The organism is Rhodococcus yananensis, assembly GCF_020515525.1.
In the GTDB taxonomy this organism is placed as follows: domain Bacteria; phylum Actinomycetota; class Actinomycetes; order Mycobacteriales; family Mycobacteriaceae; genus Rhodococcus; species Rhodococcus yananensis.
Genome location: NZ_JAIYEP010000034.1, coordinates 1 through 44,266 on the forward strand (window position 1 = coordinate 1; position 44,266 = coordinate 44,266).

The 44,266-nt window shown below is 69.1% G+C and carries 35 protein-coding genes, 1 tRNA gene and 2 rRNA genes; 15 read left to right on the forward strand and 23 right to left on the reverse strand.

Going from position 1 to position 44,266, the window contains the following annotated elements; all coding sequences use genetic code 11:
• Window positions 1-70: 70 nt before the first annotated feature.
• Entirely contained in the window at window positions 71-478 is a 408-nt protein-coding gene (acpS, locus tag LDQ05_RS10345) for a holo-ACP synthase AcpS (protein WP_226436876.1), read from the reverse strand.
• A 35-nt stretch (window positions 479-513) separates the two neighbouring features.
• Window positions 514-9,783 carry a type I polyketide synthase gene (locus tag LDQ05_RS10350; RefSeq protein ID WP_226436877.1) on the reverse strand — a complete coding sequence of 3,090 codons (9,270 nt, stop codon included), beginning with the start codon at window positions 9,781-9,783 and terminating at the stop codon, window positions 514-516.
• Between the two features lie 435 nt (window positions 9,784-10,218).
• On the opposite strand from LDQ05_RS10350, the gene LDQ05_RS10355 reads away from it, so the two are divergent.
• From LDQ05_RS10355 to LDQ05_RS10370, 4 genes are all read left to right on the forward strand, one after another.
• Complete coding sequence (locus LDQ05_RS10355; protein ID WP_226436906.1) at window positions 10,219-10,707, forward strand: HNH endonuclease signature motif containing protein; 489 nt, start codon at window positions 10,219-10,221, stop codon at window positions 10,705-10,707.
• A 17-nt stretch (window positions 10,708-10,724) separates the two neighbouring features.
• Window positions 10,725-10,809, forward strand: a tRNA-Leu gene (locus tag LDQ05_RS10360).
• A 68-nt stretch (window positions 10,810-10,877) separates the two neighbouring features.
• Window positions 10,878-11,288, forward strand: a complete 411-nt coding sequence (locus LDQ05_RS10365; protein WP_226436878.1) for a transcriptional regulator — start codon at window positions 10,878-10,880, stop codon at window positions 11,286-11,288.
• Window positions 11,285-11,662 (forward strand): DUF3817 domain-containing protein, encoded by a 378-nt coding sequence (locus LDQ05_RS10370; RefSeq protein ID WP_226436879.1) that lies wholly within the window; start codon window positions 11,285-11,287, stop codon window positions 11,660-11,662. The genes LDQ05_RS10365 and LDQ05_RS10370 overlap by 4 nt, the downstream gene beginning before the upstream one ends.
• A 54-nt stretch (window positions 11,663-11,716) precedes the next feature.
• Here LDQ05_RS10370 and LDQ05_RS10375 read toward each other — a convergent pair whose 3' ends face one another.
• Together LDQ05_RS10375 and LDQ05_RS10380 are read right to left on the reverse strand one after the other, a co-directional pair.
• Complete coding sequence (locus tag LDQ05_RS10375) at window positions 11,717-13,342, reverse strand: sensor histidine kinase (protein WP_226436880.1); 1,626 nt, start codon at window positions 13,340-13,342, stop codon at window positions 11,717-11,719.
• Complete coding sequence (locus LDQ05_RS10380; RefSeq protein WP_226436881.1) at window positions 13,339-14,553, reverse strand: PP2C family protein-serine/threonine phosphatase; 1,215 nt, start codon at window positions 14,551-14,553, stop codon at window positions 13,339-13,341. Before LDQ05_RS10380 ends, LDQ05_RS10375 begins: the two co-directional genes overlap by 4 nt.
• Window positions 14,554-14,716: 163 nt before the next feature.
• Here LDQ05_RS10380 and LDQ05_RS10385 point away from each other — a divergent pair, with 163 nt between their 5' ends.
• Both LDQ05_RS10385 and LDQ05_RS10390 read left to right on the forward strand, forming a co-directional pair.
• Complete coding sequence (locus tag LDQ05_RS10385; RefSeq protein ID WP_226436882.1) at window positions 14,717-15,088, forward strand: STAS domain-containing protein; 372 nt, start codon at window positions 14,717-14,719, stop codon at window positions 15,086-15,088.
• Window positions 15,085-15,549, forward strand: coding sequence for an ATP-binding protein (locus LDQ05_RS10390; RefSeq protein ID WP_226436883.1), 465 nt, complete (start codon window positions 15,085-15,087; stop codon window positions 15,547-15,549). Before LDQ05_RS10385 ends, LDQ05_RS10390 begins: the two co-directional genes overlap by 4 nt.
• Before the next feature lie 102 nt (window positions 15,550-15,651).
• On the opposite strand, the gene rdgB is transcribed toward LDQ05_RS10390, so the two are convergent.
• The 7 genes from rdgB to clpS form a co-directional block, all read right to left on the reverse strand.
• Window positions 15,652-16,272: an RdgB/HAM1 family non-canonical purine NTP pyrophosphatase gene (gene rdgB, locus LDQ05_RS10395; RefSeq protein ID WP_226436884.1), complete on the reverse strand. Its 621-nt coding sequence runs from the start codon at window positions 16,270-16,272 to the stop codon at window positions 15,652-15,654.
• 1 nt (window position 16,273) lies between these two features.
• Window positions 16,274-17,056, reverse strand: coding sequence for a ribonuclease PH (gene rph / locus LDQ05_RS10400; RefSeq protein ID WP_226436885.1), 783 nt, complete (start codon window positions 17,054-17,056; stop codon window positions 16,274-16,276).
• 32 nt (window positions 17,057-17,088) lie between these two features.
• Window positions 17,089-17,850: a cyclic nucleotide-degrading phosphodiesterase gene (locus LDQ05_RS10405; protein WP_226436907.1), complete on the reverse strand. Its 762-nt coding sequence runs from the start codon at window positions 17,848-17,850 to the stop codon at window positions 17,089-17,091.
• Window positions 17,851-18,000: 150 nt separating this feature from the next.
• Window positions 18,001-18,621 carry a rhomboid family intramembrane serine protease gene (locus LDQ05_RS10410; protein ID WP_226436886.1) on the reverse strand — a complete coding sequence of 207 codons (621 nt, stop codon included), beginning with the start codon at window positions 18,619-18,621 and terminating at the stop codon, window positions 18,001-18,003.
• Window positions 18,622-18,669: 48 nt separating this feature from the next.
• On the reverse strand, window positions 18,670-19,761 hold the full coding sequence (locus LDQ05_RS10415; RefSeq protein ID WP_226436887.1) for a P1 family peptidase: 1,092 nt from the start codon (window positions 19,759-19,761) through the stop codon (window positions 18,670-18,672).
• On the reverse strand, window positions 19,758-20,336 hold the full coding sequence (aosR, locus tag LDQ05_RS10420) for an oxidative stress transcriptional regulator AosR (RefSeq protein ID WP_226436888.1): 579 nt from the start codon (window positions 20,334-20,336) through the stop codon (window positions 19,758-19,760). Before aosR ends, LDQ05_RS10415 begins: the two co-directional genes overlap by 4 nt.
• Window positions 20,337-20,361: 25 nt before the next feature.
• Window positions 20,362-20,697: an ATP-dependent Clp protease adapter ClpS gene (gene clpS, locus LDQ05_RS10425; RefSeq protein WP_226436889.1), complete on the reverse strand. Its 336-nt coding sequence runs from the start codon at window positions 20,695-20,697 to the stop codon at window positions 20,362-20,364.
• A 68-nt stretch (window positions 20,698-20,765) separates the two neighbouring features.
• Here clpS and LDQ05_RS10430 point away from each other — a divergent pair, with 68 nt between their 5' ends.
• Genes LDQ05_RS10430 through LDQ05_RS10440 form a run of 3 tightly spaced genes read left to right on the forward strand, consistent with a single transcriptional unit; the run spans window position 20,766 to window position 24,741 of the window.
• Complete coding sequence (locus LDQ05_RS10430) at window positions 20,766-22,097, forward strand: nicotinate phosphoribosyltransferase (RefSeq protein ID WP_226436890.1); 1,332 nt, start codon at window positions 20,766-20,768, stop codon at window positions 22,095-22,097.
• 12 nt (window positions 22,098-22,109) lie between these two features.
• Window positions 22,110-22,685 carry an isochorismatase family protein gene (locus LDQ05_RS10435; RefSeq protein WP_226436891.1) on the forward strand — a complete coding sequence of 192 codons (576 nt, stop codon included), beginning with the start codon at window positions 22,110-22,112 and terminating at the stop codon, window positions 22,683-22,685.
• Between the two features lie 25 nt (window positions 22,686-22,710).
• Window positions 22,711-24,741 (forward strand): ATP-dependent DNA helicase, encoded by a 2,031-nt coding sequence (locus LDQ05_RS10440; protein ID WP_226436892.1) that lies wholly within the window; start codon window positions 22,711-22,713, stop codon window positions 24,739-24,741.
• Between the two features lie 13 nt (window positions 24,742-24,754).
• Here the strand turns inward: LDQ05_RS10440 and glgP are convergent, their stop codons facing one another.
• Complete coding sequence (gene glgP, locus LDQ05_RS10445; protein WP_226436893.1) at window positions 24,755-27,331, reverse strand: alpha-glucan family phosphorylase; 2,577 nt, start codon at window positions 27,329-27,331, stop codon at window positions 24,755-24,757.
• Window positions 27,332-27,500: 169 nt separating this feature from the next.
• Between glgP and LDQ05_RS10450 the strand changes: the two genes are divergently transcribed.
• The 3 genes from LDQ05_RS10450 to LDQ05_RS10460 are packed head-to-tail and all read left to right on the forward strand — an operon-like array spanning window position 27,501 to window position 33,215.
• Window positions 27,501-29,519 carry an alpha-1,4-glucan--maltose-1-phosphate maltosyltransferase gene (locus LDQ05_RS10450; RefSeq protein ID WP_226436894.1) on the forward strand — a complete coding sequence of 673 codons (2,019 nt, stop codon included), beginning with the start codon at window positions 27,501-27,503 and terminating at the stop codon, window positions 29,517-29,519.
• Window positions 29,516-31,729: a 1,4-alpha-glucan branching protein GlgB gene (gene glgB / locus LDQ05_RS10455; RefSeq protein WP_372461075.1), complete on the forward strand. Its 2,214-nt coding sequence runs from the start codon at window positions 29,516-29,518 to the stop codon at window positions 31,727-31,729. Before LDQ05_RS10450 ends, glgB begins: the two co-directional genes overlap by 4 nt.
• Before the next feature lie 37 nt (window positions 31,730-31,766).
• Entirely contained in the window at window positions 31,767-33,215 is a 1,449-nt protein-coding gene (locus tag LDQ05_RS10460) for a neutral zinc metallopeptidase (protein ID WP_226436895.1), read from the forward strand.
• Between the two features lie 41 nt (window positions 33,216-33,256).
• Here the strand turns inward: LDQ05_RS10460 and LDQ05_RS10465 are convergent, their stop codons facing one another.
• The 3 genes from LDQ05_RS10465 to LDQ05_RS10475 all read right to left on the reverse strand — a co-directional run bounded on the left by LDQ05_RS10465 (window position 33,257) and on the right by LDQ05_RS10475 (window position 35,931).
• A complete protein-coding gene (locus tag LDQ05_RS10465; protein WP_226436909.1) occupies window positions 33,257-34,144 on the reverse strand; it encodes a tetratricopeptide repeat protein in 888 nt (295 codons plus the stop codon).
• A 116-nt stretch (window positions 34,145-34,260) separates the two neighbouring features.
• The gene (locus LDQ05_RS10470) at window positions 34,261-34,620 is read right to left on the reverse strand and encodes a DUF3817 domain-containing protein (RefSeq protein WP_226436896.1); all 360 of its coding nucleotides are present in this window, start codon (window positions 34,618-34,620) and stop codon (window positions 34,261-34,263) included.
• Between the two features lie 120 nt (window positions 34,621-34,740).
• Window positions 34,741-35,931 carry an acetyl-CoA C-acetyltransferase gene (locus LDQ05_RS10475; RefSeq protein ID WP_226436897.1) on the reverse strand — a complete coding sequence of 397 codons (1,191 nt, stop codon included), beginning with the start codon at window positions 35,929-35,931 and terminating at the stop codon, window positions 34,741-34,743.
• Window positions 35,932-36,025: 94 nt separating this feature from the next.
• Here LDQ05_RS10475 and mce point away from each other — a divergent pair, with 94 nt between their 5' ends.
• Together mce and LDQ05_RS10485 are read left to right on the forward strand one after the other, a co-directional pair.
• Window positions 36,026-36,511 (forward strand): methylmalonyl-CoA epimerase, encoded by a 486-nt coding sequence (mce, locus tag LDQ05_RS10480; RefSeq protein ID WP_226436898.1) that lies wholly within the window; start codon window positions 36,026-36,028, stop codon window positions 36,509-36,511.
• Between the two features lie 122 nt (window positions 36,512-36,633).
• Entirely contained in the window at window positions 36,634-37,824 is a 1,191-nt protein-coding gene (locus LDQ05_RS10485; protein WP_226436899.1) for a coiled-coil domain-containing protein, read from the forward strand.
• A gap of 97 nt (window positions 37,825-37,921) precedes the next feature.
• Here the strand turns inward: LDQ05_RS10485 and LDQ05_RS10490 are convergent, their stop codons facing one another.
• Together LDQ05_RS10490 and nucS are read right to left on the reverse strand one after the other, a co-directional pair.
• Window positions 37,922-38,245 (reverse strand): Rv1322 family protein, encoded by a 324-nt coding sequence (locus LDQ05_RS10490; protein ID WP_226436900.1) that lies wholly within the window; start codon window positions 38,243-38,245, stop codon window positions 37,922-37,924.
• A gap of 2 nt (window positions 38,246-38,247) precedes the next feature.
• Window positions 38,248-38,922, reverse strand: coding sequence for an endonuclease NucS (gene nucS / locus LDQ05_RS10495; protein ID WP_226436901.1), 675 nt, complete (start codon window positions 38,920-38,922; stop codon window positions 38,248-38,250).
• Between the two features lie 42 nt (window positions 38,923-38,964).
• Between nucS and LDQ05_RS10500 the strand changes: the two genes are divergently transcribed.
• Window positions 38,965-40,599 carry an adenylate/guanylate cyclase domain-containing protein gene (locus tag LDQ05_RS10500; RefSeq protein ID WP_226436902.1) on the forward strand — a complete coding sequence of 545 codons (1,635 nt, stop codon included), beginning with the start codon at window positions 38,965-38,967 and terminating at the stop codon, window positions 40,597-40,599.
• On the opposite strand, the gene ehuA is transcribed toward LDQ05_RS10500, so the two are convergent.
• From ehuA to LDQ05_RS10530, 6 genes are all read right to left on the reverse strand, one after another.
• Window positions 40,522-41,286, reverse strand: coding sequence for an ectoine/hydroxyectoine ABC transporter ATP-binding protein EhuA (ehuA, locus tag LDQ05_RS10505; RefSeq protein ID WP_226436910.1), 765 nt, complete (start codon window positions 41,284-41,286; stop codon window positions 40,522-40,524). The genes LDQ05_RS10500 and ehuA overlap by 78 nt on opposite strands.
• A 64-nt stretch (window positions 41,287-41,350) precedes the next feature.
• On the reverse strand, window positions 41,351-41,995 hold the full coding sequence (gene ehuD, locus LDQ05_RS10510; protein WP_226436903.1) for an ectoine/hydroxyectoine ABC transporter permease subunit EhuD: 645 nt from the start codon (window positions 41,993-41,995) through the stop codon (window positions 41,351-41,353).
• Window positions 41,992-42,726, reverse strand: a complete 735-nt coding sequence (gene ehuC, locus LDQ05_RS10515) for an ectoine/hydroxyectoine ABC transporter permease subunit EhuC (RefSeq protein ID WP_226436904.1) — start codon at window positions 42,724-42,726, stop codon at window positions 41,992-41,994. The genes ehuD and ehuC overlap by 4 nt, the downstream gene beginning before the upstream one ends.
• Before the next feature lie 16 nt (window positions 42,727-42,742).
• The gene (gene ehuB / locus LDQ05_RS10520) at window positions 42,743-43,603 is read right to left on the reverse strand and encodes an ectoine/hydroxyectoine ABC transporter substrate-binding protein EhuB (RefSeq protein ID WP_226436905.1); all 861 of its coding nucleotides are present in this window, start codon (window positions 43,601-43,603) and stop codon (window positions 42,743-42,745) included.
• Window positions 43,604-43,967: 364 nt separating this feature from the next.
• Window positions 43,968-44,084, reverse strand: a 5S ribosomal RNA gene (gene rrf / locus LDQ05_RS10525).
• Between the two features lie 99 nt (window positions 44,085-44,183).
• A 23S ribosomal RNA gene (locus LDQ05_RS10530) occupies window positions 44,184-44,266 on the reverse strand; the annotation flags it as partial.

The window sequence follows — 44,266 nt, forward strand, 5'->3', positions numbered from 1 at the left end:
CTCGCGCGCCCTCGGCCTGACCCGCCGAACCCTGACCCGGGCAACCGACCCGGGCAACCCCGCGTATACGTCAACCGTCCATGTCGGCGAGATCCTCGAGCACCACGAAGGCCCCGGCCATGTCGCCGTCGTGCGTGAGCGACACATGGATCCGCATCCCCCGCAGCTGCTCGGCGACGTCCCGGTGCAGCCGCACAGTCGGCCGACCCCACGCATCCGAGACCACCTCGATCTGCGGGTGGATCGTCTCCGGTAGCACCGGCGGATGCCCGAACAGCGACGCCGACCACGCCTTGATCACCGCCTCCTTCGCCGCCCACCGGGCGGCGAAGTGGCGGGCGGGATCGGAGCTGCGGGTGTTCGCGTCACGACGCTCCCCCGGTGTGAAGTTCGCGAGCATCGTCGTCCCGGGACGACTCAGCTGTTCCGCGAACTCCGGCACCGACACGAGATCGAACCCGACACCCGCAACTCCCACAGCGCTCCCTACCCCGTCGCTTCGCGCACGCCCGGCTACCGGCAGCCCGGCAGACCCGACCGGTACAACTCGTCGTCGCCGAGGCGCGCCTCGGGGCTGAGCAGCACGTCGGCCTCGAGCTGACGCGACGCCGCCGCAGGCACCTCATCGCCGCCGAGACGACGATCCGCCGGCCGCCGGTAGAGGGCGTCCCCACCGGTCATCGCGGACGCCAGGCGCCGCTGACCGGTCACGGTGCGCTCCGCAGCCTGCGTCAGATACGCCGCGCGTCGCTCCGCGGGGAGCGACTCGACGAACGCCTGCGGGTGCACCACCGCGATCAGCCCGGACACGTGCCCGAACCCGAGGCTCGTGAGCAGCCCCGCCTTGAGGGCGTACTGCTCACCGAACCGGATCGGGGTGCGCGCCCACACGAGGTGCTCGTACTCGGCCATCTTCTCGTCGACGCAGTCGAGGCTGCGGTTCGGGGGGATGACGCCGCGGCTGAGCACCTGGCACAGGCCGATGAGCTGGAACGCGGCCGCACCACCCTTGGCGTGCCCGGTCAGCGACTTCTGCGACACCACGAACAGCGGGTTTCCGTCGCTGCGACCGAGCGATCCGGCGAGACGCTCGTGCAGCTCCGACTCGTTCGGGTCGTTCGCCGCGGTCGACGTGTCGTGCTTGGACACCACGGCGATGTCGTCGGCGGTCACCCCGAGCTTGCGCAGTTCCCGCGCCAGACCCGACTCGCGACCACCGCGCCCGGCGCCGAGCGCACCGATACCGGGCGCCGGGATGGAGGTGTGGACACCGTCCGCGAAGGAACTCGCGTACGCCACGACACCGAGCACCGGCAGCCCCATCTCCAACGCGAGGTCACCGCGCGCCAGCAGGATCGTGCCGCCACCGGCCGACTCCACGAACCCACCGCGACGACGGTCGTTGGCCCGGGAGAACCGACGGTCGTCGATGCCCTTCGCGGTCATCTCGTCGGACTTCGCGGTCGCCGACATGTCGCCGAACCCGACGATGCCCTCGATACCGAGATCGTCGAAGCCACCGGCGACGACCAGATCGGCCTTGCCGAGCTTGATCTTGTCGACGCCCTCCTCGACGGACACCGCGGCGGTGGCGCACGCCGCCACCGGGTGCACCATCGCGCCGTAGCCGCCGACGTACGACTGGACGACGTGCGCGGCGATGACGTTCGGCAGGGCCTCCTGCAGGATGTCGTTCGCGCGGTTCTCGCCGAGCAACGTGTCGATGTACAGCGACCTCATCGAGCTCATACCGCCCATGCCGGTGCCCTGCGTGTTCGCCACCATCGACGGGTGCACCCAGCGCAGCAGCTCCGACGGGGTGAAACCACCGGTGAGGAAGGCATCGACCGTGGAGACGATGTTCCACAGTCCCACCCGGTCCACGGCGTCGGCCATGTCCGCCGGGATACCCCACCTGGTGACGTCGAACCCCGTGGGGATCTGCCCACCGACGGTGCGGGTCAGCTTCGCCTTCCGCGGCACCCGGATCTCGGTGCCCGCCTTGCGGGTGACCGTCCAGTCACCACTGTCCGCGTCGACAGCGGCGACGGTGTTCTCCGGGTCGGAATCGACGAACGCGCGTGCCTCGGCCTCCGAACCGACCACGAAGGACAGGTCCTTGTCGAGGAACACCGAGGTGAGCAGCGGCGCCGTGTTGTCGACCATCGCACCGTCGTCGACGTAGCGGCGGATACCGCACCGGTCGACGACCGCATCGTGGTAGCGGTCGGCGATCTCCGATTCCGGAACCAGCTCACCGGTCTCGGCATCGTAGAAACCGGGCTTCGGGTCGTTCTCCCAGCCGATCAGTCCGGTCGCCCACGCCAGTTCGAGCACGCCGGCCGCCGAGAGTTCCTCCTCGACCTCCATCTCGAAGCGGGTACGCGCCGAACCGTAGGGGCCGAGTTCGCCGGCACCGACGATGACCACCAGGTCCTCGGATGCCGCCGTCACACCGCTCCACTCCGGGACCGGCAGTGCCTCGGGACGAGGCGCGGACGGCAGCGCCGGGATGGTCGCCGTGTCGTCGTCGGCGGCGGCGTCGGCGGCGGTGGCCTCCTGCGCCTGCTTCGCGAGCGCCGGAAGATCCACGTCCACCTCGGACAGCCCACCGGTCAGATCCGCGACCAGCGGCGCATCCGCTGCGAGGCGCTTCGCCTCGGGACCGACCAGCTTCAGCAGTTCCGTCGCCATCTCCTGCGTCGACCAGGTGCGCACACCGGCAGCCTCGACGGCCTCGACCAGCGGGTCGTTGCCACCCATGAGTCCGGTGCCGCGCACCCACCCGATCAGGGCGTGCGCGAGGGTGACGCGCTCGGCCCACGTGCGCTCGGCGCTCCACCGGTTGATGATCGCATCGAGCGCGGCCTTCGCCTCACCGTATGCACCGTCACCACCGAACTTGCCGCGGTTCGGGGAACCGGGCAGCACCACGTGCAGGTGCGTGTCCACATCGCTGTCGGCTCCGATACCGGACAGACCGGCGATCAGCCGCTCCACCGACCACAGCAGGACCCGCATCTCCATCTCGGCGCGCGCACCGGCATCCGCGAGGGAACCGGCGACCCGCGGCGCCGCGAACGGGAACAGCAACGTCGGGGTCAACGCGTCCTTGATGAGCTTCTTCGCGCCACCGGCGTTCTCCACGGTCTCGGTGCCGAGCCACTCGACGAGCGCATCGACATCGGTGTAGGACGCCATGTTCGCGGGCACCACCCACAGGGCAGCACCGGTGCGGGCACTGCGGGCGTACAACTCCTTGTAGAACCCGAGGCGACCGGAATCCAGCCGCGACGTGGTGACGACGACGGTCGCGCCACCGGCGAGCAGCTTCGCTGCCACGGCCGCGCCGATCCCGCCCTTGCTGGCGCCGGTGACGACGGCGACCTCACCGGCGTACTCGGCGTCCCCCGCGTCCGCGGCGGTCACCGCGACACGACGGTACGTGTCGGCGAGCACCGTGCGACCGGCGTCGGTGGCCTTACCGGCCCAGAACTCGGCGTGCGCGGCGACCGTGCGGCCGGCACCGGTGAACCGCTCCACCTCGATCGGCTCACCCAGCCAGAGACGAGCCAGATCCTCACGGACAGTGGCCCACCGATCGTCGATCAACACGGCCCGACGCGCGTCGAACGCCGGCGCGACCAGACGCGGCCAGTCGGAACCGAGTTCCGCGGAGACCAGATCGACGAGGGCGTCGTCGGTCTCGTCCGCCAGAGCCGACACCTGCTCGACGAGGCCGAGTTGCTCGAGCACCACACGTGCCGCGTTGGCGAGGACACCGTCACGACCGGTGATCTGCTCGGCGAACTCACCCAGCGCGGCGGCGTCCACGGTCGCTCCTCCGCCACCCCCGGCGGACGGCATCGACACCGGGATGCCGCGACGCGACCCGACCGACTGCACTGCCGCGTCGATGAGCGCGTCCACGGCAGCGGTGTCGGCGAGCGCCCCCTGCGCCAGACCACCGAGGTCACCGCCCCGGATGGACGTGCCCTCACGGCTACCCAACGCAACCTCCGCGGTCACGTGATGGGTCCAGCCCTCACCGAGACCCCACACCTTCGTGACCCGGTCGGCGATGTACGCGGGACGCTTACCGGACGGCCCGAACACCTTGCGCAGATGATCGTTGATCGAATCGGTCAGCACCGGACCGAACGGCCGGTACGTGCGGGCCAGCCGGTCCACGGTGCCGGCGAGGGCCCCCATGTCGGCGTCCGCGGCACCGTCGATCGCGCCGAGCGACAACTCCGAACCGAGGTCGACGAGCAGCTGATTGCGACGCGACGACACCCCGTCGCACAGCGCCTCGATGGTGTCGACCGGACCGATCTGATCCGGGCGCAGCTTCGTCCACAGCGCGATGAGCACCGTCGTGGCGTCCGCGGCCTTGAACGCGATGTCGTCCGGGGTAGGCCCACCGGTCGGGGCGGCAGGCGCAGCCGGCGCGGCAGCGGGCGCGGCAACGGGAGCCGTCTCGGCTGCGGGAGCGGCGGGCTCGTCGTCCTCCACCGGCGCCGGATCCACATCCGTCGAGTACACGACCGACGCCTCGCGCTCGATGTTGAGCACCTCGACGGGCTGACCGAACCGGCCCGGCAACTTCAAGGTCTGCGACGCCAGATTCGCGACCGTCGGGGCGGCACCCAGACCCACCTCGACGAACCGCTCCACACCCAGACCGCCGTCGGCCTCGTCCGCGAACAACAGATCCTGCGTCTCGATCCACCGCACCGGCGACGCGAACTGCCACGCCAACAACTCCGCGAGCACCACACGGGTCAACGCCACCGGCTTCGCCGACCACGTGTCGAAATCGGCGAGGACATCCGCGAGCGGCTGCGACGGCACCAGATCGGCGATCTCCTGGATGAAGTCACGGCCCAGGTCGAACGGCTTCGGCACCAGGTTCGGGATGTACCGGCCGATGAGGATCTCCGGATCGATCTCCTCGGGCAACAGATGCAGCAGACGCTCACGGAAGTCGTCGACGCCACCGCGCAGCACCGTCGAGTGGAACGGCACGTCGATACCCGGCACCAGAATGAACGCGCGCTTACCACCGAACTCGGCGACCCTGCGCTCGATCACCGACTCGAGAGCCTCGAGTCCCGCCACGGTACCGGCGATCGCGTACTGCGAACCCCGCAGGTTCAGGTTGACGATCTCCAGGAACTCCCCGGCCTCGTCGGCCACACCCGCCACGAACTCCTGCAGATCCTCGTCCGCCACACCGAACTGCGACGGCCGGATCGCGGCCATCCGGTAGTTCGAACGCCCCTGCTCGTCACGCGCCACCAGCGCGTGCATCGCCGACCCACGCTGGAAGACCACCTCGAGCACCGCCTCGAGCGGAAGAACACCGGCCACCGCGGCAAGCGCGTTGTACTCACCGACCGAATGCCCCGCCAGGAACGCGCCCTCGACGAACGCACCGGCCTCACGGAGTTCCGCGATCTGCGCGACACCCAACGTCGCCATCGCGACCTGAGTGAACTGCGTCAGATGCAGAACACCATCCGGATGCTTGTGGGTGACACCGCGGGCCCTGAGCACCGTCGGGTTGTCGCGCACCACCGCGAGGATCGAGAAACCCAACGCCTCCCGGGTGTGCTTGTCCGCACGCTCCCAGATCTCACGGGCCGCCTTGCTGCGCGCCCGCGCATCCAGACCCATACCCGGACGCTGGATTCCCTGACCGGGGAACGCGTACACGGTGCGCGGAACCTCGAAGCGGCCGCTCGCGACCATCACCAGGTCACCGTCGACACGACAACCCACCTCGACGACCTCGGCACCCCGGTCCGTCGCGACCCGATCGACACGCACATCGATCTGCGCACCCGGACGCACCATGCCCAGGAACCGCGTGGTCCACGCCGTCAGACGACGCGCCGGAACCTTCGCCTCGACCTCGACAGCCGTCGCCACCTGCTGCGCGGCCGCGGACAGCCACATGCCGTGCACGATCGGCGCGCCCAGGCCCGCCAGGAGCGCCGCATTGTCCGACGTATGGATCGGGTTGTGGTCACCCGAGACACGCGCGAACGCACTCATGTCCGTCGGAGCGACGATCACCGCATCACGGCGACGACGACGCGGGGTCTCCACCACATCCACACTCAACGCACCACCGGCACGCACCGGATCAGCCGGATCCGCGGCACCCGTGCGACCGCGGATCGCGAACCGCTCGATCAACGTCGCGACCGTGGTGTGGCCCGACCCGTCACCACTGTCTGCGGTGATCGCCACATGCACCTCGACGACACGACCCAGATCGGTGTCCGCAACCGACTCCACCTCGGCCCTGACCACCAGCACCGACGGCTCGGTGGGCAGCCCGTTCTTCACGTCGATCGCGTGATCCAGGTGAACCAGATCGAGCATGCCCTCGATCACCGACAGGTTCGTGTCCGTGCGGGCGGCACCCAGCGCAGCGAACACCGCCGGCCAGCACGCCCCCACCAACACATCCGGCACACCGCCGCCACCCGGAGTCAAGGACTCGGGCAGACCCGAACCCGTCACACCCGCATGATCGGCGACCTTCTCCGGCAACCAACCCACCGTGACGCGCGCGGCACCCCGCTTCACGACCGGCAGATCCTGCCCCGCGGCCACACCCAGCAACGCCGACATCGCGGCATCGGCGTCCGCCTCGGTGACGACCGGCGCACCACCGGTGCTCACCGACGCGGGCACGGTGATGCGAATCTCCACGGCGCGGTCCTGGCCGAGCGGCACCCGCAGACCCACGTGCTCGTCGTCGAGAACCGTCAGCGTCGCCCCCGTCGGGCCGTGCACGGCAGCACCGTCCGACTCGAGCACCCACTCCGCGAGATCCCCGAGACGATGCACGGGATTGCGGGTCTGTCGACCCGACCACGCGACATCCGGCGACGACAGCACCGCATCGAGCACACCGGCCGCGACATCCCGGTGACGGCGCGCCGCCACCGCGGTCGGCTCCACACCCGCCGCGACGAGCTCGTCCGCGGTGGCCTTCTCGAACCTGTCGAGCAGCTCACCGACCGGCTCGTCCACGCGGGTGATACCGGCGACCGCGACGGTGCCCGGGATCACGCACACCTGATCGGCGGTGTACCGCGGATCGTGGGCCTGCCACAGCGAATCGGAACGCCACCAGCGACGCACATCCTGGTCGACGACCGGAACGAAGTTCACGGGCTTACCCGGGGTCCTGCACAACGACACGAAGAACGGCACGTCGGCCGGATGCAGCACGACCTCACCGGCATCCGGGTACTGCGCGAGCAACGACTTGATCGCCGCGAACGGACGCTCGAGAACCGCGTCCTCGTCGAACAGCGTCGGAATCGGACCACGGGTCACCGGGTGCAGACGCGACTCGGCGCGCTGCAGCATCTCGCGGAAACGCTCCCGCCACGACACGTCCGACCACGGGGAGGTGTGCGCCGCGGAAACCGCGTCACCGAGATCACTGCCGCAGTCGAAGTCGGCACCGCAGTCCCTGCCCACCGCAAGCTCGAGGTAGCGCTCGAGCCACCGCAGATACGTCATCTCGGCAACGTCACCGAAGAACGGCTTCGCGGTGACGTCGAGAGCCGCGATGATCTCGTCGCGGCGCGCCGCGACGGCATCCGCATCACCGGCCACCTCGTCGAGGAGACGACCCGTGCGGGACGCCGCGTTGTCGATCTCGTGGATGTCGGCGCCCAACTGGCTGCGCCCCGACGCCATACCGCCGCTCGCGGTACCCGCACCGACCCAGTCGGAGGTGCCGGGGGTGTCGACCAGCAACTGCTTGACCTCGGGCGACGTCGTGGCCTCGAGAGTCGCCATCGCGGCCGTCCCGACGAGGATGCCGTCGAGCGGCATCGCCGGGAAACCGTGCGCGGTCGACCAACGACCGGTCAGATAATCGGCAGCCTTCTCCGGCGTACCGATACCGCCGCCGACACACAACACCAGATTCGGGCGGGTCCTCAGCTCGGCGTAGGTGTCCAGCAGCAGGTCGTCGAGATCCTCCCACGAGTGGTGACCACCGGCACGACCACCCTCGATGTGAACGATGACCGGAAAGTTCGGCACCTCGTTCGCGATGCGGATCACCGAACGGATCTGCGCGACGGTGCCCGGCTTGAACGCCACATACTCGATACCCGCCTCCTGCAGATCACCGATGATCTGCACGGCCTCCTCGAGTTCGGGCACCCCGGCGGTGACGACGACACCGTCGAAAGGCGCACCGGCCGCGCGGGCCTTGGGCACCAGACGCTTGCCACCGACATGCAATTTCCACAGGTACGGGTCGAGGAACATCGAGTTGAACTGCACCGCGCGGCCCGGCTCGAGCAGACCCTTCAGCTCCGCCACATGATCAGCGAAGATCTGCTCGGTGACCTGGCCACCACCGGCGAGCTCGGCCCAGTGACCGGCGTTCGCGGCAGCCGCGACGATCTTCGGATCGACCGTCGTCGGGGTCATGCCCGCCAACAGGATCGGCGAACGACCGGTCAGACGCGTGAACGCGGTCTCCACTCCGACGCGACCATCGGGCAGGGTGACCGGCTTCGGCGCGAACGCCGACCACGGCTGCGGCACCTCGGGCTCGGCACCCGGGGTCAGCAGGTTGCGCTGGCCACCGCGCGTCGCGGCAGCGATGATGCCGACACCCCGACCCCGCAGACCGGACTGGGTGAGGCGGGTCAGCAACTCACCGGGGCCCAGATCGAGAATCCAGGACGCACCCGACGCAACAGCACCGTCCACCTGCTCGACCCAGTCGACCGGGGTGACGAGGATGGCCTCGGCGAGCCCGCGCGCCAGCGCGACGTCCAGATCGCACCGCGACGCCCAATCGGCGACCTGTTCGACGGCATCGACGAACGCCGGATGATGGAATCCGACCTCCGCCGGAACGGGCTCGACGACGGGAGCGAACACCGCGCCGCCACGCTTCTTGGCGTCGCGCTCACGGGTCTCGGTCGCGGAGATCTGCTCGAACCGCTGCTGCACCCGTTCGAGGGCGGCCGGCGGGCCGGACAGCACGACACGGCGACGACCGTTGCGGATGGCGACCACGGCGCTACGCGCGGGGTCCTGCCCCTCGAACAGCTCGTCCACGATCGTGCGCACACGCTCGGCGTCCACGCCCGACACCGCGAGCATGGGGAACCGGCCGGCGCCGGCGATGAGCCCGCGGCGACGTCCGACCAGTGACGCGGCTGCACCGATGAGCTGTGCGATCGCGAGGATCTCGGCGTCCTTACGGCCGCCCGCGGCCACGGCCTCGACAGCGAGAACGCCCTGCGAGTGGCCGATGACGGCGCTCGGGGCGTGTGCGGTGGTGTCGAGTCCTTGGATCTCGAGGGCGCGGAGTGCAGCGACCTGGGTGAGAAAGACGCCGGGCTTGGACACCGCGGCGGACGTGAGAGCGGCGGCGGACGGGCCGGCTGCGGGCGCTTCGTCCTCGTCCGCCACTTCCTGTTCGAGGATCCACGCGACCGGATCGAAACCGGTGGGGCGCACGACCACGAGATCGCTCGCGACGGGTGCGAGGTGCGCGGCCGCAGCGTTGACCAGTTCGGTCAGTAGAGGCTCGAGTCCGTTGTCGCGGCTGAGCTCCTCGAGGGAACTGAGCCAGGGGGCGCCCTGACCACCGAAAGCGAGCGCGTAGGGCTCACCCGCGAGAAGCTTGTCGACGAGGGCGCTGCCCTGGCCGGTTACGGTGGTCTGTCGTGATGCCTTCGAGGTCCGTCGGTCGTCGCCAGGTGTGGTCTCGTCGATCGTCACGCGTGTGGTTCCTCTCCTGAACACCCCTGCGTGGAGGCATTTCGTCGTGCAGCGCTGCCGCGCCGGTGTGTTGCATGGACTCGTGTCACATGAAGTCGGGGTCTGCCGTTCGGGCACGCCCAGGTTCGCACAGAATCATGAGGGGTTCCTCATGTTTTGCCGCATGTAGGCGACCGAGCGGCGCCACCACCTGTGATTTCCCTCACGGAAGACCTTTCGACCGACCGACGAGTAACCGGCATCCGCCCAGGCCGCACGGATACATGGACGTCCCGCGAACCCGAGGATCCCTCACCTTTTTTCGTTATCTAATTGTTATCTCTTGACGAGTCGGTCGAGCTGTGCCGAAGCGGATCGGAATCATGTCGGACCCCTCCGTTACCGTCACCGTGGTTCGAACCTTCATTCGACGAGGGGACCGACATGGGGAAGCACATCAAGTACACGCAGGAACTGCTCGGGGCGGCCGTCCTGCAATCTTCGAGCGTGGCGGGCGTCCTCCGCACACTCGGCCTACCCGTCTCCGGCGGCGCCCATACACATGTCAGTCGGCGGATCAAGCAGTTCGGGATTGACACCTCGCACTTCACCGGGCAGGCCCACCAGAAGGGGCTTCCGCCTCGCAATCGGATGCATTGGACCGAAATCCTCGTGCGGAAGCCAGAGGGGTCCAACCGCCAGGCGCCGAAACGACTTCGGCGCGCCCTCATCGAATCCGGTCGCCCTCACACGTGCGAAGGGTGCGGAATGGAACCGGAATGGTGCGGCCATCCCCTGATCTTCCATGTCGATCACATCGATGGGAATCCCACCGATTCCAGACCCCAGAACGTTCGCTTCCTCTGCCCCAACTGCCACAGCCAGACCCCCACCTGGGCAGGGCGACGCCGGTTCAGCTTCGACTCGGACCAACGCGGTTCGTGACGTATCGTGTGCGTGACGCGCGAGTGGCGTAATCCGGCAGCCGCGCCAGGTTTAGGTCCTGGTGCCCTTATGGGCGTGGGGGTTCGAGTCCCCCCTCGCGCACGTGATGCGACCCACGGTGCACCGGCCGTCTTGGCAGGTCGGTGCACCGCTCGGGTACCGTCGAAGTCGTGTCCGAATACCGCCCGCCCCGCCGAACAGCGCTCATCGTTCTCGTCGTGATCGCGGTGGCCGGTTTCCTGGCTCTCGGCTACTGGCAGTGGACCCGGTTCACTGCGGCCGGCGGCGACGGTCAGAACCTCGGATACGCCCTGCAATGGCCTGCGTTCGCCCTCTTCTGCATCTACGCGTACCGCAAGTTCGTCCACCTCGAGGACGAGGAGGCCGCGGCCGAGTCCGGTTCCCCCTCGTCGGCAGCGAAGGAACCCACCGAGATCCCCGCAGATCTGCTGCCGACCCGGCCGACGGTCCCCGCCGACGCGTTCGTGGACGATCCCGGCGATCCGGAAACCCAGCAGGTTCAGGAGTACAACGACTACCTCGCGCAGCTCGCGCGCAGGTCCGATAGGAGCGGTCAGTGAGCACCACCCCCGAGCAGACACCGGATCAGGTTGCCGCCCCCCGCGCGGTCGGCGACACCGATCGCAAGAAGATCGGTTCGGCACTGCTGCGCTACCGCGTCCTCGCGTACGCGACGGGTGTCTGGCTGCTCGTCCTCACCGGCGAGATGGTGGCGAAATACATCATCGGCATCGAGAACGTCCCGTCGTGGATCGCCGTGGTGCACGGCTGGGTGTACGCGGTGTACCTGGTGCTCACGTTCGATCTGTCCATCAAGGTCCGCTGGCCCGCCAAACGTACGATCGGCACGTTGCTCGCCGGCACCATCCCCTTCCTCTCGTTCTACGTCGAGCATCAGCGCACCAAACAGGTCAAGGCCGACTTCGGCGTCTGACGAGGCCTTACGGCGCCCTCGACAGCGACCTGCCGGTGACGCCGATGCGCAGCGTCACGCCGAGGCTCCCTCCGCCGCGGAACCGATGGCCTCGGACGGTCCGGTCTCGATGGGGAGCGTGAAGCGGATCCGAGTTCCCTCCACGACGTCCGTGTCGATCCCGATGCCGCCGCCGTGCACTTCGACGATCTTCCGGCACAGTGCGAGCCCGATCCCGGTGCCGTCGTAATCCTCCCGCGGGTGCAACCGCTGGAAGATGACGAACACCTTCTCCGTGAACTCCGGGGCGATGCCGATCCCGTTGTCGGTGACGCTCAGCTGCCACATCCGCCCGTCGGTCGACCGCTCGCACTCGATCCGCACGACGGGAGTGCGGGCTGGATCAGCGAATTTGACGGCATTGCCGATGAGGTTCTGCCACAACATCACCAGCAGGGTCGCGTCGCCGACCACCCCGGGCAGCGACGTGGGGCGTTCGATGCGTGCCCCGGCGTCGTCGATGAGCGCCGACAGGTTGTTCACCGCACGGTCGAGTACCGTCCCGAGATCGACGACGGTGCGAGCGCTCCCGGATCGACCCACCCGGGAGAACGCGAGGAGGTCGTTGATGAGGGTCTGCATCCGTTGCGCTCCGTCTACCGCGAAGTCGATGTAGCGGATACCTCGTTCGTCCAGTTCATCCGAGTATCGCTTCTCCAGGAGCCTGCAGAACGACGCGACCTTCCGCAGAGGCTCCTGCAGGTCGTGCGATGCGACGTACGCGAACTGTTCGAGTTCCGCATTGGACCGCCGCAACTCGACGGCCTGGCTCTCGAGCCTGCGACGGTCGTCGGTGGACCTCGCGAGTTCGCGGGCGAGCCGCTCCCGCATGGCATCCACGTCCCGGGCGAGTGCACGCACGTCGGATGGTCCGGTACGCCCGATCCGGCGATCGAAGTCGCCGGCGGCGACGTCGCGGGTCTCGTCGCGCAACCTCGTGAGCGGACGCACGACGAGCACCTGGACGAGCACCGCCACCCCGACAGCGCTCAGGACGAACGCGACGATCATGGCCGTGAACACGGCATCCCGGACGGCACGTCCCTCCTCGAGACCCGCCACGGCCGAAGCTCGCGCTTCGTCGAGGTGCCGATTCTGGACGTCGAACAGATCGTTGAGTTCCGCGAACGACACCCGGCCGGCTTCGACGACATCGGGGTCGGCCGCGCGCGGCGCACCGGGTTGGACGGTCTCCATGAGCGGCAGCGTGTAACGGAGCCGCCACTGCTCGACGGCGGCCTCGACGGCATCGAGGTCGGCGAGGAGTTGCGCCGCGCGTTCTCCTGCTCCGACGATCAACGTGCGCAGCGTTACCGACGCATCGTGTTCGGCGGCGCGGCCCCGTTCGTACGGTTCGAGGAACTGCGGGTCGGCGGACTGGATGTAGCCGCGCGCATCGATCTCCTGGTTGAGGATGGCGTTCTGCAGTCGGTGGGCTTCGAGTTGGGCGGGTTGGACGACGCCGCGCAGGTGGTCGGACAGGTCGACGGTGCGGGTGAGTTCGCGGGCGAGGACGGCTGCGAAGACGAGGATGAGGACTCCGACGCTCGCGATGACCGACAGGATGCAGCCTCGGACGGTGAGGCGGGGGTGTCGGTGCCGGATCGGCGCGGCGGGGCCTGCGGTGTCCGGTTCGGTCATCGCGTGGCGTCCGCTGTGGGCTCGACGGTGTGGGGTGCCCAGCGAACGTGGACGAGTGCGATGTCGTCGGTGAGCCCGCCGTGGGTTCCGGCGAGTGCGTCGACGTCGCGGACGAGGGTGTCGGTGAAGTCGTGTGCGTCGAGGGCCGATCCTCTGCTGGCGAGTTCGAAGAGTCCGGACTCGCCGAGGCGTTCCCGGCCGGGTCCGCGGTGTCCTTCGAAGAGTCCGTCGGTGAACAGTACGAGGGCGCCGTCGGTGGGTAGATCGAAGCGGTGTACGGGCCACAGTCCACGGCCGGGGGTGAGTCCGAGTGCGGGGCCGCCGGGTGCTTCGACCCATCGCAGGGTGCCGTCGCCGCGGACGAGCAGGCCGGGGTGGCCGGCGCGTACCACCGAGACGGTGTGGCGGTCGGGGTGCATGGACACGCTGGTGACGGTGGCGAAGATCCGGTCGCCGGAGCGTTCGGCGAGGAGGATCTGTTCGAGCATGCCCATGCGGTCCTGGCCGGTGAGGCCGGCGAGGACGAGGGTGCGCCAGGCGATGCGGAGTCCGACGCCGAGCGCGGCTTCGTCGGGGCCGTGTCCGGACACGTCGCCGATGAGGACGTGCACGGTCCCGTCGACGGTTTGGACCACGTCGTAGAAGTCGCCGCCGAGGACCGTCGAGGAGCTGCCGGGCCGGTAGCGGGTGACGACTTCGACGTCGTTGCTGCGCAGCAGGGGGGACGGGAGCAGGCCGCGTTCGAGCCGGGCGTTCTCGCGGGCTTGTGCGCGGCTGGCGCGTAGCGCCGCGGCGGCGCGTTCCGCCTGCTTGCGTTGGATCGCGTATTGCACTGCGCGGTTGAAGAGTCGGGGTTCGACGCGGCCTTTGACGAGATAGTCCTGGGCTCCGGCGGCGACGGCGGCGAGGCCCGTTCGTTCCTCCGCGATGCCGGTGAGGACGACGATGGGGATGTCGTCGTGGTGTTCGCGGAGGCGGGCGAGTGCGGCGAGTCCGTCGGCGTCGGGTAGGTGTAGGTCGAGGAGGATGCAGTCGGGTGGTTCCGCGGCGAGTGCGACGCAGGCGGCGCGGAGTGTGGGGACGCGTGTGACGGTCGTGCCGGGGGCGCTGTCGGCGACGAGTTCTTCCACGAGCAGGGCGTCGCCGGCGTCGTCTTCGATGAGCAGCAGGGTCGGGTGTGTCGCTGCGTCCTCCGTTGGGTGCGCGTCCACGGCGGTCGTCCTCCCTCGTCTTCGGCGAGTCCCCCGTCGCGCCGGCCGATGAGCCGTGTCCCCTGGGGGACCCTATCGAAGTGCGCTGCGCGCGTGGGGGATGCCGCTACGTCTCGCGTGGCACGCTCGGGTCTTGCATGATGATTGTGTGAACGAACGATCTATGGAGCATCCCCATATGGGTCTGGCGGCGTCTACGGTCGGGTCCGTCACGGTGCTGTCCGTCCACGGAGACGTCGATCTGTCCAGTGCGCCGCTGCTCGAGGAGTACGCGTTCCGTCTGCTCGACGACGAGCCGGGGAGTCTCGTCGTCGATCTCACGGACGTGCAGTTCCTCGCGTCGACGGGCATGGCGCTGCTGGTGGAGTTGTCCAGACGTACAGCGGGTCGTGCCGGTTTCGCGGTGGTGGCGAACGGCACGGCGACGGCCCGCCCGTTGGAGTTGCTGGGTCTGTGCGAGATGTTCACGGTCCGAGCGAGTCTGGACGAGGCGCTGACGGATATCGGTGGTGAGCGCGCGCGTTGCCGGGAGTGACTTCCTCCGGCGCACCGGATTTCGGACCGGTGCCGGGTTCGACGCCGGCAGCCGACGTCGCGTCGGGTGCCGTGTTGTCGTTGTGCGATGTGCCGGCGGATGCGGCGCGGATCGCCGGGGCGCGCCGTGCGATACATCGCTGGTTGGGTGCATTGCCGGTCGGTGACGATGTCGCGGCCGATGTGGTCGCCGCGTGTTACGAGGCGATGGCGAACGTGGTGGAGCACGCGTACCGGGATCGTGCCGGTCCGGCGACGCTGGAGGTGGCGGCGGAGTTCCGGGAGGCGGACCGCCGCTTGACGGTGGCGGTCACCGATCGGGGGTGTTGGCGTGCGGTTCCCGCCGATGTGGATCGGGGCACGCGCGGTCACGGTCTGGCCCTGATCCGTCTGTTGTCGTCGGAGGCTGTCGTGGATCCCGGTCCGGGCGGGACGCGTGTGACGATGACCTGGCGGATGTGATCGGGCCGCACCGCCGTTCCCGCGACCCGAACTGTTTCCCGCGGCCGCAACAGCAGCCGCGGGAAACCATTGGAACCGCGCCGACCGGACGGGAGGACCCGGTCAGCCCCGCGCGAGCGCGGCGATCGCCGGCGCGAGTTGCGCCAGCGCCCGCCCGCGGTGTGACGCGGCATCCTTCTCCTGCGCCGACAGCTCGGCGCAGGTGCGCGTCCCGCCTTCCGGCAGGAAGATCGGGTCGTAGCCGAATCCGTTGTCGCCGCGTGGTTCCCGAACGATGTCGCCGCGCCACTCGCCGCGCGCGACGGTCATCGTCACGTCGTCACCGGTGGGCACCGCGAGGGCGCAGGCCGACACGAATGCGGCGCCGCGCCGGGCATCGGGTACGTCCTCGAGTTGCGCGAGGACGAGCGCGGTGTTGGCGTCGTCGTCACCGTGGCGTCCGCTCCACCGTGCCGACAGCACACCGGGCATGCCGCGCAGCGCGTCGATCTCGAGACCGGAGTCGTCGGCGACGCACGGCAGGCCTGTCGCGAGGGCGCCGTCGCGGGCCTTGGCGACTGCGTTCTCCTCGAAGGTGGCGCCGGTCTCGGGGGCCTCCGGGTAGGGCGGGACCGCGTCGAGGCCGACGAGGTCGACCCCGTCGATCCCGGCGGAGTCGAGTACCCGCTGCAGTTCGCGGAGTTTCTTCGCGTTGCGGCTCGCCACCAGCAGTCGCACGCTCATCTCACGCCCCGAACTTCTTCTTCGCCGGTTCGGCGGTTTCGGGGAGCACACCCGGGTAGGGCTGCGCGAGGACGTCACGCTGGATGCGGCACAGTTCCTCGATTCCGCCGAGCGCGGAGTCGAGCAGCTTGTCCAGGGTGCTGCGCGGGAATGTGGCGCCTTCGCCGGTTCCCTGGACCTCCACGAGGGTTCCGGTGTCGGTGGCGATGACGTTCATGTCCACCTCGGCGCGCGAATCCTCCTCGTACGGCAGGTCGAGGCGGACCCGGCCGTCGACGACGCCGACGCTCACGGCGGCGATCTGGCAGGACAGCGGCTGCGGATCGGCGAGGCGCCCGGCGGCGCGCAGCCACGTCACGGCGTCGGCGAGTGCGACGTAGGCGCCGGTGATCGCGGCGGTGCGGGTTCCGCCGTCGGCCTGCAGGACGTCGCAGTCGAGGGCGATGGTGTTCTCGCCGATCGCCGCGAGGTCGATGCAGGCGCGCAGGGACCGGCCGACGAGCCGGCTGATCTCCTGGGTGCGGCCGCTGACCTTGCCCTTGACCGATTCGCGGCTGTTGCGGGTGTGTGTGGCGGCCGGGAGCATCGCGTATTCGGCGGTCAGCCAGCCCAGACCCGACCCCTTGCGCCAGCGCGGAACTCCCTCTTCGACGCTCGCCGTGCACATCACGCGAGTGTCGCCGAATTCGACGAGTACCGAACCCGCCGGGTGGGATGTGAATCCACGGGTGATACGGATGTCGCGGAGTTGGTCGTCGGCCCTGCCGTCTTCTCGTGTCGTCACCCGACCGAGCCTAGGCGATGGGCGATGGACCTTCAGATGCGGTGGACGTCGCCCGACGTGACGGCGTGTACCGGCCCGTGGAACTCGGCCTTCGCCTCGGCGATCACGTCCTCGCGGGACGTCCACGGCGGAATGTGGGTCAGGAGCAGTTCGCCGACACCGGCGAGCGCGGCGACCCGGCCGGCTTCCGTCCCGGACAGGTGGATGCCTTCGGGGCGTACCCCGGGGTCGTGGGTCCATGACGCCTCGGACAGCAGCACGTCGGCTCCGCGCGCGAGATCGACGACTTCGTTGCACATGCCGGTGTCGCCGGTGTAGGCGAGGACTCGGCCGGAGTCGCTGGTGATGCGGAATCCGAATGCCTCCGGCGGATGGTTCACGCGGACCGGCAGGATGGTCAGTGCGCCGAACCGGAACTCGCCGCGGTCGGTGATGGTGCGCACGTCGAGGGTGTCGCAGATGTCGTCGTTCTCCCCCGCGACCTCCGCCGACGCGACACCGAGTCGGTGCGCGCATCCGGTGGGTCCGTAGAGCGGTGCCCGCCCTTCGGGAGCGTTCGGTGAGTACCGCCGCCACACCAGCAGCCCAGGGATGTCGAGGCAGTGGTCGGCGTGCAGATGCGACAGCAGGATCGATACCTCGCCCGGGTCGGCATACCGCTGCAGCGCACCGAGAACTCCCGGACCGAAATCGATGACCAGCGGCGGGGTGTCCGGGGCGGTGAGGAGATAGCCGGATGCGGGTGAGTCCGGCCCGGCGACACTGCCCGAGCACCCCAGAACGGTCATGCGCATACGGGTCATGCTGCCATGCCGATGGTCCCGAATGAAGGGTGCGGGGGTTTTCGGCGTGGACTCACAGTCACAGTGGTTGTGTGATGCACCGATCGGTGTCCGTGGACCACGTGATCCCCGTCGCCCGGACACGGGCGGAACGCGTCGGTGTCAGCGTATCGGCTGCGGTGTCGTGGGGGTCCCGCGTGTGCGCGTGTCCGACGACAGCGTCCACGCCGCGAGGACACCTCCGACCGCGCCGAACAGGTGCCCCTGCCAGGAGATCTGCGGATCGCTGGGCAGCACACCCCACAGCATGCCGCCGTAGACGACGAACACGACGACACCGAGCAGGATCTGGCCGACCCGGCGGGTGAAGATCCCGCGGACGATCAGGTAGGTGAGCCACCCGAAGACCAGTGACGACGCACCGATGTGGTTCTGGCCGGACCCGGCGAACAGCCAGATGCCGACGCCCGCGACGACCCAGATGATCGCGGTGGCGGCCAGGCCCCGCCCGATCCCCGACAGCAGCACCAGGAATCCGAGGACGAGCAGCGGAACGGTGTTGGCGGTCAGGTGCGCCCAGTCGGCGTGGAGGATCGGTGCGAACAGGATCCCCCAGAGTCCGTCGGGTGTGCGCGGCTCGACCCCGGCGGAATCGAGGTTCGCGGGCAGGATCGCGTCGGCGAACTCGACACCGTAGAGGAACACGGTGAATCCGCCGATCCACAGCGCCGCGCGCTGCCAGGTCGGCCGGTTGTCGCGGTCGGGTCCGGTCGGGATCGTCATGGGTCCATTGTGCGCGCCCGCGTGTGTCCAGGGTGCGCGCCGCGTGGCTCAGGCGCGGAACGCGCTGGGGAAGACGTCGCGGTAGGTGGGGATCCCGGCGATGGAGGTGGCGGACAGGACGGCGTCGACGACGGCGCGGCGGACGACGTCGGTGGCGGCCGCGCATACCGCGGCGAGCACCGGCAGGTCGGCGGGGAACGCGTCGGGGACGCCGCCGGACGGGGCCGGCCGGGCGGTGCCGGTGGACATGGCGAACAGGGTGTCGCCGTCGAGTGGTGAGTGGACGGGCCGGATCGCGTGGGCGAGCCCGTCGTGTCCGGCCACCGCGACGCGCCGGCAGGCGGCTTTCGACAGGGGGGCGTCGGTGGCGACGAGCCCGATGGTGGTGTTCAGGACGGTGCCCTTGTCGCCGAGGGCCCGGGCCGCGGCGATGTCGACCTCGGCGGGTGGGCGCAGTCCGCGGTCGGTGGCGCCGCGCGCGGTGACGCCCCAGGGCAGTCCGCTGTCGGGGTCGAAGACGGACCCGACGGGGTTCGCCACGACCAGCGCCGCGACGGTGACGCCGGCCGCGGCGCCGTGCGTGAGATGCGCGCTGGCGGTGCCGACACCGCCCTTGAGGATCCCCGCGCGGGCTGCGGTACCGGCGCCGACGCTGCCGGTGGGCAGCGTGTCGGCGGTCGCTGCGGCGGCGGCCGCGTAGCCGTCGTCGGCGGAGGGCCGGGTGTTCCAGTCTCCGACGGGGAGGTCGAAGATCACGGCGCCGGGCACGATCGGGACGACGGCGCCGGGCGCGCCCATGGGGATGCCGCGGCCGTGTTCTTCGAGGTAGCGCATGACGCCGTCGGCGGCGGCGAGTCCGTAGGCGCTGCCCCCGGTGAGCAGTACCGCGTCGATGCGCTGGACGGAGTGGGACGGGTCGAGCAGGTCGGTCTCGCGGGTGCCCGGTCCGCCGCCGCGCACGTCGACTGCGGCGACGGCGGTACCGTCGGCGATCACGACGGTGCAGCCGGTGGCCGATCCGATGCCGGGGTTCGTCCCGTCCGCGACGGTGACGTCGGGGTCGAGCAGTTGCCGGTGACCGACCCGCAGTCCGACGATGTCGAGGAGTGAGTCGGTGGGCCCGGGCCGCGGCGCGGTCACGGCATCAGGGCCTGCACGAGCGAGTCCTGCATCCAGGTGAGCCAGTGGTAGACGTCGAGGTGTGGCGCGCGGGGGTCCTCGGAGTCGAGGGTGTCGGGGGTGTCGGCGTCGATGCCGAGCGTGGTGCCGAGTGCCAACCGCACGTCGTTGAGCCCGTACAGCCATGCCTCGGCCTGTTCGGGGTTGAGGACGACCTTGCCGCCGTCCTCGGGCACGGTGCGCAGGATGACGGCGCCGGCGGCGAGTTTCGCGTCGATGATGCCGGGTTCGTGGAGGCTGCGCAGTGCACCGTTGAGGTCGCCCGAGGTGTCGTCGGGGTGGGTGTTTCCGTCACCGTCGGGCCGATGGAAGTCGGGGAGCAGCCGCGCGAGCGCCGGCACGTCGGGCGGGGTCGGATTGCCGGTGCGCAGCCCGGTCAGTTCGGCCAGGTCGTCGTGCGGGGTCTGTGCGGCGCGGTCCTCGAGCATCCCGAGCACGGACGCGACGAGCGACCGCAGCACCGACGCCTCGTGACCGTCCATCTCGGAACGGAGTTTGGGTCCGCTGAGCGAGTTCTTCCGGGTCCACTGCCGCACGTCGGTCCGGTCCTCCTGTGATGGCTCATTCGTCCCGTTGCATGGTGGCCCACAGCCCGGCGGCGTGGAGCCGTTGCACGTCGTGTTCCATCTTGTCACGTGAACCGCTGGACACGACGGCTCTGCCCTCGTTGTGCACCTTCAGCATGAGTTCGGTGGCCTTCGCCTTGCTGTAGCCGAACAGCTTCTGGAAGATGAACGTCACGTAGTGCATGAGGTTGACGGGGTCGTCCCACACCACGGTGACCCAGGGCCTGTCGACCAGTTCGACTTCTTCGACGATCTCCGCTTCGGCGGGCATCGCCTGACCGGCACCCATCGCTCGGACGTCGGGCGGGCTTGTCGTGGAACACGGCGCCATGTGTCCAGGGTACGACGTTCGCTCGAGTCGCAGAACCGCCTCCCCCGGTCTCGTTCTAGAGTGGGCGGATGGCTGTCACCACCGGCGGTTCGACGACCGCCAGCACCGCACTGTTCACCGACAAGTACGAGTTGACGATGCTCGAGGCGGCGCTGGTCGACGGGTCCGGCCACCGTCCGTGTGTGTTCGAGCTGTTCGCGCGTCGACTGCCGGCGGGTCGCCGGTACGGGGTGGTCGCGGGGACGGCGCGGCTCGTCGAGGCGCTGCGCGGGTTCCGGTTCGGGGACGCCGAACTGGCGGTCGCGGAACGGTTTCTGCGTCCGTCCACGGTGGAGTGGCTGCGGACGTTCCGGTTCTCCGGGGACATCGACGGGTATCGGGAGGGCGACTTCTATTTTCCGGGGTCGCCGATCCTGACGGTGCGCGGCACGTTCGCGGAATGCGTGCTGCTGGAGACGTTGGCGCTGTCGGTGTTCAACCACGACAGTGCGATCGCGTCGGCGGCGGCGCGGATGGTGGCGGTCGCGGACGGGCGGACCCTCATCGAGATGGGGTCGCGGCGCACCCACGAGGAGGCGGCGGTCGCGGCGGCGCGCGCCGCGTACCTGGCGGGTTTCGATTCGACGTCGAATCTGGAGGCGGCACGTCGCCACGGGATCCCCGCCGCGGGTACGGCTGCGCACGCGTTCACCCTGTTGCACACCACGACGGACGGTCGGGACGAGGCGTCGGCGTTCCGCAGTCAGGTCGAGACACTCGGGGTGGGTACGACGCTGCTGGTCGACACGTACGACATCACGCAGGGGGTGGCGACGGCGATCGAGGTGGCGGGCCCGGAGTTGGGGGCGGTGCGCATCGACTCGGGTGATCTGGGTGTCCTCGCCCGCCAGGTGCGTCGGCAGCTCGACGACCTGGGTGCGCACCGCACCAGGATCGTGATGTCGGGTGATCTCGACGAGTACGCCATCGCCGGGTTGCGTGCCGAACCGGTCGATGGGTACGGGGTGGGTACGTCGCTGGTGACGGGTTCGGGGGCACCGACCGCGGGCATGGTGTACAAGCTCGTCGAGGTCGACGGCCTTCCGGTCGCGAAGCGCAGCGCGGCGAAGGAGTCGCGTGGCGGTGCGAAACGGGCGGTGCGGTACGCACGGCGCAGCGGAACCCTCGTCGAGGAGGTCGTGTTCCCGGCGGACGCCGACGTCCCCGACGGTGCGGGAACCACGCTGCACGAGTTGATGGTGCCGCTGGTGCGCGGCGGCGCCCCCGTCGACGGTCTGCCTACCCTGGAGGAGAGCAGGGAGTTTCTGCGCCGCGGATCGGTGAGCCTGCCGTGGGAGGGGTTGACGTTGTCGGCCGGTGATCCCGCGATCCCCACTCGGTTCGTGACCGCGGATGCGTGAGGAGTGAGGGCGATGCGTGCGTTGATCGTGGTCGACGTCCAGAGCGATTTCTGTGAGGGCGGTGCGCTCGCCGTCGTCGGGGGTTCCGCCGTCGCGGCGGGGGTGTCGCGGCTGCTCGCCGACGAGCACGCGCGGTACGCGCACGTGGTCGCGACCCGCGATCACCACGTCGACCCGGGTGCCCACTTCTCCGACGAACCGGACTTCGTGGACTCGTGGCCACCGCACTGCCGGGTGGGGACTCCGGGTGCGGCCTTCCATCCGGATTTCGATGTCACGCGGGTGGAGGCGGTGTTCTCCAAGGGGGCGTACGAGGCCGCGTACTCCGGCTTCGAGGGCACCGACGACACCGGCACGTCCCTCGCCGACTGGCTCCGCGGGCGCGGGGTCACCGAGGTCGACGTGGTGGGCATCGCCACCGATCACTGTGTCCGCGCGACCGCGTTGGACGCCGCGGGAGCGGGGTTCGCCACGCGGGTGCTGCTGTCGCACACCGCGGGGGTCTCGGACGTGCAGGTGGCCGCGGCGCTCACCCGGATGCGGGAGGCCGGTGTCACGCTGGTCGGTGAGGTCGCCGCCGGGACGTGACGGTGGTGGCCGCTACCCTGGCCCGGTGCCCGAACTCCCCGATGTCCCCGATCTGCTCCGCACCGCGGTCCACGCCCTCGGCGGGAAGGAACGGCGCAATCAGCTGACGATGGCGTCGGCGGTCGCGCACTGCATCGACACGGGTGAGCATCTGGCGGTGCAGGCGGGCACCGGCACCGGTAAATCACTCGCCTACCTGGTGCCGAGCATCCGGTACGCGGTGCGCACGGGCCGCACCGTGGTGGTGTCGACCGCCACCATCGCGCTGCAACGCCAGCTCGTCGACCGTGATCTTCCGCGCCTCGCGGATGCCCTCACCGAATCGTTGGGGCGCCGGCCCCGCTTCGCGATCCTCAAGGGGCGCGGCAACTATCTGTGTCTGAACAAGATCCACACCGGGCTGGCTGCCGAGCCGCCGGGCGACGCGGAACTGTTCGACGCGTTCGCGCTGTCGCGTCTGGGCCGGGAGGTGCGGCGGGTCACCGAGTGGTCGTCGAGCACCGACACCGGTGACCGCGACGATCTGTCCCCGGGGGTCTCCGATCAGGCGTGGCGTCAGCTCAGCGTCACCGCCCGCGAATGCCTCGGCCGGACGCGCTGCCCGGTCGGCGACGACTGCTTCGCCGAGATCGCACGGGCCGAGGCCGCGCAGGTCGACGTGGTCGTCACCAATCACGCGCTCCTCGCGATCGACGCGATCACCGGGATCTCGATCCTGCCCGAACACGACGTCGTGGTCGTCGACGAAGCCCACGAACTCGTCGACCGTGTCACCGGTGTCGCGACCGCCGAACTGTCCGGCGGGTCCGTGTCGGCCGCTGCGCGGCGGTGCACGAAGCTCGTCGAGGACGAGGAGGTCGACCGGCTCGAGGCGGCGGGTGAGAGCTGGGCGTCGCTGCTCGACGCACTGCCCGCGGGTCGGTGGGATTCGATCGACGAGGGTGTCGCGGCGGCGCTCGCGTCCATCCGTGATGCGGCGTGGGCGGTGCACACCGCCATCGGGCCGGCGAAGCCGGGCACCGACCCGGAGGTCGCGGCGGCACGCAGCCAGGCACTCGCCGAGATCGACGAGGTGCACGACTGTGCGGTGCGGGTGCTCACGTCGTTCGCCGAACCCGATCCGGCGCAGCGCAGGGACGTGGTGTGGCTGGCGGCCGACGAGATCCGCGGTGCGGTGCGGCGCACGGTGCGTATGGCGCCGTTGTCCGTCGGCGGGCTGCTGCGCGCACGACTGTTCGACGAGTCGACGACGGTGCTGACGTCCGCGACGCTCACGGTCGGCGGATCGTTCGACGGTCTGGCCGCCGAGTGGGGGCTACCGCCGCAGGAACCGGCCCGCAGCGACACCGGTGCCGCGTCGGGCGCGGAGCCCCCGTCGGATTCGGGCGGTACGAAATGGAATGCGCTCGATGTGGGTTCACCGTTCGACCATGCGAGGTCGGGGATCCTCTACATCGCGCGGCACCTGCCGCCCCCGGGACGCGACGGGCCGGTTCCGGCGCATCTCGACGAGATCGCCGAACTCGTCACCGCCGCCGGTGGTCGCACCCTCGGATTGTTCTCGTCGATGCGCGCCGCGAAGGCCGCGACCGAGGCGTTACGCGACCGGCTCGACACCCCGATCCTGTGCCAGGGCGAGGACGCGACGGGCGCGCTCGTCGAGAAGTTCGCCGCGGACGAGGCGACCTCCCTGTTCGGCACCCTGTCGCTGTGGCAGGGCGTCGACGTCCCCGGCCGGTCCCTGTCGCTGGTGATCATCGACCGGATCCCGTTTCCCCGGCCGGACGATCCGCTGCTCACCGCGCGGCAACGCGCCGTCGAATCCCGCGGGGGCAACGGTTTCATGGCGGTCGCCGCGAACCACGCCGCGCTGCTCCTCGCCCAGGGCGTCGGCCGGCTGTTACGCAGCACGGACGACCGCGGTGTCGTCGCCGTGCTCGACTCGCGGCTCGCGACCGCCCGCTACGGCGGCTACCTGCGGGCGTCGTTGCCGCCGTTCTGGGAGACCGCGGATCCGGCGGTGGTCCGCAGGTCTCTCGACCGTCTCTGTTCGTGACTCGTGCGGGTCGTCACGGCAGGGCGACCAACCCGAGTTCGGCGGGCGTGGCCAGCAGGTCGTGCCGCGGCAGCACCCGCACGGTGTAGCCGACGGCACCGGCCAACGGCAGGGCGACGTCGGCGGCGAACACCTCCCCGAGCGGATCCGCGCCCGTGTGGATCATCGTGACGGTCACGGGTTCGGTGAGCGTGTCGTCCTGCCCGACCTTGCCGATCACCGCCTGCACCTGCACGTCGTCGGGTGTCAGGTCCCCGAGTCGCACGTGGGCGGTCAGCCCCAGCCGCGACCCGATCTCGGGGCTCTCGGGCAGCCCGTCGCTGTCGACCTGCGCGACCCGCACCGACGGCCACGCCGCGTCGACGCGGTGCCGGTACTCGGCGAGTGCCTTCGCACCGGCGTGATCGTCCGCGGTGACCGCCCGGGCCGACCGCGCCGCCGGCGTGTAGTAGTCGACGGCGTAGTCGCGGACCATGCGGGACGCGAGGACCTTCGGACCGAGGTTCTCGAGGGTGTGCCGCACCATCTCGATCCACCGGGTGGGTACACCGGCCTCGTCGCGGTCGTAGAAGCGGGGCAGCACCGACCGCTCGAGCAGTTCGTAGAGCGCACCGGCCTCGAGGTCGTCGCGGCGTTCGTCGTCGACACCGTCCGCGGTGGGGATCGCCCAGCCGTTGCCGCCGTCGAACATCTCGTCCCACCAACCGTCGCGGATCGACAGGTTCAGCCCACCGTTGAGCGCCGACTTCATGCCCGACGTGCCGCACGCTTCGAGGGGGCGCAGCGGATTGTTCAGCCACACGTCGCAGCCCCAGTACAGGAACCGGGCCATCGACATGTCGTAGTCCGGCAGGAACACGATGCGGTGCCGCACGTCGTGCCGGTCGGCGAACCGCACAACCTGCTGGATCAGCCCCTTGCCGCCGTCGTCGGCGGGGTGGCTCTTGCCGGCGACGACGAGCTGCACCGGGCGGTCCTCGTCGAGGAGGATCGTGCGCAGCCGCTCCGGGTCGCGCAGCATCAACGTCAACCGCTTGTAGGTGGGGACACGCCGCGCGAATCCGACGGTGAGTACGTCCGGGTCGAACACGCCCGACACCCAGCCGAGTTCGGCCTCGGTGGCGCCGCGTTCGAGCCACGACGCGCGGACGCGTCGCCGCACCTCGTCGACGAGCCGGGCGCGCAGGGTGTTGCGGGTGGACCACAGTTCGGCCGGGTCGACGGTCTGCAGCAGTTCCCAGCCGCGGGCCTCCTCGACCCGGTCGGGGCCGGCGAGCCGGTTCGCGAGCGAGATCCATTCGCGGGCCGCCCACGTGGGTGCGTGCACCCCGTTGGTGACGGAGCCGATGGGGACCTCGGCGGCGTCGAAACCGGGCCACAGCCCTTCGAACATGTGGCGGCTCACCCGGCCGTGCAGCCGCGACACTCCGTTGCAGCGTTGCCCGAGACGCAACCCGAGGTGCGCCATGTTGAACACGCCGGGATCGTCCTCCCGGCCGAGCGCGAGGATCCGGTCGACGGTGAGCCCGGGCAGCAGCGCCGACTCGTTCTCTCCGTTGGGTCCGGAGAAGTAGTGCCGGACCAGGTCGATCGGGAAGCGGTCGATGCCCGCCGGCACGGGTGTGTGCGTGGTGAACACGGTGCCGGCGCGAACGGCGGCGAGGGCTTCGTCGAAATCCAGTCCGGTGGTGGTGACGAGTTCGCGGATGCGTTCGGCGCCGAGGAAGCCGGCGTGCCCCTCGTTCATGTGGAACACGTCGGGGTCGGGGAGGTCGTGGATGCGGGTGTAGGCGCGCACGGCGCGGACTCCACCGATGCCGGCGAGGATCTCCTGCCGGATGCGGTGGTCCTGGTCGCCGCCGTACAGCCGGTCGGTGACACCGCGCAGGTCTTCGTCGTTTCCGGCGATGTCGCTGTCGAGGAGCAGCAGCGGAACCCGGCCGATCTGCGCGATCCACACGCGTGCGTCGAGGGTGCGGCCGCCGGGGATGTCGACGCGGACGAGGGCGGGGGTGCCGTCGGTTTCGGTGAGCAGACGCAGCGGCAGGCCCTGCGGGTCGTAGGAGGGGTAGTGCTCCATCTGCCAGCCGTCGGCGCTGAGCGACTGCCGAAAGTACCCGGAGCGGTACAGCAGGCCCACACCGATCAGGGGTAGTCCGAGGTCGGACGCCGCCTTGAGGTGATCGCCCGCGAGGATGCCGAGCCCCCCGGAGTAGTTGGGCAGGACCTCCGAGACCCCGAATTCCATGGAGAAGTAGGCGATGCCGTCGGGTACGTCGGCGCCCCGCTGTTGTTGCTGCTGGAACCACCGGGGTCGCGACAGATAGTCGTCGAGGTCGGCGGCTGCGGCGTCGAGGCGGGCCACGAAATCGTCGTCCTCGGCGAGCGCGTCCAGGCGGGCCGCGGGCACCTCCCCGAGGAGACGCACCGGGTCGTGCGCCGCGCGATCCCACAGCTCGGGGTCGACGGACGCGAACAGATCCTGGGTGGGCGGATGCCACGACCAGCGCAGATTGGTGCTCAGTGCTCCCAGCGAGGTCAACCGCTCGGGGAGGTGGGCTCGGACGGTGAACCGACGCAACGCTTTCACGCGGGGAAGCCTACCCACCGGACGGGGTCGTCGCCGACCGGCGCTCCACGGCGACATCCGATGTTCACACCAGGACCATCATTCCCCACCGGACGACCGGACGCCGAGCGGCGCCTCGTTTACGGTTGGTACGAACTCGACGCTTCCCTACCTCCCGAACGGAGAACACGTGAACGGTCGTCTGGCCATCGACGACGTCCGACCGGCACTCGACGGTGGACGTTGCCCGACCAAAGCGGTGGTCGGCGAGGTGGTTCCCGTGTCGGCGGTGGTGTGGCGGGAGGGTCACGACGCCGTCGCGGCGACCCTGGCCGTGCGCGGGCCGGCCGACGACCCCGACACGGCGGGTAGGTTCGCCCGGATCCCCATGTCGCCCGGCCACCTGCCCGACACCTTCCAGGCGGTGTTCACACCCACGAGCCCCGGCCTGTGGACGTATCGGGTGGAGGCATGGTCCGATCCGGTGTCGACGTGGCGTCACGCCGTGCACGCGAAGCTCGACGCCGGGCAGGGCGCGGAGGATCTCGCGAACGATCTCGAGCTCGGCGCCCGGTTGTTCGAGACGGCCGCGCGGTCGGTGCCGCGCGGCAGCCGCCCGTCGCTGCTCGCGGTGGCCGCGACACTGCGGTCCGATCGATCGTTGCCGGAGCGGGTGGCGCCCGCATTCGGACCCGACGTCACCGAGGTCCTGCGGGCGCATCCACTGCGCGAACTGGTCACCCGCGGTCGTGCGCAGACGGTGCTCGTCGACCGGCGCCGAGCACTGTTCGGGTCCTGGTACGAGTTCTTCCCCCGGTCGACGGGCGGATGGAACGACGACGGCACGCCCCGGCACGGCACGTTCGACACTGCCGCCGCCGATCTTCCGCGGATCGCCGCGATGGGGTTCGACGTGGTGTATCTGCCGCCGATCCATCCGATCGGGAAGATCAACCGCAAGGGTCCGAACAACTCCTTGGTGGCCGGTCCCGGGGATGTGGGTTCGCCGTGGGCGATCGGGTCGGACGAGGGCGGTCACGACGCGATCCATCCGGAACTCGGCACCGACGACGACTTCCGCCGGTTCGTGGCGCGCGCCGGTGAGCTCGGGATGGAGGTCGCGCTCGACCTGGCGTTGCAGTGCGCACCCGACCATCCGTGGGCGATCGAACACCCGGAGTGGTTCACAGTGCTCCCGGACGGGACCATCGCGTACGCGGAGAACCCGCCGAAGAAGTATCAGGACATCTATCCGCTGAACTTCGACGACGACCCGGACGGTCTCGCCGCCGAGGTGCTGCGGGTGGTGCGGCACTGGGTCACCGCGGGCGTGAAGATCTTCCGGGTCGACAATCCGCACACGAAACCCCCGAACTTCTGGCAGTGGCTGATCGAGGAGGTCAAGTCCACCGACCCGGACGTGCTGTTCCTGTCGGAGGCGTTCACCCGTCCAGCCCGCCTGTACGGGCTGGCGCGGCGCGGTTTCACCCAGTCCTACACGTACTTCACATGGCGGATCGCGAAGTGGGAGCTCACCGAGTTCGGCCGTGAGATCGCCGCGAAGGCGGACGAGGCCCGCCCCAACCTGTTCGTGAACACCCCGGACATCCTGCACGAGTCGTTGCAGCACGGCGGTCCCGGCATGTTCGCGTTGCGCGCGGCGCTGGCGGCGACGCTGTCCCCGACGTGGGGTGTGTACTCGGGTTACGAGCTGTTCGAGCATGTGGCGGTGCGTGACGGCAGTGAGGAGTACCTCGATTCCGAGAAGTACCAGTTGCGTCCCCGCCGGTTCGACGACGCGCGACGCCGCGGCGAATCCCTCGAACCGTGGATCACGGCGCTCAACCGGATCCGTCGTGCTCATCCGGCGTTGCAGCAGCTGCGCAACATTGCGTTCCACCACGTCGACAACGAGGCGCTGATCGCCTACTCGAAGTTCGATCCCGTCACCGGCGACGCGGTGCTCACGGTCGTCAACCTGAATCCGCACGGCGCGGAGCAGGGCAACATCTGGTTGGACATGCCGGCGATCGGCCACGACTGGCACGACCAGTTCACGGTGCACGACGAGGTCAGCGGCGAGCAGTATCACTGGGGTCGCTCGAACTTCGTGCGGCTCGAACCGTGGCGGGCGGTCGCGCACATCCTGGTGTTGCCGCCGATCGGGATCCCGGCCCGCACGGTCCTCGCGTACCGGGAGTTGTCGTGACCACGCGGGGAAGCCGCGGCGGCCCCGCGCGGCGCGACGCGCCGGCGCCCGACGATCTGGCGCGGCTGCTGTCGGGAGTGCATCACGATCCGCACGCGGTGCTCGGCGCCCATCCCCACCCCGAGGGCACCATCTTCCGGGCCCTGCGCCCCGGCGCGGAACGGGTGTCGGTGCGCGTCGCCGGTGTCGATCATCCGCTCGAGCCGCTGGGCGGCGACGTGTTCTCGGCGTTGGTGCCCGTGCACGACCCGGTCGACCACCGCCTGGTGGTGACGTATCCGTTCGACTACACGGTGGTCGTCGCCGACGGATACCGCTTCCTGCCGACGCTCGGCGAACTCGACCGGTATCTGATCGGTGAGGGCCGCCACGAACGTCTGTGGGAGGTGCTGGGTGCGCATCCGCGCAGCTACGACACCCCCGACGGCACCGTCACCGGTACGTCCTTCGCGGTGTGGGCGCCGGGTGCGCGCGGCGTCACGGTCCTCGGCGACTTCGACGGCTGGGGTGGGCGTACCGCACCGATGCGGGTGCTCGGGTCCAGCGGCGTGTGGGAACTGTTCGTTCCCGACGTGGGTCCGGGTGAGCTGTACAAGTTCCGGGTGCACGGGCGTGACGGGTCGGTCCGCGACAAGGCCGACCCGATGGCGTTCGCCACGGAGGTTCCCCCCGCCACGGCCTCCCGGATCACCGTCGGCACGCACGTGTGGCGTGATGGCGACTGGATCGAGGCCCGCGCTGCACGGCAGCCGCATCAGGAGCCGATGAGCGTGTACGAGGTGCATCTCGGGTCGTGGCGTCCGGGGCTGGACTATCTCGAACTCGCCGACGCTCTCGCCGAGTACGTGACCGGCACCGGGTTCACCCACGTCGAACTGCTGCCCATCGCGGAACACCCGTTCGGCGGATCGTGGGGTTACCAGGTCACGTCGTACTATGCGCCGACCGCCCGGTTCGGGACACCCGACGATTTCCGCGAGTTCGTCGACCGGCTGCACGCGGCGGGCATCGGGGTGATCGTCGACTGGGTTCCGGCGCACTTCCCGAAGGACGACTGGGCGCTCGCGCGGTTCGACGGCAGCGCACTGTACGAACACCCCGACCCGACGCGCGGTGAGCAACTCGACTGGGGTACGTACGTGTTCGACTACGGCCGGAACGAGGTGCGGAACTTCCTCGTCGCGAATGCCCTGTTCTGGGTCGAGGAGTTCCACGTCGACGGTCTGCGCGTCGACGCGGTCGCCTCGATGCTGTACCTGGACTACTCACGACCGTCCGGTGGATGGACACCCAACGTGTACGGCGGCAGGGAGAACCTCGAGGCCGTGGCGTTCCTCCAGGAACTGAACGCCACCGTGCACAAACTCCATCCGGGTGTCGTGACGATCGCGGAGGAGTCGACGTCGTGGCCGGGCGTGACACGGTCGACGAACGTCGGCGGCCTCGGATTCTCCATGAAATGGAACATGGGTTGGATGCACGACACCCTGGGTTATCTGGCGCACGATCCGGTGCACCGCATCTACCACCATCACGAGATCACGTTCTCGCTGATGTACGCGTGGAGCGAAAACTTCGTGCTGCCGATCAGTCACGACGAAGTGGTGCACGGCAAGGGCACGCTGTGGACGCGGATGCCCGGCGACGACCACACGAGGGCCGCGGCGCTGCGCGCGTTCCTGGCATACATGTGGGCGCATCCGGGGAAGCAGTTGCTGTTCATGGGTCAGGAGTTCGGGCAGGTCTCCGAGTGGTCGGAGGAACGCGGACTGGACTGGTGGCAGCTCGACGAGCCGCACACCGGGGAGCTGCACCGGGGTGTTCGTGACCTGGTCACCGACCTGAACCGGCTCTATCGCGAGCACCCCGCGCTGTACACCCTGGACACCTCCCCGGGTGGCTACGCGTGGATCGACGCGAACGATGCGCGCAACAATGTGCTCAGTTTCCTGCGGTACGGGCACGACGGTTCCGTCGTGGCGTGTCTGTACAACTTTTCGGGCACCACCCATTCGGACTATCGTGTCGGTCTACCCGAACCGGGCACGTGGGGGGAGATCCTCAACACGGATGCGGTCGCCTACCGCGGCGGTGGGGTCGGCAACCTCGGCTCCGTCGAGGCCGCACCCCGGTCGTGGCACGGCCGGCCCGCGTCGGCTCGGGTGACGCTTCCCGCTCACGGCGCGATCTGGTTGTCGCCGCAGCGGTGAGCACCGACTGCGACGACGGGACGGGAGCGGACAGGACGTGGAAATCGGACGGCTACGGGCGTGCGCGGTGGTGGTCCTGGCCGCGCTGACCGTCGCGGCATGTGCCCACGAGATCGAGGGGACGGCCGTCTCGATCTACGACGACCCGTTCACGGTGGCGGGTCTGCCGGTCGATTCGGGTCCGAGCGGCCCCCGCGACGGGGTGCCCGACGCGGACGTCGTCGTCGACAACACCGACGGGGGCGACATCGACACGCTCATGGGCAACGCCGTCGCCGACATCGAGTCGTTCTGGAGGCAGCAGTACTCCACCATCGCGCGCGGCGACTTCGACCCCGTCGACACCCTCGTGTCGTGGGATCCCTCGCAGCGGCGCGGCCCGAAGTTCTGCGGCGAGACCACCTACGACTTCGTCAACGCCGCGTACTGCAGTCGCGGCGACGCGATCGGCTGGGACCGCGAGTTCCTGGTGCCCCAGCTCGTGGAGAGTTTCGGTCCGATGTCGGCGGTCACGGTGCTGGCCCACGAGTACGGGCACGCCATCCAACACAAGGCGGGTCTGGTCGCCGACGACGATCCCGGCATCGTGTTCGAACAGCAGGCGGACTGTTTCGCCGGCGCGTTCATGCGGCATGTCGCCGAAGGCCGATCCGAACACTTCCGGCTCAACACCTCCGACGGCCTCAACAACGTCCTCGCGTCGATGGTGCTGTTCCGCGACAGCGATCCCAACGATCCCGATTCGATCCACGGTTCCGCGTTCGAACGGGTCACCGCCGTGCAGATCGGATTCACCGACGGCGTCGCGGGCTGCCCGCGGATCGATGCCGACGAGATCGAGACGCGCCGGGCGGACCTGCCGCAATATTTCGACGGCAGCGACGACGGCGAACTCGAGGTCACCGCGGACTCGGTGCAGATGCTCTTCGATTCGTTCCGGTTGGTGTTCGATCTGGAGGACCCCCCGACGCTCGACCTGTCGGGCTACGATCTCGGCTGCACCGACGCCGCTGCGACGGCACCGGTGTCGTACTGCCCCGCCACCAACACCGTCGGTATCGACATCGTGGCGCTCGCCGACCGCGGCGCACCCGACCGGTCACCGCGCGCCGAGTTCAGCGTCGATGTGCGCGGCGACTACAACGCGTACGTCCTCGTCGCGTCACGTTTCACCCTGGCGGTGCAGAAGGAGGCGGGGCTCGGCCTGACCGACGCCAGGACGGCGCTGCGCGCCGCCTGCCTGGCCGGGGTGATCAGTGCCGCGCTCAGTCCGTCGAGCGAGCTGGCCGCGTCGACGGGGCCGAACGATCGGATGGTGTGGTTGTCCCCCGGCGACCTCGACGAGGCCGTGTCGGGTCTGCTCAGCGACGGTTTGGCGGCGAGCGACGTCAACGGTGCGACCGTGCCCAGCGGGTTCGCGCGGGTCGATGCGTTCCGGACCGGTGTGCTCGGCGGCGAGTCGTCGTGCACCGGCCGCTACCGCTGACGATGCAGCGGTAGCGGCCGGTGTGTTCGACGGGGCGACGTTCAGTAGAGCGCGGACGCCAGTTTGCGGCGCGCGGCGACGACGAACGGCTCGGCCTGATCGAACAGTTCGAACAGTTCGAGCAGGCGGGTGCGCGCCGCGGTCCGGTCGTCGCCGGCGCTGCGGCGGACGAACGCGATGATCCGCTCGAACGCGGCCTCCGGGTTCTGCGCGAACAGCTCGGCGTCGGCCGCGGCGAGCTGTGCGTCGAGGTCGGGGGGTGCGGCATCGGCGCGGGCGATGGCGTCGGCGGGGATGTTCTGTGCTCGCGCCAGGAACTTGACCTGCCGCAGCGCCGACTTCGCCTCGGTGTTGCCGGGTTCGGAGTTCAGGATGAGGTTGTAGGCGGCCTCGGCGCCGTCGAAGTCGCCCTGTTCGAGTGCTTGCTCGGCCGCGACGAACCGCGGGTCGGCGGGTTGTTCGGTCGGTTCACCCGTGGTGGGCGGCCCGGACAGTTTGCCGTCGACGGCCTGCGCGATGGCGTCGAGCCACTGACGCAGGGCCGACTCGGGTTGCACACCCTGGAAGTCGGCGAGCGGCTGCCCGGCGGCGACGGCGACGACCGTCGGCACCGACTGCACACCGAACGCCTGCGCGATCCGCGGGTTGGCATCGACGTCGACCTTCGCCAGCACCCATCGGCCGGCGGCCTCGGTCGCGAGCTTCTCGAGCACCGGCGAGAGCTGCTTGCAGGGCTCGCACCAGGTTGCCCACAGATCGACGATGACCGGGACCTGTGAGGAGCGCTGCAGAACCTCGGCCTCGAACGTCGCTTCCGTGACGTCCACGATGGGCGCGATGCCACCGGGGGCGCCGTCGGCGGACGGGGGAGGCGGTGGCGGGGCGGAGGCCCGCTCCTTGAGGGGCGCGAGATCCACCGCGCCGGACATCGCCGCAGCGGCAGCGGCGGAACGTGTTGGACGGGAACCGGGTCGAGTCACGCCCTCCAGTTTGGCACGACCCGGCGGGACGGCGCCGCTCGGTTGGTCGCGGCGCCGGTATCGGGTCAGGCCGCGGCGAGTGATTCGTCGCGGCTTCCGGGCGCGGAGAGCTCCCCGAGACGCCCCGTGCGCACCGCCCAACGTTCGAAGACGATCGTGCCGAACGGGGGCACACTCGACACGAGCGCCAGGAAGGTGGTCTTCAGATCCCATTTCAGCGCGAACGCCGTGATGATCGCGACGCCGACGAACACGAGGAACCCGGCGATGCCGTGCACCATCCCGGGGATTCGGACTGCTTCTTCGAAGCCGAGCACCCACTTGAAGAACATGGCGATCAGGAGGGCGGCCCAGGTCACTGCCTCCCAGATCGCGACAAGACGGAATCGCTTCGCGGGCGTCGACAGGTCGAAGATGGTCGTCATAGGGCCATTGTGCCCAACTTCTACGACAGCCTGTAGTGAGGGTGAGAGAGGTCACGGCCCCGGGGCGCACGCGCCGGGGCCGTGACCGCACCCGCATCCGGGTGCATTCCGCTGCGTCGATCAGGCCTCGGGCACACGCACGATCAGCGCGTCGCCCTGTCCACCGCCACCGCACAGCGCGGCCGCACCCACGCCGCCGCCGCGCCGCTTCAACTCGAGTGCCAGGTGCAGTGCGATCCGCGCACCGGACATGCCCAGCGGATGCCCGAGCGCGATCGCTCCGCCGTTGACGTTGACCTTCGCCGCGTCGATTCCCAGCGCGCGCGCCGAAGCGATACCCACGGCCGCGAACGCTTCGTTGATCTCGACGAGATCCAGATCCTTCGGGTCGATGCCCTCACGTTCACATGCCCGCGCGATCGCCCGCGCCGGCTGCTGCTGCAATGTCGAGTCCGGGCCGGCGACCACACCGTGCGCCCCGATCTCGGCGATCCAGGACAGCCCCAGTTCCTCGGCCTTGGCCTTGCTCATCACCACGACCGCGGCGGCACCGTCGGAGATCTGCGACGCGGATCCGGCCGTGACCGTCCCACCCTTCGCGAACGCCGACGGCAGCTTCGCCAGGGACTCCGCGGTGGTGTCGGCGCGAATGCCCTCGTCCTGGGCGAACATGATCGGGTCGCCCTTGCGCTGCGGAACGGCCACCGGCACGACCTCGTCGTCGAACAGTCCGTCCTTCCAGGCCCGCGCCGCATTCTGGTGCGAGGCGGCGGAGAACGCGTCCTGCTCCTCCCGGGAGACGAAGTCGGCGTCGGCGTTGGCCGTTTCGGTGAGCGCGCCCATCGCCTGGTCGGTGAAGATGTCGTGCAGGCCGTCGTACGCCATGTGGTCGCGCAGCGTCACGTCGCCGTACTTGAACCCCGTGCGGGACTTCTCGAGCATGTGCGGAGCCCGGCTCATCGACTCCTGACCGCCGGCGACGACGATGTCGAATTCGCCGGCGCGGATCAACTGGTCGGCCATCGCGATCGCGTTGATCCCCGACAGACACACCTTGTTGATCGTCAGGGCCGGCACGTTCATCGGGATGCCCGCGGCGACGGCCGCCTGCCGCGCCGGGATCTGCCCTGCGCCGGCGGTGAGGACCTGACCCATGATCACGTAGTCGACCTGCTCGGGCGCGACACCGGCCTTCTCGAGGGCACCCTTGATGGCGACACCGCCGAGATCGGATCCGGAGAGATCCTTCAGCGATCCCAACAGGCGCCCCATGGGCGTGCGGGCTCCGGCGACGATGACAGAAGTGCTCACGGGAAATCCTCCGGATAGACGAGACGGGCGCCCACTCGGGAATGTGCCTGGGACCCGATATGAGCTCGTTCAACGGTAACGCTACCGTCTGGGTATGAACGAGACCTCCCCCACACCGTCTCCCGCGGCCGCTGCGCTGACATCCGGGCTCGTCACCGCGATCGACCACGTCGGCATCGCGGTTCCCGATCTCGACGCCGCACTGACGTGGTACGCCGAGAACCTCGGCCTCGTGTCCACGCACGAGGAGGTCAACGAGGAACAGGGGGTCCGCGAGGCCATGCTGTCGGTGCCCGGCACACCCGACGGCGCCACACAGATCCAGCTGCTCGCCCCGCTGAACGAGAACTCCACGATCGCGAAGTTCATCGATCGCAGCGGGCCGGGCCTGCAGCAACTCGCGTACCGCGTCACCGATCTCGACGAGGTCTCGCGGCAGCTGCGCGCACGCGGCGTGCGTCTCCTCTACGACGCGCCGCGCCGGGGTACCGCTGATTCACGCATCAACTTCCTCCACCCGAAGGATGCCGGAGGGGTGCTCGTCGAGCTCGTCGAACCCGCCGCCAACGACGGCCACTGATCCCGTCGCGGTACCGCTCTCCCGCGAGTGCGGTACCGCCGATTCCACCGTGTGCCGTTGCCCGTCGGCGGGGAGCGGCGGACGACGTGATAGTGCAGTTGCGCAGCAGGTAGATTGTCTCCATGGTCTTCGATCGTGATCGCGCACCCAGCCACCTGCCGTTCTCCATCGTGCGGAAGGGCTTCGACCGCGACGAGGTGACCAACTACTTCGCACGGTTCGAAGCCGAGTTGCGGGTCACCGCAACGGATCGCGATGCGGCCGCCGCGCAGGCCCGCGATCTCGCGCGCCAGCTCGAGAGCGCACGCAACGACATCGACGACCTGCGCAAGGACGTCGACCGGCTGTCTGTGCCCCCCACCACCGCGGAGGGGATGAGCGACCGCATCTCCCGCATGCTGCGCCTGGCGTCCGACGAGGCGTCGGAGCTGCGTGCCCGCGCCGAGACCGACGCCGCCGAGATGATCTCGCTGGCCGAGCAGGAGGGGATCCGGCTCCGCGGCGACTACGAGCAGCGCATCATCGACCTCGAGGATCGTCGTATCGCGTGCGACGAGGAGCATGCCCGCACAATGGCCGCCGCGCGCGCCGAGGCCGACCGCATCGTTGCGGCCGCCCGGGCCGAGGCCGACCGTCTCGCGGCCGAGGCCGAGGCGAAGCGCCGCCAGGTTCAGCAGGATTTCGAGATCACCATGTCGGAACGTCGGTCGAAGCTGCTCGGCGTGCTCGACGAGCTGGAACGGTCCAGCAAGGGCGAGGCCGAGCGTCGCCTCGAACTCGCCACCCAGGAAGCCGAACGGCGGGTTTCGGTCGCGACCGAGCAGTCCGAACGCAAGGTCGCGAACGCGCGCACCCTCACCGAGGAGATGCGTGTGCTGCGGGCCCGCATCCTCGGGCAACTCGACGCCGTGCGCGAACAGCTCGACGACGTCCCCTCGATGCTCGCAGCGGTCACCCGCGAGGGAGAGCTCCTCGATCGTGACCTGTCCCTCGACGAGAGCACCGCGGACACCGACCCGGACGCGGACGCGGACACAGAGCGGGACACCGACGCGAAGGCGGAGAACACCACCGACGCGAAGGCGGAGAACGCCACCGACACCGCATCGGACGCGGACGAGGCGGACGGCGCGAACGACAAGGCCCGCGCCGACGGGAAGCCGGGTGCACCGCGCGAACCCCGATCCGATGCACCCCAATCCGGTAATCCGCCGCGGTCCGGACACCCGTCGGGCACGCCCGGGCGCGGGCCGTCTCCCCGTCCCGCCGACAACGGGCGTTCACCGGCGGTGGCGAGCCGGATCCGCAACTGACGGACGGTCGATTCGCGGTGCCCCCGACCGGTGGTGCCCCGACTGCGGGGCCACGCCCCGGATCCCGCCGGGGGTGTCCAGGACGTGCGCGCCGGCGTCACGACCAGCGGCGCGTCGGCCCGCGGCGTGCACGCGCCGACCAGCACCCGTTGTGCCAGTGGCGCCGCTCGTCGGCGCCACCGAGCGTGTCGGTGGGCCAGGCCACCACGTGCGGGGTGCCGGGTGCGATCTCGTGGTCGCAGCCCGGGCACCGGTACGGCTTCGTCGCGCGTGATCCGGGGACGGTGCGCACCGTGAACCGCTCTGCTTCCGAACCGACCGGACCCGACTCGGTGCGCGCCGTCGCCGCACCGAACGTGCGAGGTTCGCCGGCGGCCCCGTTCCGCCTTGCCGAGCCCTTCGGGCGATTGCGACGCGGCACGATCAGAACAACCGGAACTCGGTGCTCTCGGTGCCGCGGAGCGCCTCGTAGTCCAGGACCAGGCAGCGGATGCCCCGGTCCGTGGCGAGAGTCTTCGCCTGCGGCTTGATCTGCTGCGCGGCGAACACTCCGCTGACCGGCGCCAGCAGCGGATCACGGTTGAGCAGTTCGAGATAGCGGGTCAGCTGCTCGACACCGTCGATCTCGCCTCGGCGTTTGATCTCCACCGCCACCGTCGCGCCGTCGCTGTCGCGGCACAGCAGGTCCACCGGACCGATCGCCGTCGGAAACTCCCTGCGGATCAACGTGTAGCCGGATCCGAGGGTTTCGACGTGCTCGGCCAACAGTTCCTGCAGGTGCGCCTCGACGCCGTCCTTGATCAGTCCCGGGTCCACCCCGAGTTCGTGGCTCGAATCGTGTTCGATCTCCTCGAGGGTGATCCGCAGCTGTTCCCCCGCCTTGTTCGTGACCACCCACAACGCTTCCGCGTCATCGGTGTCCTCGACGTCGAGCCAACACGGCGGACTCATCCAGTTCAGGGGTTTGTAGGCGCGGTCGTCCGCGTGCACACTCACCGAACCGTCCGCCTTGACGAGGAGCAGTCGTCGCGCGGTGGGGAGATGTGCCGTCAGACGGCCGATGTAGTCGACACGGCACCGGGCAATAACGAGACGCACATCCTCACCCTAGAGGATGCTCCCGTCTAGTCTCGAACGACGATGACAGCACACGACAGGCAGCGCGCGCCGCTCGGATCGGCGATTCTCGGTGCACCCACCGAATCGGTGCGGCGTCAGCGGATCCGTGTCCAGACGTTGCTGACCCTGTCCTTGGCGGGAACGCACCTGGTCGGCGCGGTGATCGCCGCGACCCTCATCAACGTCGTGATCCCGGGCCCGTCCGTGCTGACGCTGCAGTTCCTGCCCGTGACGGTAATCCTCGTCCCGGTGTACGTGATCGCAGCGATCGTCGTCGGCTCGGTCGCCGGAACCCGGCACGGGTTGCGCCGATTGCGGTGGGCGGTGGAGGATCGACCGCCCACCGTCGCGGAACAGCGGATCGCGCTCAACATGCCGCTGCGGATGACACTCCAGCAGGGCGGCCTGTGGGCGATCGGGCTGGTCCTGTTCACGACGAGCTTCGGGATCATCGACCCCGACACCATCCCCAAGGTGTCGCTCACGATCCTGCTGTCGGGCTCGACCGTCTGCGGGTTCGTGTACATGTTCACCGAATTCGCGTTGCGCCCGGTCGCCGCGCGTGCCTTGGAAGCAGGCGCGCCGAAACGGAACCGGCTGGGTGGCACGACCGGTCGGGTGCTTCTCGCGTGGGCGCTGGGCAGTGCCATCCCGGTCGTCGGGCTGATCATCATCGGCATCTTCAGTTTCGTGCGGCCGGTCTCCCCCGCCCGGTTCGCGGTGACGGTCTTCGTCCTGGGCGCGATCACCCTGCTCATAGGCAGTTTCCTGATGTTCCTCACCGTCCGGTCCACGGTCGCGCCGATCGAGTCGGTGCAGTTCGGGATGGAACGGATCGAACGTGGCGACCTCGACGCGTCGGTCATCGTCTACGACGGTTCGGAACTGGGCGAACTGCAGGCGGGATTCAACCGGATGGCCGACGGCCTCCGCGAACGCGAACGGATCCGGGAGGTGTTCGGCCGGCACGTCGGACGGGATGTCGCGGCAGTGGCTCTGGGCGGGGAGGAGACGCTCGGAGGTGAGGAGCGTGATGTCGCGGTGTTGTTCGTCGACATCGTCGGGTCGACGACGTTGGCGGCGAATCACCCGCCCGGCGAGGTCGTCGCCCTGCTGAATCGGTTCTTCGCCGTCGTCGTCGAGGAGATCCACCGGCACGGCGGATTGGTCAACAAGTTCGAGGGGGACGCCGCACTCGCGGTGTTCGGGGCGCCGATCGTGGTCGACGATGCCGCCGGCCGGGCGCTGCGGACGGCCCGCACGATCGCTCGGCGACTCGTCGTGGAAGTCCCCGACTGTCGCGCCGGGATCGGGGTGTCGGCGGGACGGGCGGTCGCCGGCAACATCGGAGCGGAGGAACGTTTCGAGTACACGGTGATCGGCGATCCGGTGAACGAGGCATCGCGACTGTGCGATGTGGCGAAGGCCGTTCCCGGCCGGGTCGTCGCGTCGGCGCGCGCGCTGGCGGACGCTGCGGACGAGGAGGCCCGGCTGTGGTCGCTCGGTGACGAGGTCGTCCTGCGTGGACGCGCGGAGGCGACCCGGCTGGCTGTTCCGGCCGGGTCGCCTCCGGGCGGGTCACTCTCCAGCGAGGACGGCGTCGAGGAACTTCCGGGTTCGTTCCTCCCTCGGATCGGTGAAGATCCGCTCGGGTGAGCCTTCTTCGACGATGCGGCCGCGGTCGAACATCAGCACGCGGTTGGACACGTCACGCGCGAAGTTCATCTCGTGGGTGACGATCAGCATCGTGATGTCGGTGGTGTCCGCGACCCTCCGTAGAACGTCGAGCACGTCCGCGACCAATTCCGGGTCCAGCGCCGAGGTCACCTCGTCGAGCAGCAGGATGTCCGGGTCCATCGCGAGCGCACGCGCGATGGCCACACGCTGCTGCTGACCACCGGACAACTGCGTCGGGTGAGCCTTCTCCTTGTCGGAGAGACCGACCATCGAGAGCAGTTCCCGCGCACGCTCCTGCGCCTCGCTCTTGCTGCGGCCGAGTACGTGGACCGGCGCCTCGGTCAGGTTCTCCATCACGTTCATGTTGGGGAACAGGTTGAAGTGCTGGAACACCATGCCGATCCGCTTACGCATCCTCCGCAGGTGTTTCTCCGATGCGGGAACGAGTTTGCGGCCCTTGTGTTCGTGGCTGAGTGGTTCGCCACCGACCCACACCACACCGTCGTTGACCTTCTCGAGGGTCATCAGCAGCCTCAGGATGGTCGTCTTCCCCGATCCGCTCGGCCCGATGAGGGTCACCCGGTCTCCGGCGGCGACATCGAAATCGAGGTGGTCGAGGACGACGTTGCTACCGAACTGTTTGACCACCTTCTCGAATCGGATCATCGGTTCGGCCGCCGAGACTTCCTCGTCCGTCTCGGCGGTCGGCTCCCGCTTCTCGAACATTCCATCAGTAGGCAAGGCGACGCTCCAATCGTCGGATGAGCAGTGACGTCGGGTAGCTCGCCACCAGGAAGATGAGTCCGGCCAACGTCAACGACTCCAGGTAACTGAAGTGGCTCGCACCGAACTGCTGCGCTGCCGTGACCATTTCGACGACGCTGATGGTGAACAGGAACGGCGTGTCCTTGAACATCGACACGGCGTAGTTGCCGAGCGCAGGAACCACGCGACGTACCGCTTGCGGGAGGATCACGGCGCGCCACGTGCGCACCGGCGGAAGAGACAGCGCGCGAGCGGCCTCCCACTGCCCCACCGGCACCGCATCGATGCCGGCGCGATAGACCTCCGCCATATACGTCGAGTAGTGCACTCCCAGCACGACGATGCCGATCTGCAGTGCCGTGAACTGCGGAAGCATGTAGTACACGAACAACAGTTGCACGACGAGCGGCGTAAGCCTGATGAACTGCGCCACGGCCCCGATCGCCGTCGACACGACCTTCGGCAGCGAACGACGCGCGACCGCGATCAGCAGCCCGAGGGCCGCCGCCAGCACGAATCCCAGCACCGTCGCGAGGAGGGTGATCTTGAATCCTTCGAGGAGGACGGGGAGCGCCTCCCAGGCACGTTCCCAACTCCAGTTCGCGCTCATGTACGCACCTCCTCCGGCTTCTCGGACACCGGGGCGAGCCCGAACATCTCACGCACCGTGTGTCCCGAACCGAGCCGGCTCTTCGCGCGAACCTCGAGAAGGTTCATGGCGAGCGTCAACACGTACCCGACCACGAAGTACAGAATCAGTCCGACTCCGAACGCGAACAGCGTGTCACCGGTCGACCGGCGCAGTTGTTCGACCTCGAATGTCAGGTCCTGCAAGAGGATGTAGCTCGCGAGCGCGGTGCCCTTGAGCAACTGGATCAACAGGTTGGTCAACGGCGGGATCATCTCTGCCCACGCCTGAGGGAAAATGACTTTCCGGAGCCGCTGCCAGTATCCGAAGTTCAGAGCAGTGGCCGCTTCCCACTGGGGTCGCGGCACGGCGGAGATCGCCCCGCGGACGACCTCCGCCCCGTACGCACCGTAGTTCAGCGACAAGGCCAGGATTCCGCACACGAGCGGCTCCAGCTTGTATCCGAACAGCGGCATCACGTAGAAGAACCAGAACAACTGCACCAGAAGCGATGTGCCCCTGAAGAATTCGATGACGATCCGCGACGATCCGCGGAGCACGATGTTCTTCGCACCGGCACCGAGCCCGAACGCCACCGCGAGCAGGAACGCGAAGAGCGCACTGGCAACGGTGAGTTCGACTGTGACCAGGATGCCATCGAGGATGCGAGGCCAACTGTTCCTGAGCGCCTCGAGGTTCGATGAGAAATCCATTGCGACCAGCTCGATCTCAGGACACACCCTCGCAGAGCATCTCTGTCGTCAGGTCCGGATCGGGCAGTTCCGCTTCGGTGAACCCGAACTCGCCGACGATCGACAGGTACTTGTCGGGATCCGACGTGATCTTCTTCAGTTCCTCGTTGTACGCGTCGCGCAGTTCCTCGTCGCCGAGACGGAAGACCGTGCCACCGGCACCGACCTGCGGCACGCCGTTGATCACCGCCACGAACGACGGTGTCACGTCCACCGGTGCGTCCGGGTTGTTCGTCTTCATCCAGTTCAGCGAGATTCCGGTCAAGGCGAACACGTCCGCGCGGCCGTTGATGACCGCGTCCATGCCGTCCTGGGCGCCGGCGACCTGCATCGCATCGACCCCCAGTTCCCGTGCGTAGTCGGATTCGATCGCACCGGTCATGACGGCCAGGCGCGCACCGCTGTCGACGACCGACTGCATGTCGGTCAGGTTCTGCGGGTTCCCCTCCGGAACCATCAGCGCCGTCGTGTAGTTGAACTCGGGATCACTGAAGAGAGCCTGCTCGCAGCGCTGCGGCAGGATCGACATGCCGGCGCTGACGATATCGAACCGTCCCGCCTGGAGGCCCGGGATCAACGCACCGAAATCCGTTGCCACACCTTCGACGTCGTCGACGCCCAGATTCCCGAAGATCTCCCGGTGGAGCGCCACGGTCGCGCCGGTCAGGTCACCGCCCTGCATGAAGCTGTAGGGCGCCTCCCCCGCGAACCCGACGGTCACCGACCCGCGTTCCTGCAAGTCCTCGACGGTCACCGCCGCGTTCGAATCCGTGTCGGTACTGGTACATCCTGCAACGGACGCCCCCACCAATCCGATTCCGGCGATTCCCGCCGCCATCTTCGTCACTACCCTTGCACCAATTCGCATGATCTGGTCCCAATCCCTCTCGTCGTCCTGAAACGACCCGGGAGGATGCGCACCGCGCTGCAGCACGACCCAAACGGATCTGCACAAGCGGACGTTACCCACGGAAAGGCTCGAAACGGAAATCAGAATCGCGTTGTTACCATCTCGTGACAGATCGGACATCTGATCGGGAGAAGCGACTTCTCACACGCGGCGGCACCCACCGTCGGGTTCCCGCGGACACCGCAACTCCCCGCGACCACCGAAACCACCGCACCAACACACCCCACCCGCAACAACCCCACACAAACACGAAGAGGGGACCCACACAGTGGGTCCCCTCTCCGGAACGGGTGTTCGGCAGTGTCCTACTCTCCCACACCCTGACGAGTGCAGTACCATCGGCGCTGACAGGCTTAGCTTCCGGGTTCGGAATGGGACCGGGCGTTTCCCTGCCGCTATAACCACCGTAACTCTACGAAACACACACGACACCCCCCACCCCACCCACACGGGCAGAACAGAAAGCATGTGCTGTCTCAGACACCGCACAGTGGACGCGTAACACCTTCGTGGTAAGACCTCGGCCTATTAGTACCAGTCACCTCCACACATTACTGCGCTTCCAGTTCTGGCCTATCAACCCGGTGATCT

Coding starts and splice junctions, on each gene's coding strand:
- LDQ05_RS10375 (WP_226436880.1), bottom strand. CDS start 13,342: ATGACCGAACCGGACACCGCAGGCCCCGCCGCGCCGATCCGGCACCGA.
- LDQ05_RS10385 (WP_226436882.1), top strand. CDS start 14,717: ATGGAGCATCCCCATATGGGTCTGGCGGCGTCTACGGTCGGGTCCGTC.
- rdgB (WP_226436884.1), bottom strand. CDS start 16,272: ATGAGCGTGCGACTGCTGGTGGCGAGCCGCAACGCGAAGAAACTCCGC.
- LDQ05_RS10405 (WP_226436907.1), bottom strand. CDS start 17,850: ATGCGCATGACCGTTCTGGGGTGCTCGGGCAGTGTCGCCGGGCCGGAC.
- LDQ05_RS10410 (WP_226436886.1), bottom strand. CDS start 18,621: ATGACGATCCCGACCGGACCCGACCGCGACAACCGGCCGACCTGGCAG.
- clpS (WP_226436889.1), bottom strand. CDS start 20,697: ATGGCGCCGTGTTCCACGACAAGCCCGCCCGACGTCCGAGCGATGGGT.
- LDQ05_RS10430 (WP_226436890.1), top strand. CDS start 20,766: ATGGCTGTCACCACCGGCGGTTCGACGACCGCCAGCACCGCACTGTTC.
- LDQ05_RS10435 (WP_226436891.1), top strand. CDS start 22,110: ATGCGTGCGTTGATCGTGGTCGACGTCCAGAGCGATTTCTGTGAGGGC.
- LDQ05_RS10465 (WP_226436909.1), bottom strand. CDS start 34,144: ATGTCCGGCGCGGTGGATCTCGCGCCCCTCAAGGAGCGGGCCTCCGCC.
- LDQ05_RS10470 (WP_226436896.1), bottom strand. CDS start 34,620: ATGACGACCATCTTCGACCTGTCGACGCCCGCGAAGCGATTCCGTCTT.
- mce (WP_226436898.1), top strand. CDS start 36,026: ATGAACGAGACCTCCCCCACACCGTCTCCCGCGGCCGCTGCGCTGACA.
- LDQ05_RS10485 (WP_226436899.1), top strand. CDS start 36,634: ATGGTCTTCGATCGTGATCGCGCACCCAGCCACCTGCCGTTCTCCATC.
- LDQ05_RS10500 (WP_226436902.1), top strand. CDS start 38,965: ATGACAGCACACGACAGGCAGCGCGCGCCGCTCGGATCGGCGATTCTC.
- ehuA (WP_226436910.1), bottom strand. CDS start 41,286: ATGATCCGATTCGAGAAGGTGGTCAAACAGTTCGGTAGCAACGTCGTC.
- ehuD (WP_226436903.1), bottom strand. CDS start 41,995: ATGAGCGCGAACTGGAGTTGGGAACGTGCCTGGGAGGCGCTCCCCGTC.
- ehuC (WP_226436904.1), bottom strand. CDS start 42,726: ATGGATTTCTCATCGAACCTCGAGGCGCTCAGGAACAGTTGGCCTCGC.
- ehuB (WP_226436905.1), bottom strand. CDS start 43,603: ATGGCGGCGGGAATCGCCGGAATCGGATTGGTGGGGGCGTCCGTTGCA.